The 57,671-nt window shown below is 70.4% G+C and carries 36 protein-coding genes (2 of these 36 running past the window's edge); 17 read left to right on the top strand and 19 right to left on the bottom strand.

Translation table 11 applies throughout. The annotated features are described in order from the left end of the window. The 3 genes from AB0O15_RS32970 to AB0O15_RS32960 all read left to right on the top strand — a co-directional run. Window positions 1-7,960: the 3' portion of an SDR family NAD(P)-dependent oxidoreductase gene (locus AB0O15_RS32970; RefSeq protein WP_364326684.1), read on the top strand. It extends 14,147 nt beyond the left edge of the window; the window shows 7,960 of its 22,107 coding nt (coding positions 14,148-22,107); the start codon falls outside the window, past its left edge; its stop codon occupies window positions 7,958-7,960. 23 nt (window positions 7,961-7,983) lie between these two features. Next, window positions 7,984-17,721 (top strand): SDR family NAD(P)-dependent oxidoreductase, encoded by a 9,738-nt coding sequence (locus AB0O15_RS32965; RefSeq protein WP_364326681.1) that lies wholly within the window; start codon window positions 7,984-7,986, stop codon window positions 17,719-17,721. A 148-nt stretch (window positions 17,722-17,869) separates the two neighbouring features. Continuing rightward, window positions 17,870-20,581 (top strand): AAA family ATPase, encoded by a 2,712-nt coding sequence (locus AB0O15_RS32960; protein WP_364326660.1) that lies wholly within the window; start codon window positions 17,870-17,872, stop codon window positions 20,579-20,581. 23 nt (window positions 20,582-20,604) lie between these two features. Here the strand turns inward: AB0O15_RS32960 and AB0O15_RS32955 are convergent, their stop codons facing one another. After that, window positions 20,605-21,771 (bottom strand): C9 hydroxylase cytochrome P450, encoded by a 1,167-nt coding sequence (locus AB0O15_RS32955; protein WP_364326658.1) that lies wholly within the window; start codon window positions 21,769-21,771, stop codon window positions 20,605-20,607. Then, complete coding sequence (locus AB0O15_RS32950; protein ID WP_364326655.1) at window positions 21,768-22,796, bottom strand: FkbO/Hyg5 family chorismatase; 1,029 nt, start codon at window positions 22,794-22,796, stop codon at window positions 21,768-21,770. Before AB0O15_RS32950 ends, AB0O15_RS32955 begins: the two co-directional genes overlap by 4 nt. Before the next feature lie 251 nt (window positions 22,797-23,047). Here AB0O15_RS32950 and AB0O15_RS32945 point away from each other — a divergent pair, with 251 nt between their 5' ends. Next, entirely contained in the window at window positions 23,048-24,085 is a 1,038-nt protein-coding gene (locus AB0O15_RS32945) for an ornithine cyclodeaminase family protein (RefSeq protein ID WP_364326653.1), read from the top strand. A gap of 25 nt (window positions 24,086-24,110) precedes the next feature. Here AB0O15_RS32945 and AB0O15_RS32940 read toward each other — a convergent pair whose 3' ends face one another. After that, the gene (locus AB0O15_RS32940; RefSeq protein WP_364326650.1) at window positions 24,111-25,007 is read right to left on the bottom strand and encodes a helix-turn-helix transcriptional regulator; all 897 of its coding nucleotides are present in this window, start codon (window positions 25,005-25,007) and stop codon (window positions 24,111-24,113) included. A 126-nt stretch (window positions 25,008-25,133) separates the two neighbouring features. Between AB0O15_RS32940 and AB0O15_RS32935 the strand changes: the two genes are divergently transcribed. Continuing rightward, window positions 25,134-25,976, top strand: coding sequence for an SDR family oxidoreductase (locus AB0O15_RS32935; protein WP_364326647.1), 843 nt, complete (start codon window positions 25,134-25,136; stop codon window positions 25,974-25,976). 136 nt (window positions 25,977-26,112) lie between these two features. Then, window positions 26,113-26,547, top strand: coding sequence for a hypothetical protein (locus tag AB0O15_RS32930; RefSeq protein ID WP_364326644.1), 435 nt, complete (start codon window positions 26,113-26,115; stop codon window positions 26,545-26,547). A gap of 39 nt (window positions 26,548-26,586) precedes the next feature. Here the strand turns inward: AB0O15_RS32930 and AB0O15_RS32925 are convergent, their stop codons facing one another. Genes AB0O15_RS32925 through AB0O15_RS32915 form a run of 3 tightly spaced genes read right to left on the bottom strand, consistent with a single transcriptional unit; the run spans window position 26,587 to window position 29,177 of the window. Further along, the gene (locus tag AB0O15_RS32925) at window positions 26,587-27,288 is read right to left on the bottom strand and encodes a hypothetical protein (RefSeq protein ID WP_364326641.1); all 702 of its coding nucleotides are present in this window, start codon (window positions 27,286-27,288) and stop codon (window positions 26,587-26,589) included. Between the two features lie 9 nt (window positions 27,289-27,297). Next, complete coding sequence (locus AB0O15_RS32920; protein WP_364326638.1) at window positions 27,298-27,948, bottom strand: response regulator transcription factor; 651 nt, start codon at window positions 27,946-27,948, stop codon at window positions 27,298-27,300. Then, entirely contained in the window at window positions 27,936-29,177 is a 1,242-nt protein-coding gene (locus AB0O15_RS32915; RefSeq protein ID WP_364326635.1) for a sensor domain-containing protein, read from the bottom strand. The genes AB0O15_RS32920 and AB0O15_RS32915 overlap by 13 nt, the downstream gene beginning before the upstream one ends. A gap of 564 nt (window positions 29,178-29,741) precedes the next feature. On the opposite strand from AB0O15_RS32915, the gene AB0O15_RS32910 reads away from it, so the two are divergent. The 4 genes from AB0O15_RS32910 (at window position 29,742) to AB0O15_RS32895 (ending at window position 32,746) form a co-directional block, all read left to right on the top strand. Continuing rightward, complete coding sequence (locus AB0O15_RS32910; RefSeq protein ID WP_364326632.1) at window positions 29,742-30,443, top strand: caspase family protein; 702 nt, start codon at window positions 29,742-29,744, stop codon at window positions 30,441-30,443. Next, entirely contained in the window at window positions 30,440-30,724 is a 285-nt protein-coding gene (locus tag AB0O15_RS32905) for a hypothetical protein (protein WP_364326630.1), read from the top strand. Before AB0O15_RS32910 ends, AB0O15_RS32905 begins: the two co-directional genes overlap by 4 nt. 207 nt (window positions 30,725-30,931) lie before the next feature. Continuing rightward, complete coding sequence (locus AB0O15_RS32900; RefSeq protein ID WP_364326627.1) at window positions 30,932-31,447, top strand: hypothetical protein; 516 nt, start codon at window positions 30,932-30,934, stop codon at window positions 31,445-31,447. Window positions 31,448-31,672: 225 nt separating this feature from the next. Beyond that, window positions 31,673-32,746 (top strand): phosphotransferase, encoded by a 1,074-nt coding sequence (locus AB0O15_RS32895; protein WP_364326624.1) that lies wholly within the window; start codon window positions 31,673-31,675, stop codon window positions 32,744-32,746. A 450-nt stretch (window positions 32,747-33,196) separates the two neighbouring features. Here the strand turns inward: AB0O15_RS32895 and AB0O15_RS32890 are convergent, their stop codons facing one another. Next, window positions 33,197-33,970 (bottom strand): hypothetical protein, encoded by a 774-nt coding sequence (locus AB0O15_RS32890; protein ID WP_364326621.1) that lies wholly within the window; start codon window positions 33,968-33,970, stop codon window positions 33,197-33,199. Window positions 33,971-34,177: 207 nt separating this feature from the next. On the opposite strand from AB0O15_RS32890, the gene AB0O15_RS32885 reads away from it, so the two are divergent. After that, the gene (locus AB0O15_RS32885) at window positions 34,178-34,324 is read left to right on the top strand and encodes a hypothetical protein (RefSeq protein WP_364326618.1); all 147 of its coding nucleotides are present in this window, start codon (window positions 34,178-34,180) and stop codon (window positions 34,322-34,324) included. Here the strand turns inward: AB0O15_RS32885 and AB0O15_RS32880 are convergent, their stop codons facing one another. Beyond that, a complete protein-coding gene (locus AB0O15_RS32880; RefSeq protein WP_364326616.1) occupies window positions 34,325-34,933 on the bottom strand; it encodes a TetR/AcrR family transcriptional regulator in 609 nt (202 codons plus the stop codon). Between the two features lie 68 nt (window positions 34,934-35,001). Here AB0O15_RS32880 and AB0O15_RS32875 point away from each other — a divergent pair, with 68 nt between their 5' ends. Continuing rightward, window positions 35,002-35,535, top strand: a complete 534-nt coding sequence (locus AB0O15_RS32875) for a GNAT family N-acetyltransferase (protein WP_364326614.1) — start codon at window positions 35,002-35,004, stop codon at window positions 35,533-35,535. Window positions 35,536-35,544: 9 nt separating this feature from the next. Here the strand turns inward: AB0O15_RS32875 and AB0O15_RS32870 are convergent, their stop codons facing one another. The 3 genes from AB0O15_RS32870 to AB0O15_RS32860 form a co-directional block, all read right to left on the bottom strand. Continuing rightward, window positions 35,545-37,839 (bottom strand): bifunctional polysaccharide deacetylase/glycosyltransferase family 2 protein, encoded by a 2,295-nt coding sequence (locus AB0O15_RS32870; protein ID WP_364326611.1) that lies wholly within the window; start codon window positions 37,837-37,839, stop codon window positions 35,545-35,547. Window positions 37,840-38,397: 558 nt separating this feature from the next. After that, window positions 38,398-39,246 carry a hypothetical protein gene (locus tag AB0O15_RS32865; protein ID WP_364326609.1) on the bottom strand — a complete coding sequence of 283 codons (849 nt, stop codon included), beginning with the start codon at window positions 39,244-39,246 and terminating at the stop codon, window positions 38,398-38,400. Window positions 39,247-39,280: 34 nt separating this feature from the next. Beyond that, entirely contained in the window at window positions 39,281-39,898 is a 618-nt protein-coding gene (locus AB0O15_RS32860; RefSeq protein WP_364326607.1) for a sigma-70 family RNA polymerase sigma factor, read from the bottom strand. Window positions 39,899-40,234: 336 nt separating this feature from the next. Between AB0O15_RS32860 and AB0O15_RS32855 the strand changes: the two genes are divergently transcribed. Continuing rightward, on the top strand, window positions 40,235-41,488 hold the full coding sequence (locus AB0O15_RS32855; RefSeq protein ID WP_364326604.1) for a cellulase family glycosylhydrolase: 1,254 nt from the start codon (window positions 40,235-40,237) through the stop codon (window positions 41,486-41,488). 16 nt (window positions 41,489-41,504) lie between these two features. On the opposite strand, the gene AB0O15_RS32850 is transcribed toward AB0O15_RS32855, so the two are convergent. Genes AB0O15_RS32850 through AB0O15_RS32820 form a run of 7 tightly spaced genes read right to left on the bottom strand, consistent with a single transcriptional unit; the run spans window position 41,505 to window position 51,021 of the window. Continuing rightward, complete coding sequence (locus tag AB0O15_RS32850) at window positions 41,505-43,073, bottom strand: polysaccharide biosynthesis tyrosine autokinase (RefSeq protein WP_364326601.1); 1,569 nt, start codon at window positions 43,071-43,073, stop codon at window positions 41,505-41,507. After that, entirely contained in the window at window positions 43,070-44,314 is a 1,245-nt protein-coding gene (locus AB0O15_RS32845) for a glycosyltransferase family 4 protein (RefSeq protein ID WP_364326598.1), read from the bottom strand. The genes AB0O15_RS32850 and AB0O15_RS32845 overlap by 4 nt, the downstream gene beginning before the upstream one ends. Next, a complete protein-coding gene (locus AB0O15_RS32840; RefSeq protein ID WP_364326595.1) occupies window positions 44,311-47,445 on the bottom strand; it encodes a lipid II flippase MurJ in 3,135 nt (1,044 codons plus the stop codon). Before AB0O15_RS32840 ends, AB0O15_RS32845 begins: the two co-directional genes overlap by 4 nt. 2 nt (window positions 47,446-47,447) lie before the next feature. After that, window positions 47,448-48,062: a sugar transferase gene (locus AB0O15_RS32835; RefSeq protein ID WP_364326592.1), complete on the bottom strand. Its 615-nt coding sequence runs from the start codon at window positions 48,060-48,062 to the stop codon at window positions 47,448-47,450. After that, window positions 48,059-48,688, bottom strand: coding sequence for a DapH/DapD/GlmU-related protein (locus AB0O15_RS32830; protein WP_364326589.1), 630 nt, complete (start codon window positions 48,686-48,688; stop codon window positions 48,059-48,061). Before AB0O15_RS32830 ends, AB0O15_RS32835 begins: the two co-directional genes overlap by 4 nt. Next, window positions 48,685-49,830, bottom strand: a complete 1,146-nt coding sequence (locus AB0O15_RS32825) for a DegT/DnrJ/EryC1/StrS family aminotransferase (protein WP_364326587.1) — start codon at window positions 49,828-49,830, stop codon at window positions 48,685-48,687. The genes AB0O15_RS32830 and AB0O15_RS32825 overlap by 4 nt, the downstream gene beginning before the upstream one ends. A gap of 45 nt (window positions 49,831-49,875) precedes the next feature. Further along, entirely contained in the window at window positions 49,876-51,021 is a 1,146-nt protein-coding gene (locus AB0O15_RS32820) for a Gfo/Idh/MocA family oxidoreductase (protein ID WP_364326585.1), read from the bottom strand. A gap of 349 nt (window positions 51,022-51,370) precedes the next feature. On the opposite strand from AB0O15_RS32820, the gene AB0O15_RS32815 reads away from it, so the two are divergent. The 4 genes from AB0O15_RS32815 (at window position 51,371) to AB0O15_RS32800 (ending at window position 56,475) form a co-directional block, all read left to right on the top strand. Next, window positions 51,371-53,230, top strand: a complete 1,860-nt coding sequence (locus AB0O15_RS32815; protein WP_364326582.1) for a polysaccharide deacetylase family protein — start codon at window positions 51,371-51,373, stop codon at window positions 53,228-53,230. Between the two features lie 421 nt (window positions 53,231-53,651). After that, window positions 53,652-54,410 carry a helix-turn-helix transcriptional regulator gene (locus AB0O15_RS32810; protein ID WP_364326579.1) on the top strand — a complete coding sequence of 253 codons (759 nt, stop codon included), beginning with the start codon at window positions 53,652-53,654 and terminating at the stop codon, window positions 54,408-54,410. A gap of 589 nt (window positions 54,411-54,999) precedes the next feature. Continuing rightward, complete coding sequence (locus AB0O15_RS32805; protein ID WP_364326576.1) at window positions 55,000-55,845, top strand: peptidoglycan-binding domain-containing protein; 846 nt, start codon at window positions 55,000-55,002, stop codon at window positions 55,843-55,845. A 192-nt stretch (window positions 55,846-56,037) separates the two neighbouring features. Continuing rightward, a complete protein-coding gene (locus AB0O15_RS32800; RefSeq protein WP_364326573.1) occupies window positions 56,038-56,475 on the top strand; it encodes a hypothetical protein in 438 nt (145 codons plus the stop codon). 66 nt (window positions 56,476-56,541) lie between these two features. Here the strand turns inward: AB0O15_RS32800 and AB0O15_RS32795 are convergent, their stop codons facing one another. Beyond that, window positions 56,542-57,671, bottom strand: the 3' portion of a protein-coding gene (locus tag AB0O15_RS32795; RefSeq protein WP_364326570.1) for an ATP-binding protein. 1,507 nt of this gene lie beyond the right edge of the window; the window shows 1,130 of its 2,637 coding nt (coding positions 1,508-2,637); the start codon falls outside the window, past its right edge; the stop codon is at window positions 56,542-56,544.

The raw sequence follows: 57,671 nt of genomic DNA, 5'->3' as shown, positions 1-57,671 counted from the left end.
GCATGCCTGGTTGGCAGATCACGCGGTGCGGGGCAGTGTCCTGCTCCCTGGCACCGGGTTTGTGGAACTGGTGCTCCGGGCCGCCGTCGAGGTCGGCTGCGATGTTGTCGACGAGTTGGTGATCGAAAGCCCGCTGGTGCTCCCGGAGGCCGGGAGTGTCCAGTTGTCGGTCTCCGTCGACGGCGCTGCGGTGACCGTGTTCTCTCGGACGGAAGGCGCTGACGCCTGGACCCGGCATGTCATGGCCACCATCAGCTCCTCCGAGCATTCCGTGACGCTGCCGGAGTTCGCGGTGTGGCCGCCGGCTGAGCGCGTCGACGTGTCCGATCTGTACGACCGGCTGGCCGCCGTCGGCTACGAGTACGGGCCCGCGTTCCAGGGTTTGCAGGCGGCCTGGCGGGACGGGGACACCATCTATGCCGAGGTGGCGCTTGCCGATGAGCAGGTGCAGGAAGCGATGCGGTTCGCGATTCATCCCGCCCTGCTGGACGCCGCCCTGCACGCCTGCCTGTTCGGCACCTCCGACACCGAGTCACCGGCCGTGCGGCTGCCGTTCTCCTGGAACGGTATCCAGGTCGCCGTCACCGGAGCGACCAGGTTGCGCGTGGCGGTGACCCCGGTGCAGGACGGGTGGAACGTTCGAGTCGCCGACGAGAACGGCCGGCCCGTGGCCACCATCGGCTCCCTGATCACCCGTCCGCTCGCCACCGACACCCCGGACCTGTTCACCCTTTCGTGGACCGAGGTCGCCGTCCCTGAAGACTCGCCGACGCCCGACGTGGTGGTGATCAGCGCACTCCCCGACGGCGCGGACCCGCTGGCTGAGGCTCGTGTTCTCACCGCCCAGGTCTTGTCGGCGATCCAAGCCGGGCAGGCCGGCGACGGAACCTTGGTCGTGCGCACCGGAACCGGGCTGGCCTCGGCCGCGGTGTCGGGACTGGTCCGCTCGGCGCAGTCGGAGCATCCGGGCCGGTTCGTCCTGGTGGAAAGCGACGAGCAGGTAGAGCCGGAGCAGCTGGCCTCGGCGGCCGGCCTGGATGAACCACGACTGCGGTACGTCAACGGCCGGTGGGAAGCGCCACGACTTCTCCGGGTCACCGCCGGACCTCAGGCCGCCTGGGATCCCGAGGGCACGGTGCTGATCACCGGCGCCTCCGGCGGACTCGCCGGCATCCTCGCCCGCCATCTGGTGGCCGAGCGTGGTGTGCGCCGGCTCCTGCTGCTGTCCCGCACCACCCCGGCCGGTATCGAGGAGCTGACCGCGCTGGGCGCCCACGTCGACGCCGTCTCGTGCGATGTCTCAGACCGGGACGCCCTGGCGCAGGCGCTCGGTCAGGTGTCACCGGAACACCCGCTGACCGCGGTGATCCACACCGCGGGCGTGGTGGACGACGGGGTCATCGAGTCGCAGACACCGCAACGGTTGGACGCAGTGCTGCGGCCCAAGGCTGATGGCGCCTGGCATCTGCACGAACTTACCCGCGACGCGGACCTCGCGGCATTCATCGTCTACTCGTCCGCCGCCGGTGTGCTCGGGGCTCCGGGGCAGGGCAACTACGCGGCGGCCAACGCCTTCGTGGATGCCCTGGCCGAGCAGCGCCGCGCCGACGGCCGGCCCGGACTGTCCCTGGCCTGGGGCATGTGGGAGGACAGCAGCGGTATGACCGCCCAGCTGACCGACGCGGCCCGGGATCGGATGCGCCGCAGCGGGTTGCGGGCCATCACCGCTGAGGAAGGCATGCGGCTGTTCGACATGGCTTCCAGTCGCCACGAGCCGCTCCTGCTGGCCGCGCCGAATGAGGTTCCCGCGTTGCTGCGCCCGCCCCGCCGCTCCGCCGCCCGGCGCGCACCGGCTGTCGACGCCGGGCTGACACCGGCCGAGCGGGAACAAGCCCTGCTCAAGTTGGTCCGTGACACTGCCGCCGTGGTGCTGGGCTACGGCGACGGCAACGCCGTACCCGTCACTGCCGCCTTCAAAGACCTCGGCGTCGACTCGCTGACCGCGGTGGAACTGCGCAATGGCCTGGCCGAGGCCGTCGGCCTGCGGCTGCCGGCCACGCTGGTGTTCGATTACCCGACCCCCGCCACGCTCGCCGTCCGGCTGGGTGAGCTGCTCACCGGCAGCGCACCCGCCCCGGCCCGCCGATCAACGGCGGCCGTGGCCCAGGACGAACCGCTGGCCATCGTGGGCATGGCCTGCCGGCTGCCCGGCGGTGTCGAATCCCCCGACGACCTGTGGCGGCTGGTCGAATCGGGCACCGACGCCATCGCACCCTTCCCCACCGACCGGGGCTGGCCGGACGTCACCGGCACCTCACACTCCCAGCACGGCGGCTTTCTGCACACCGCAGCCGACTTCGACGCCGCGTTCTTCGGCATCAGCCCCCGCGAAGCCCTCGCCATGGACCCGCAGCAACGGCTGATCCTCGAAGCATCATGGGAAGCCTTCGAACGAGCCGGCATCGACCCGGCCGACGCCCGCGGAACCGACACCGGCGTGTTCATGGGCGCCTTCTCCGCCGGCTACGACGCCGACCGCGACGATTCCCCGGCGACCGCCGGTGCGGTGAGCGTGCTCTCGGGCCGGATCTCCTACTTCTTCGGCCTCGAAGGCCCCGCGATGACGGTCGACACCGCATGCTCGTCGTCCCTGGTCGCGCTGCACCAGGCCGGCTACTCGCTGCGGCAGGGCGAATGCTCGATGGCCCTGGTCGGCGGCGTCACGGTGATGGCCACACCCCGGACGTTCGTGGAGTTCTCCCGCCAGGGCGGCCTGGCGTCCGACGGCCGGTGCAAGGCCTTCGGCGACACCGCGGACGGTACGGGCTGGTCCGAGGGCGTCGGCGTCCTGGTGGTCGAGCGACTCTCCGACGCCCGGGCCAAGGGCCACCGGGTGCTGGCGGTCGTACGCAGCTCGGCGGTCAACCAGGACGGAGCCTCCAACGGCCTGACCGCGCCCAACGGCCCCTCCCAGCAGCGGGTGATCCAAGCCGCGCTCAGTAACGCCGGCCTGGCGCCGCACGACGTCGATGTGGTCGAGGCCCACGGCACGGGCACGACTCTGGGCGACCCGATCGAGGCCCAGGCCGTGATCGCCGCCTACGGCCAGGATCGGGAGCAACCGCTGCTGCTGGGCTCGATCAAGTCGAACGTCGGCCACACCCAGGCCGCCGCCGGTGTCTCCGGTGTCATCAAGATGGTCATGGCCCTGCGGCACGGCGTGGTGCCGCGCACCCTGCACGCGGACCAGCCATCACGGCACGTCGACTGGACCGCGGGCGCCGTGCACCTGGTGACCGAGAACCAGTCATGGCCGGAGACCGGCCGTCCCCGCCGGGCCGCTGTCTCCTCGTTCGGGATCAGCGGCACCAACGCCCACGTCATCCTCGAAGGCGTACCCGAAGAGCCGGCGCACCCCGAGGATTCTTCACCGCTGGTGCCGCTGGTGATCTCGGCCAAGTCCCCATCCGCGCTGTCGCAGCTCGAGGACCGGCTGCGCGCCTATCTGGCGGCCAGGCCGGAGACGAGTCTCGGGGCGGTCGCATCAACCCTGACGACAAGGTCATTGTTCGAGCACCGCGCGGTTCTACTGGACGGCGACGTGGTCAGGGGTGTGGCCGAGCCGGACCCGCGGGTGGTGTTCGTGTTTTCCGGCCAGGGTTCGCAGCGTGCCGGTATGGGTGATGAGTTGGCGGCTGCGTTCCCGGTCTTCGCGAAGATCCGTCGGCAGGTGTGGGAGTTGCTCGACGTTCCTGATCTGGATGTGGATGAGACGGGTTTTGCGCAGCCGGCGTTGTTTGCGTTGCAGGTTGCGTTGTTCGGTCTTCTTGAGTCTTGGGGGGTACGGCCGGATGCGTTGATCGGGCACAGTATCGGTGAGCTGGCGGCTGGTTACGTCTCGGGTATCTGGTCGTTGGAGGATGCCTGCACGTTGGTGTCGGCCCGCGCCCGGTTGATGCAGGCTTTGCCGCCGGGTGGGGTGATGGTCGCTGTCCCGGTGTCCGCGCAGCAGGCCCGTGCGGTGCTGACCGATGGGGTGGAGATCGCTGCGGTCAACGGCCCGTCTTCGGTGGTGCTCTCCGGTGATGAAGAGGCGGTGTTGCGGGCGGCGGCCGCGTTGGGCGGCCGATCGAAGCGCCTGGCCACCAGTCACGCATTCCACTCGGCGCGGATGGAACCGATGCTCGACGAGTTCCAGGCGATCGCCGAACAGCTGACCTACCAGTCGCCCCGGATCCCGATGGCCGTCGGGGACGGGCCCGAGTATTGGGTGCGGCAGGTCCGCGAGACGGTGCGGTTCGGTGAGCAGGTGGCCGCTCATGACGGTGCGGTGTTTGTTGAGCTCGGGCCCGATCGCAGCCTTGCCCGGCTGATCGACGGCATCGCGATGCTGGACCGTGACGACGAGCCACGGGCCGCGTTGACCGCGTTGGCGGAGCTGCATGTGCGTGGGGTGGACGTCGATTGGCCCCACGACGGGCAGCTGGTACAGGACCTGCCGACGTATGCGTTCCAGCGGGAGCGGTACTGGGCGGCCGCCGCGGGCCGGCCGGGCGATGTGTCGGGGGTGGGTCTGACGGCGGTGCGGCATCCGTTGCTGGGGGCGGCGACCGCGTTGCCGGGCTCGGACGGTGACGGTGTGGTGCTGACGGGGCGGGTGTCACTGGCCACGCATGCGTGGCTGGCTGATCATGCGGTGCGAGGCAGTGTGTTGTTGCCTGGCACCGGATTTGTCGAACTGGTCCTCCGGGCCGCCGCCGAGGTCGGCTGTGATGTCGTGGATGAGCTGGTGATCGAAAGCCCGCTGGTGCTCCTGGAAGACGAGAGCGTTCAGTTGTCGGTATCGGTCAGCGGGGACACGGTCACCGTCTTCTCCCGGGCCTCCGACGCCTGGACCCGGCATCTGACGGCCACGATCAGTACCTCCGAGCGCACAGTCACCGCGCCGGACTTCACCGTGTGGCCACCGGCCGGAAGTGTGGACGTGGCGGGCCTCTACGACCGGCTCGCGGCCGCCGGCTACGAGTACGGGCCCGCGTTCCAGGGTTTGCAGGCGGCCTGGCGGGACGGGGACACCGTCTACGCCGAGGTGGGTCTCGCCGACGAGCAGGTGCGGGACGCGACACAGTTCGCGATTCATCCCGCCCTGCTCGACGCCGCCCTGCACGCCTGCCTGCTGCACACCGGCGACACCCCACCGGAGGTCCGGCTCCCGTTCTCCTGGAACGGGATCCACGTCTACCACGCGGGCTCGACCACACTGCGCGTCGCCGTGCAACCGGTGGAGGACGGCTGGCGCATTCAGGCCGCTGACGACACGGGACGGCTCGTCGCCACCGTCGACTCACTGATCACCCGACCGGTCACCACCGACACCGATGACCTGTATGTCGTCACGTGGACCGAAGTCCCCGTCCCGGACGACTCGCCCGCTGCCGACGTAGCGGTCCTCACGGCCCATCCCGACAACATCGACCCGCTGACCGAAACTCGCGCCCTGACCACCCGAACCCTGCAAGCCATCCAGGCCGAGCTCACCACCGCCAACACCCTGATCGTGCACACCGGGACCGGACCCGCCTCCGCCGCGGTGTCAGGCCTGGTCCGCTCCGCCCAATCAGAACACCCCGGCCGCTTCATCCTGGTGGAAAGCGACGACCCCCTGGACCCGGCGCAGCTGAACGTGGTCGCGGGCCTGGACGAGCCGCGACTGCGGGTCACCGACGGCCGGTGGGAGGCGCCGCGCCTCACCCGCGCGCAGCCCGGCCCACTGACCATCCCTGATGCCGAGACCTGGCAGCTGCGACCACCCCGAAGCGGCACGCTGCAAGACCTCACCGTCACCGAGGTCCCGCAGCGACCCCTCCGAACCGGCGAAGTCCGCATCGCCGTCCGCGCCGCCGGCCTCAACTTCCGCGACGTCCTCATCACCCTGGGCAAGTATCCGGGCGGGGGAGCGATCGGCAGCGAAGCCGCCGGTGTGGTCCTCGAGACCGGTGCCGGGGTGGACGATCTCGCCCCCGGCGACCGCGTCTTCGGCCTCGTCGAAGACGGTTTCGCCCCGACCGCCGTCACCCAGCGCCGCCTGCTGGGCGCGATGCCCGACCACTGGTCGTTCACCACGGCGGCGTCCGTACCCATCGTCTTCGCCACCGCCTATTACGGCCTGGTCGACCTCGCCGGCCTCAGCCAAGGTGAATCGGTGCTGATTCACGCCGCGGCGGGTGGCGTTGGTATGGCGGCTACGCAGATCGCCCGGCACCTCGGTGCCGACATCTACGCCACCGCCAGCACCGGCAAACACCACCTCCTGCGTACGGCAGGAATAAACGACAACCGCATCGCCGACTCACGCACCACCGCATTCCGCGACACATTCGGCGGCATTGACGTTGTCCTGAATTCGCTCAGCGGCGAGTTCGTCGACGCTTCCCTCGACGTGCTGGCACCAGGCGGCCGATTCATCGAGATGGGCAAGACCGACATCCGCAGCGACCTCGATGTCATCTACCGTGCGTTCGACCTGCTCGATGCCGGTCCCGACCGGCTGCAGCAGATCATCACCGAGTTGCTCGCCCTGTTCGATCAGGGCGTGTTGCAGCCGTTGCCGGTGAAGGCGTGGGACATCCGCCAAGCCCGGGAGGCGTTCAGCTGGATGAGCCGGGCTCGCCACACCGGCAAGAACGTTTTGACCATTCCGCAGCGGCTCGACCCGGACGGCACGGTATTGATCACCGGCGGCTCGGGGGTGCTGGCCGGTATTCTCGCCCGCCATCTGGTGGCTGAGCGGGGCGTGCGGCGTCTGCTGCTGTTGTCACGGCGTACCCCCGAAGAGGGTTTGATCGACGATCTTGTCGAGCTTGGCGCTCACGTCGACGCGGTCATGTGCGATGTGTCGGACCGTGAAGGGCTGGCCCTTGCGTTGGCAGGTGTGCCGGCCGAGCATCCGCTGACCGGTGTCGTCCATACCGCTGGGGTGCTCGACGACGGCGTCATCGAAGCGCAGACGTCCGAGCGGCTCGACACCGTCCTCAGACCCAAAGCCGATGCCGCCTGGCATCTCCACGAGCTCACCAAGCACAGTGATCTCGCCGCGTTCGTGGTGTATTCCTCCGCCGCCGGTGTCCTCGGCGCCGCCGGCCAGGGCAACTACGCCGCCGCCAACGCGTTCCTCGACGCTCTCGCCGAACAACGCCAAGCCGAAGGGCTGCCCGCCCTCTCCCTGGCCTGGGGCCTGTGGGAGGAGGCCAGCGGCCTGACCGCCAAGCTGACCGACGCCGACCACGACCGCATCCGCCGCAGCGGCCAGCAGATGATCACCGCCGAGCACGGGATGCGCCTCTACGACGACGCCTCCCGTCTCGGCGAAGCAGTGGTGGTCGCCGCCCCGATGAACCCGGCGCCGGCGGGCGAGGTTCCGGCGTTGATGCGCTCGCTGCATCGCCCGGTCGCGCGACGGACCGCCGCCGACCCGATGCGGGGCCTGGCCGCTCTGCCGCCCGCCGAGCGGGAACAGGCGCTGCTGGCGGTGGTGAGCGACAACGCCGCGGTGGTGCTGGGGTACGCCGAGGGCCGCGACGTGACGCTGACGGCCGCGTTCAAGGACCTGGGCGTGGACTCGCTGACCGCGGTGGAGCTGCGAAACACCCTCGCGAAGGCGACCGGGCTGAGACTGCCGGCCACGATTGTGTTCGACTATCCGACCCCGGGCACGCTCGCCGCCCGGCTGGGCGAGCTGCTCGCACCGGCGGAACCGGAACCCGTGCCCGAGGAACAGGAACTGCGGCGGGTGCTCGCGGGCGTGCCGATGGCCCGGTTCCGCGAGGCCGGCGTGCTGGACACGCTGCTGCGACTGGCCGGCGTGACCGACCCGGCCGGGCCAGGACCCGACGACGACGCCGCCGTCGATGCGATGGACACCGACGCTCTCATCAAGCACGTGCTGGAAGGGGAACGATGAGCGACGACCAGATCGTCGACGCGTTGCGGATGTCGATCAAGGAGAACACGCGACTCCGCAAGGCCAACGCCACCCTGCAGGCCGCCCTGGACGAGCCGCTGGCCATCGTCGGCATGGCGTGCCGGCTGCCCGGGGGTGTGTCTTCTCCGGAGGATCTGTGGCGGCTGGTCGAGTCGGGCACGGACGCGACCTCCGGCTTCCCGGCCGATCGTGGCTGGGCGGATTCTTCGACTTCTTCGATGCGGGGCGGTTTCCTCGATGCCGCCGCTGATTTTGATGCTGCGTTCTTCGGGATCAGTCCGCGTGAGGCCCTCGCGATGGATCCGCAGCAGCGGTTGGTGCTGGAGGCGTCCTGGGAAGCGTTCGAACGGGCCGGCATCGAGCCCGGATCGGTGCGTGGCAGCGACACCGGAGTGTTCATGGGCGCGTTCTCCGCAGGGTACGGCGTCGGCGCCGACCTGGGAGGTTTCGGTGTCACCGCGGGCGCGGTCAGCGTGCTCTCCGGCCGGGTCTCGTACCTCTTCGGCCTGGAGGGTCCCGCGGTCACGGTCGACACCGCGTGCTCGTCGTCCCTGGTCGCCCTGCACCAGGCCGGCCACGCGCTGCGGCAGGGGGAGTGCTCCCTGGCCCTGGTCGGCGGCGTCACCGTGATGGCCGCGCCGGACATCTTCGTCGAGTTCTCCCGCCAGGGCGGTCTGGCGTCCGACGGCCGGTGCAAGGCGTTCGCGGACACCGCCGACGGTACGAGCTGGTCCGAGGGCGTCGGCGTCCTGGTGGTCGAGCGCCTCTCCGACGCCCGCGCCAAAGGCCACCAGGTGCTCGCGGTGGTACGGGGGTCCGCGGTCAACCAGGACGGGGCCTCCAACGGCCTGACGGCCCCGAATGGTCCGTCGCAGCAGCGGGTGATTGAGGCCGCCCTGGCCCACGCCGGTCTGACCACCGCCGAGGTGGACGTCGTGGAGGCGCACGGCACCGGGACGGCTCTGGGCGACCCGATCGAGGCCCAGGCCGTGATCGCCACCTACGGCCGCGACCGTGAGCGGCCGGTGCTGCTGGGATCGTTGAAATCGAACGTGGGCCACACCCAGGCGGCCTCCGGTGTGTCGGGCGTGATCAAGATGGTGATGGCGCTGCGGCACGGCGTCGTGCCGCGCACGCTGCACGTGGACGAGCCGTCCCGGCATGTCGACTGGGCGGCGGGCGCGGTGCGGCTGGCCACGGAGAACCAGCCCTGGCCGGACACGGGACGGCCACGCCGCGCGGCTGTGTCGTCATTCGGGGTGAGCGGTACGAATGCCCACGTCATCGTGGAGGGCGTTCCTGAGGAGCCGGCGCACCCCGAGGATCCTTCGCCGCTGGTGCCGCTGATGATCTCGGCCAAGACGCCGGCCGCGCTGTCGCAGCTCGAGGAGCGGCTGCGCGCCTACCTGACCGCTGAAAGCAATCGTTCGGCGGTGGCGTCGACGCTGGCCGAGACGAGGTCGTTGTTCGATCACCGCGCGGTCCTGCTGGACGGCGACGTGGTCAGGGGTGTGGCCGAGCCGAACCCGCGGGTGGTGTTCGTGTTTTCCGGCCAGGGTTCGCAGCGTGCCGGTATGGGTGATGAGTTGGCGGCTGCGTTCCCGGTCTTCGCGAAGATCCGTCAGCAGGTGTGGGACCTGCTCGACGTTCCTGATCTGGATGTGAATGAGACGGGTTTTGCGCAGCCGGCGTTGTTCGCGTTGCAGGTCGCGTTGTTCGGCCTTCTCGAATCTTGGGGGGTACGACCGGACGCACTGATCGGGCACAGCATCGGTGAGCTCGCGGCCGGCTACGTCTCGGGCATCTGGTCGTTGGAGGACGCCTGCACGCTGGTGTCGGCCCGCGCGAGGTTGATGCAAGCGCTGCCGCAGGGTGGGGTGATGGTCGCTGTCCCGGTCTCCGAGCAGCAGGCCCGGGCGGTGCTGACCGATGGGGTGGAGATCGCCGCGGTCAACGGGCCGTCCTCGGTGGTGCTCTCCGGTGATGAAGAGGCGGTGTTGCGGGCGGCGGCCGCGCTGGGTGGCCGGTGGAAGCGCCTGGCCACCAGTCACGCGTTTCATTCGGCCCGGATGGAGCCGATGCTGGACGAGTTCCGGGCCGTCGCCGAGGAGCTCACCTACCGGGCGCCGCGGATTTCGATGGCGGTGGGGGAGGGTCCTGAGTATTGGGTGCGGCAGGTTCGTGAGACGGTGCGGTTCGGTGAGCAGGTGGCCGTCCATGACGGTGCGGTGTTTGTTGAGCTGGGCCCTGACGAGACTTTGGCGCGGCTGATCGACGGTGTTGCGGTGCTGGACCGTGAGGACGAGCCGCGGGCTGCCCTGACCGCGTTGGCGAAACTGCATGTGCGCGGGGTGAAGGTTGACTGGCCGCTGTCGTCCGGGCGGCGGGTGCTGGATCTGCCTACCTACGCGTTCCAGCGGGAGCGGTACTGGACGGAGACGGCTCGGCTGCCCGGGGATGTGTCCGGGTTGGGTCTGACGGCGGTGCGGCATCCGTTGCTGGGGGCGGCGACCGCGTTGCCGGGCTCGGACGGTGACGGTGTGGTGCTGACGGGGCGGGTGTCACTGGCCACGCATGCGTGGCTTGCTGATCATGCGGTGCGGGGCAGTGTGTTGTTGCCTGGTACCGGGTTTGTGGAGTTGGTGCTGCGGGCGGCCGCCGAGGTCGGCTGTGATGTCGTGGATGAGTTGGTGATCGAAAGCCCGCTGGTGCTCCCGGATTCCGGGAGTATTCAGTTGTCGGTCTCCGTTGACGGCGCCGCGGTGACGATCTTCTCCCGGGCCGCCGACGCCTGGACCCGGCATGCCACGGCGACGATCAGCACCTCCGAGCGCCCGGCCACGCCGTCCGAATTTCCTGCGTGGCCACCGGCTGAGCGCGTCGATGTGTCCGGCCTGTACGACCGTCTGGCCGCGATCGGCTACCAGTACGGGCCCGCGTTCCAGGGTTTGCAGGCGGCCTGGCGCGAGGGGGACACCGTCTACGCCGAGGTGGTCCTCGACGAGCGGCAGGAGCCGGACGCGGCACGGTTCGTGCTGCATCCTGCGCTGCTGGACGCTGCCCTGCACGCCTGCATGCTGCATGTTCCGGAGGCACGGCACGAGTTGCGGCTGCCGTTCTCGTGGAACGGCGTTCACGTCCACGCCGCCGGCCCGGCCATGCTGCGCGTCGCCGTGACACCGGTGCAGGACGGCTGGAACGTCCGGGTCGCCGACGAGAACGGTCGTCCCGTGGCGACCATCGACTCGCTGATCACCCGGCCCGTCAGCACCGAAGACCTCTTCGCCGTTACGTGGACCGAGATCGCTGTCCCTGAAGAGTCGCCGATCCCCGATGCGGTGGTCTTCACCGCCCGTCCGGACGGCGCCGATGACCCGTTGGCGCAGGCCCGCCGTCTGACCACCCAGACTCTGCAGGCCATCCACGACGCGCTGACCGCCGACCACACCCTGATCGTGCACACCGGAACCGGGCTGGCCGCGGCCACGGTATCCGGCCTGGTCCGCTCCGCCCAATCAGAACATCCCGGCCGATTCGTCCTGGTGGAAAGCGACGGCTCGCTCGACCCGCAGCAACTGGCCAAGACCGTCGGCCTGGACGAACCACGACTGCGATACCTCAACGGCCGGTGGGAAGCACCCCGATTGACCCGGGTCACCGCCGGGCCGTCCCAGACAGCCTGGGATCCCGACGGCACAGTGCTGATCACCGGCGCGTCCGGCGGACTCGCCGGCATCCTCGCCCACCACCTGGTGACCAAGCGTGGTGTGCGCCGTCTCCTGCTGCTGTCCCGCACCACACCAGCCGGCATCGAGGACCTGGACGCCCACGTCGACGCCGTCTCATGCGATGTCTCGGACCGGGCCGCCCTGGCCCACGCACTCGGGCAGGTGCCACCGCAACACCCGCTGACCGCGGTGATCCACACCGCCGGGGTGGTCGACGACGGCGTCATCGAATCACAAACCCCGCAACGCCTCGACACCGTCCTGCGACCCAAAGCTGATGGCGCCTGGCACCTGCACGAACTCACCCAAGACAGCAACCTCGCCGCGTTCATCATGTACTCCTCCGCCGCCGCAGTGCTCGGCTCCCCGGGCCAAAGCAACTACGCGGCCGCCAACGCCTTCGTGGATGCCCTGGCCGAACAACGCCGTGCACAGGACCTGCCCGGACTGTCGTTGGCCTGGGGCATGTGGGAAGACACCAGCGGCTTGACCGCCCAGCTCACCGACGCGTGGCGGGAGCGGCTCCGGCGCAGCGGGCTGAAGGCCATCACCGCCGAGCAGGGCATGCGCCTGTTCGACACCGCGTCCGGTCGTGACGAGCCGCTCCTGGTCGCCGCGCCGATGAGCCCGGTGGTCGACGCCGAGATTCCCGCACTGCTGCGCTCGATACACCGCCCCACCGCCCGCCGCGCACCAGCCGTCGACCCCGGCCTGACCCCCGCCGAGCGGGAACAAGTCCTGCTGAAGATGGTACGCGACAGCGCCGCCGTGGTACTGGGCTACACCGACGCCGTGCCCGTCACAGGCTCGTTCAAGGACCTGGGCATCGACTCACTGACCGCGGTGGAGTTGCGCAACAGCCTGGCCACAACCACCGGCCTGCGGCTGCCCGCCACCCTGGTGTTCGACTACCCCACCCCCGCCACCCTCGCCGCCCGCCTGGGCGAGCTACTCACCGGCACAGCGTCAACCCCCGCCCGCCGCCCCACAACCACCGCGGCCGCCAACGAGCCGCTCGCCATCGTGGGCATGGCCTGCCGACTCCCCGGCGGGGTCTCCTCACCGGAAGACCTGTGGCGGCTGGTCGAATCGGGCACCGACGCCATCGCACCCTTCCCCACCGACCGGGGCTGGGATGTCGAGGGTCTGTTCGATCCGGATCCGGACGCGGCCGGTAAGTCGTATTGCGTGCGGGGTGGCTTCCTCGACGGGGTAGCCGATTTCGACGCGTCGTTCTTCGGGATCAGCCCGCGTGAGGCCCTCGCCATGGATCCGCAGCAACGGCTGATCCTGGAAGCGTCGTGGGAAGCCTTCGAACGAGCCGGCATCGACCCGGCCGACGCCCGCGGGACCGACACCGGCGTGTTCATGGGCGCGTTCACCAGTGGCTACGGCACCGACCTCGAGGGCTTCGGCGGGACCGCGGGCGCGCTGAGTGTCCTGTCCGGCCGGGTGTCGTACTTCTTCGGCCTCGAAGGCCCCGCGGTGACGGTCGACACGGCGTGTTCGTCGTCGCTGTTCGCCTTGCACCAGGCGGGTTATGCCCTGCGCCAGGGCGAATGCTCGATGGCCCTGGTCGGCGGCGCGACCGTGATGGCCACGCCGCGGACCTTCGTGGAGTTCTCCCGCCAGCGCGGTCTGGCCGCTGACGGCCGGTGCAAGGCCTTCGGCGACACCGCGGACGGTACGGGCTGGTCCGAGGGCGTCGGCGTGCTCCTTGTGGAGCGCCTCAGCGATGCTGAGCGCAACGGTCACCGGGTCTTGGCGGTCGTGCGTAGCTCGGCGGTCAATCAGGACGGCGCGTCCAACGGCCTGACCGCGCCCAACGGGCCTTCCCAGCAGCGCGTCATCCAGGCCGCGCTGCACAACGCCCACCTGACCCCGGCCGACGTGGACGTGGTCGAGGCCCACGGCACCGGTACCACCCTGGGCGACCCCATCGAGGCCCAAGCAGTCATCGCCAGCTACGGCCAGGACCGTGAGCGGCCGCTGCTGCTCGGATCACTGAAGTCGAACGTCGGTCACACCCAGGCCGCCGCCGGTGTCTCCGGTGTCATCAAAATGGTCATGGCCCTACAGCACGGGGTAGTACCGCGAACCCTGCATGTCGATGAGCCCTCACGGCACGTCGACTGGACCGCCGGCGCCGTGCGGCTGGTGACCGAGAACCAGTCGTGGCCGGACACCGGCCGCCCGCGCCGGGCAGCAGTGTCCGCGTTCGGGGTCAGCGGCACCAACGCCCACGTCATCCTCGAAAGCCCACCCACTCAGCCCCCAGCCGCCGCCCCACCGGAGCCGGCGCCGCTGGTCATTTCCGCGAAGACGCCGGCGGCGTTGGCCGACTACGAGGGCCGCCTGCGTGCCTACCTGGCCGCCACACCGGGCACCGACGCGCGGGCGCTGGCGGTGACACGGTCGCTGTTCGAGCACCGCGCCGTACTGCTGGGCGACGACACCATCACCGGCACGGCGATAACCGATCCGCGGGTGGTGTTTGTGTTCCCGGGTCAGGGCTGGCAGTGGCTCGGTATGGGCCTGGCGTTGCGGGAGTCGTCGGTGGTGTTCGCCGAACGGATGACCGAGTGCGCGGCGGCGTTGAGCGAGTTCGTCGACTGGGACCTGTTCGCCGTGCTCGTTGATCCGGCCGTCGTCGACCGGGTCGATGTGGTGCAACCAGCCTGCTGGGCGGTCATGGTGTCACTGGCCGCGGTATGGCAGGCCGCCGGTGTCCACCCGAACGCGGTCGTCGGCCACTCACAAGGGGAGATCGCCGCGGCGTGTGTGGCTGGTGCGATCTCGCTGCGGGATGCGGCGCGGGTTGTGGCGTTGCGCAGTCGTGTGATTGGGGAGCGGCTGGCGGGTCAGGGGGCGATGGCTTCGGTGACGTTGTCCGCTGACGAGATCTCTCTTGTTGATGGGGTGTGGATTGCCGCGTACAACGGCCCTGCTTCGACGGTGATCGCCGGTAGTCCGGACGCGGTGGATCAGATGGTGGGGGAGCGGGTCCGGAAGATCGCGGTGGACTACGCCTCGCACAGCCCGCAGGTGGAGCAGATCGAGGCGGAACTGCTCGACATCACCGCTGATGTCGGCTCGCGGGCCCCGACTGTGCCGTGGTTCTCGACCGTCGACGGAGGGTGGGTCGACGGGCCGCTCGATCGGAACTATTGGTACCGCAATCTACGTCAGCCAGTCGGCTTCCACCGTGCGGTGGAAGCCTTGCAGGCGCTGGGTGAGACCGTGTTCGTCGAGGTCAGCGCCAGCCCGGTGCTGCTGCCGGCGATGGACGACGCGGTCACCGTCGCCACCCTGCGCCGTGATGACGGGACCATCACCCGGATGCACACCGCGCTGGCCGAGGCCCACGTCCACGGCGTGAACGTCGACTGGGCGGCGGTTCTGGGCGTTGCTGCACGGCACGTGGGTGATCTTCCGACGTACGCGTTCCAACGTCAGCGCTATTGGGCCGACGAGGCCCGCGCGGGCGAGCCCATGCTCGGCTCGATCGTCGAACTGCCCGGCACCGACGGTGTGCTGCTCACCGGCCGGGTATCACTGTCCGCCCACCCCTGGCTGGCCGACCACCAGGTCCGCGGCAACATCCTGCTGCCGGGCACCGCCTTCGTCGAGCTCGTGACTCGTGCCGCCGCCGAGGTCGGCTGCGACGTGATCGACGAACTGGTGACCGAGACACCACTCGTGCTGCCGCCCACCGGAAGCGTGCGGCTCTCCGTGTCGGTCAGCGGCGACACAGTCACCGTGTACTCGAAGGCGGACGGCAGCAGCGACTGGACCCGGCACGTCACCGCCACCATCAGCACCTCCCCGCCCACAGCCGTCCCGCCCGATGCCGTCGTCTGGCCGCCGGCCGAGGCCGAGCCGATCGACGTCACCGACTTCTACCCCCGGCTGACCGCCGACGGCTACCACTACGGACCCGCCTTCCAAGGCCTGCAAGCCGCATGGCGCCACCACAACACCATCTACGCCGACATCAGCCTCGCCGAAGCGCAGATCCCGCAGGCGTCCCGGTACGACGTACACCCCGCCCTGCTCGACGCCGCCCTGCACACCTGCATGCTCCACGCGACCGACACACCACAGGAAGTACGGCTGCCGTTCTCCTGGAACGGGATCCACGTCCACGCCACCGGCTCGACCAGCCTGCGCGTCGCCGTGACACCCGGGGAGGACGGCTGGAACGTGCGAGCCGCCGACCACACCGGCCGCCCGGTCGTCACCATCGACACGCTCGTCACCCGACCGGTCACCGCCGAGCCCGACGACCTGCTCGCCCTCACCTGGACCGAGATCGCCGGCCCCGGACGACCGAGCCTCGCCGCCGGCCGCTTCGAGGACGACCGCTCCCCGGCCGCTGAGGTGGTGGTCTTCTCGGCCCACCCCGACAGCGACGACCCGCTGGCCCAGGCCCGCGCCCTGACCGCACGGACCCTGGAGGCGATCCGGATGTGGCTGACCGCCGAGCGCTTCGCCGACAGCACCCTGGTCGTGCACACCGGAACCGGCCTCGCCGCCGCCGCGGTCTCCGGCCTGGTGCGATCCGCCCAATCGGAGCACCCGGGCCGCATCGTCCTGGTCGAAAGCGATGACCCCGTGGAGCTGGAACAGCTGGCCGGGACCGTCGGGCTGGACGAGCCACGGCTACGCGTCGCCGACGGCCGATGGGAGGTGCCACGGCTGGTCCGTGCGGCCACGTCCGAACCTGGAGCGGCCTGGGACCCGGACGGCACGGTGCTGATCACGGCCGACTCCGCGGGACTGGCCACCGTCCTCATCCGGCACCTGGTGGCCGAGGACCGGCTCCGCCACGTGTTGCTGATCTCGCCCGGCGCTCCGGACGAGACGTTCGGCGCCCACGTCGAGACGGTCGCCTGTGACCTCTCCGACCGCGCCGCGCTGGCGCGGGCACTCGAGAAGGTGTCCCCCGAGCATCCGCTCACCGCCGTGATCCATACCGCCGGCGTGCTGGACGACGGCGTTGTCGAGTCGCAGACCACGCAGCGGCTGGACGCCGTCCTGCGGCCCAAGGCCGACGCCGCCTGGCACCTGCACGAGCTCACCCGGGACAGCGCTCTCGCCGCGTTCGTCCTGTACTCCTCGGCCGCGGCCCTCCTGGGCGCTCCCGGACAGAGCACCTATGCGGCGGCCAACGCGTTCCTGGACGCCCTGGCAGAGCAGCGCCGCGCCGACGGCCTCCCCGGGCTGGCGCTGGCCTGGGGCATGTGGGAGGACACCGGCGGGCCGGTCGCCGAGCTCACCGGCGCCGATCGGGACCGGATCCGGCGCAGTGGTCTGCGGCCCATCACCGCCGAGCACGGGATGCGCCTGTTCGACCTCGCGTCCGGCCGGGGCGAGCCGGTTCTGGTGGCGGCGCCGATGGATCCCGCGCGCGACGCTGAGGTTCCGGCGTTGCTGCGCCTGATTCATCGCCCGGTCGCGCGGCGGGCCCCGTCCCGCGGCGACGCGCCGGTCCGGGGACTGGCATCGCTGGGGCCGGCCGAACGGGAACAGGCCTTGCGGAAGTTGGTGTCCGACACCGCGGCCGGGGTGCTCGGATATGCGGATCCCGGTGCTGTTCCGATGACTGCCGCGTTCCGCGAACTCGGTGTGGATTCGCTGACCGCGGTGGAATTGCGGAACGGTCTGGCGAAGGCCACCGGGATACGGTTGCCCGCCACCATGGTGTTCGATTATCCGACCCCGCACGCCTTGGCCGCCCGGCTCGGCGAAATGCTGACTCCGGAGGCTCAGCAAGCGACGACTCTGAGTGCCGAACTGAACCGGCTGGAGGGGTGGATCGCGGAGATGTTCTCGTCGGCCGGCCCCGACGAGCAGCAGGTTTCCCTGCTGGAGGATCGGCTCGCCGCGATCTTGAACGGAAGGCGTCGCCGGTCGCGGGCCGACGATGCCATGACCGGCTCGCTCGCCGGCGCGAGCGCCGGCGAGATCCTCGAATTCATCGACCGGGAATTCGGTGATCCGACAATGTGAATGCGTCCCGCCGAAGAATGCGGATTCATGACGGACACGTGCGGTAGCTGATCCGGCTATGTCGGACGTCATGAACTTTGCCGTACTTACGGCGTTGTTGTCAGCGATGGGAAGCGTTTGAGGTTCGACGCGAAGGTGGTGCCTGTCTGTGGAGTTCAACGACCTGGTCGCCCGCGATGACGAGCTCAGAAGGTTGGATCAGGCTCTCGGCCGCGCCGCCGGTGGACGGGGTGTCGTCGTCACCATCACCGGGCCGGTCGCCTGCGGCAAGACCGAACTGCTCGACGCGGCCGCGGCGAAGGAAGACGTCATCGTGCTGCGTGCGGTCTGTTCGGCCGAGGAACGGACCCTGCCGTACGCCGTGATCGGGCAGCTCCTCGACCACCCGGCGCTCTCCTCCCGGGCGCCGGGGCTGGCCTGCGTGACCGCGGCGGGCCGGACGCTGTCGGCCGACGTCGAGAACCGCCTGCGCAGCGACCTCACCCGCACCCTGCTGGCCCTCGCCGCCGAACGGCCGGTGCTGATCTGCATCGACGACGTGCACCAGGCCGACACCGCCTCGCTGAACTGCCTGCTGCACCTGGCCCGGCGGGTCGCCTCGGCCCGGATCGCCATGATCCTCACCGAGTTGCGCCGGCTCACCCCGGCCCACCCCCGGTTCGAGGCGGAACTGCTCAGCCTGCGGCACCACCGCGAGATCGCGCTGCGTCCGCTCGGCCCGGCGGACGCCGCCGATCTGGCCCGCGCCGGCCTCGGCCCCGGTGTCACGGCCGGCGAGCTGGCCGAGGTGTACGAGGCGACCAGCGGGAACCCCAACCTGGTCCGCGGCCTGGTCAACGACGTGCGGGAGGCCTGGGCGGCCGGCGGCACGGGCATCCAGGCGGGGCGCGCGTACCGGCTGGCGTACCTCAGCTCCCTGTATCGCTGCGGTCCTGCCGCGTTACAGATCGCGCAGGCGGCGGCGGTGCTGGGCACCAGTGCCACCGTCACGCTGGCGCGCCGGGTCAGCGGGCTCGACGCCGAGACGGTGGACGAGGCGACCGAGGTCCTCACCGAGGGAGGCCTGCTGCGCGACCACCGGTTCCCACACCCGGCGGCCCGCTCGGTCGTCCTGGACGACATGTCCGCACAGGAACGCCGCCGCCTGCACCGGTCCGCCCTGGACGTGCTGGACGGCGTACCCGTCGACGTGCTTGCCCACCACCAGGCCGGCGCCGGTCTGGTACGCGGTCCGAAGGCCGCCGAGATCTTCGCGCGGGCGAGCCAGGAGCTGCGGGTACGCGGCGAGGTGGACGCCGCGACCGAGTACCTGCAACTGGCGTACCGGGCCTCCGACGACGCCGGCGCCCGGGCCGCGCTGCGGGTGGAGACCGTGGCGAGCGAACGCCGCCGCAACCCGCTGGCCCCCAGCCGGCACCTGGACGAGTTGGCCGCCGCCGCCCGTGCCGGTCTGCTGTCGGCCGAGCACGGGGCACTGACCGCCCACTGGCTGGCCGACGCCGGGCGCTCCGCTGAGGCGGCCGAGGTGCTGGCGCTGCAACGTGCGCTCACGGTCACCGACCAGGACCGGGCTCACCTGCGGGCCGCCGAGGTGTCGCTCGCGCTGTTCCACCCCGGCGCCCCGGATCCGGACCGGAACCCGCACCCCCTCGCGCCGGAGGAGCTCGCGACCCTGTCCCGGGCCGCCCGGCACGGTGTGACCGCCGACAACGCGCTGCTGGCGGCGCTGCGTGGCCGTCCCGAATCCGCCGCCGCCGAGGCGGAGAACGTCCTGCGCAACGCCGACGCCGCGGCGGCCGGCCCGACCGCGCTGGCCGCGCTGACGGCCCTGCTCTACGCCGAGAACGCCGACGCCGCGCAGCTCTGGGCCGACAAGCTGGTGGCGGGGACCGGGGCGGCGGAGGGAGAGGCCGGCTACGCGGGGCCGCGCACCGAAGCCGCCCTGCGCCGCGGTGATCTGGCCGCCGCGGTGCAGGCGGCCGCCGCGGTCCTGGACCGCCGCCCGCTGCCGCCGCTCGGCCTTACCGCCGTGTTGCCGCTGAGTAGCGCGGTGGCCGCCGCTGTCCGGCTGGGCGAGATCGGGCGGGCCGAGAAGTGGCTCGCCGAGCCGCTGCCGGACGCCGTCCACGACAGCCTGTTCGGTCTGCACCTGCTGATCGCGCGCGGCCGGTACAACCTTGCCGTGGGCCGGCCCGAGGCGGCGTACACGGCGTTCCGGGACTGCGGGGAACGGATGCGCCGGTGGGACGTCGACGTGCCGGGGCTGGCCCTGTGGCGGGTGGAGGCCGCCGAGGCCATGCTGTCCGGCCGCGACCGGGAGGAGGGCCGGCGGCTGATCGACGAGCAGCTCACCCGGGCGATGGGGCCCCGATCCCGGGCCATCGCCCTGCGGGTACGAGCGGCCTACGAGCCGCCGGCGAGGCGGATCGGCCTGCTCGACGAGGCGGCCGACCTGTCGCTGTCCGGCAACGACCAGTACGAGCGGGCACGGGTGCTGGCCGACCTGAGCGAAGCGTTCAGCGCGGTGCGGCAGCACGGCCGGGCGCGGAGCGTCCTGCGGCAGGCCCGCGACCTGGCCGCCCAGTGCGGGGCGGTCCCGCTGCTGCGCAGGCTGGGCGTCAAGGCCGGCCGGCCCGGCCGCCTCGGCCGGCCGCCGCGGGGGATCAGGTCACTGACCGACGCCGAGCGCCGGGTGGCGACGCTGGCCGCCGCCGGACAGACCAACCGCGAGATCGCCGACCAGCTCTTCGTCACCGCCAGCACGGTCGAGCAGCACCTCACGAACGTCTTCCGCAAGCTGGGCGTGCGGGGCCGCCAGCAGCTGTCGGCCGAGCTGGCCGGCCCTGAGCGTCCGGGCTGACCTCCCATTCCGGGCCGCCACGCTCAGGCGGAACCCCAGGTGACCCGCAACTCGGCCGGGCTGAACAGGCCCAGGCCGTTGTTCATCGGCACCTCGCCGGCCGTCCGGACGTCCGGGAAGCGTTCGAACAGGCGGGTCGCGGCGACCTTGATCAGGACCCGGGAGAGGTGCTGGCCCGGGCACTTGTGAATGCCGTACCCGAAGGCGAAGTTGTGCTCCTGCACCCGGGTGACGTCGAAAGTGTCCGGGTCGGCGAAGACCCCCGGATCGCGGTTGGCCGTCGAGTAGAGGGGGATGACGTTGTCGCCGGCCGCGATCGTCTGGCCGTGCAGCTCGACGTCCTCGACGCAGACCCGGGGCACGCCGAACTGGTTGAGCGGCAGAAAGCGCAACATCTCCTCGACCGCGCCATCGATCAGCGCCGGGTCCGCCCGGAGGGCCGCTGCCTGCTCGGGGTGGGCCAGCAACGCGTACAGGCAGTAGCCGACCATCTGCTGCACCGAGTCATGCCCGGCGAACAGCAGCACGGCGAACACCCCGGTCGCCTCCTCGTCGCTGAGCAGGATCTCGTCCTCGCCGGCCTCGGCCAGCCGGTGCAGCAGGTTGTCGCCCGGCTGCGTCCGCTTGGCCCGGACCAGGGCGAGGGCGTACGCGAAGAACTCGTCGGTCAGGCCCTTGACGTCCCCCAGGTCGGTGGCCCCGGTGATGGCCCGGATGCGGGACTCCAACCCGGCGCCCTCGTCCTCGCTCAGGCCGTACAGGTCGTTGATGACCAGGGACGGCAGGCGTCGGGCGTACCCCGCGACGAGGTCGGCGCCGGGGCCGGAGGTCTCGATGTCGTCGAGGCAGGCGTCCGCCGCCCGGCGGACGAACTCCTCCTGCCTGCGCGCGGCCCGGAGGGTGAAGTCGCCGGCGATCTTCTGCCGGTACCGGTTGTGCTCCGGCGCGTCCATCCCGGAGAACCAGCCCGGTCGCCGCTCGGGCAGCATCCCGGACGGCGCGGCCGAGCTGAACCGCGGGTCGTTGGTGACCAGCTTGACGTCGTCGGCCGCGGCCACGAGCCAGTGCTTGACGCCGAACATGTCGAAGGAGCCGATCGTGCCGCTCTCCAGAACCGCGCGGTGCCCGTCCTGGATCGCGAACGGGCACCGCCCGGCCGCGGTGTTCTCCTGGTGAACCTCGGTGCTCATCGGCGGTCCTTTCCGGCCGGGACGGTGACGACACCCTCGATCTCGACCAGCAGGTCGGAGCGGGCGATGTCGGTGTTCAGGATGGCGACGGTGGCCGCGCGCGCCAGACGATCGGCGCAGATCCGGCGTACGGCCGGAATGTCCTCGCGGTGGCGGACGTAGACCTTCAGATGGTCGAGGTCGGCCAGGGTGTGGTGCCGGGACAGCCCGTGCCGCCCCAGGTTCCTGGCGCTGATCACCCGGCTGATGTTGGCCAGCGCCACCTCGCACTGGCCGGCGACGTCGCCGCGGTGGACGGTCTCGTGGCCGAGGATGCCGCCGGTCGCGGAGACGAAGAGCCGGCCGTCGCCCGGCCCCGGCGGCGTCAGCCAGGTGGCCCGCGCGAAGATCGGCGGGCGCGGGCCGTAGTGCGCCGGATAGCGGTGAGCCGTGAGTACGGCCGGGTTCTCCACGTTGATCCGGTCGCCCCCGCGGGCGGCGAGGAAATAGCAGGTGATGCCGCCACCGTGGGCTCCGACGCCGGTGGCGGCCGGCATGGTCGCCGGGTCGATCCCGCAGGCGTCCAACGCCTCCGCCCGGCCCACGCAGAAGTCCCGGTAGACCTCCAGGCCGTCGACGTTCGCCGTGTTGATGCCGCTGAGGTAGTTCCAAGTGCGGACCAGGAAGGGGTAGCCCAGGGTCGCGGTCAGATCAAAGATGTCGGTGTACGCGGCCGCGGTGCCGGCCGTGTACCGGTCGGCCTCGGGCACCCGGGCGACGCCGAAGAGATAGTCGGGCGTACGTGCCCACGCGACGCCCCCGTGGCGCCCGGACTCCTTCGGTCCCTCCGCGCGCCACGCCTCGGCGAAGGACTCGTCCTCACCGGTCGTGGTGTGCACGGCCGCCCGCGGGTGGCCGTCGGTCAAGGACACGTCGGTGTGCCCGGTGCCGTGTTCGATGACGCCGAGCAGCGTCTCATCGCCGTCGAGATCGGCCGATCCGAGCTTCTCGAAGCTGCAGTACGGTGCCGTGACTGGCGCGGACAATCGCCTCACCCTCCCTTGCCGCTCCCGGGCGCATGCCAGCTAGAAAATATGTGCGTGTCCATTACCGCAACCCCCTAGAGAGGGCCTATTCGGCGATCGCACATTCCCAGGGGGATGTTTAGGGGGTGACCGTCATCGACCGGCTGCTAACGTCGCCGTCATCCTCTCGCGAATTGATTTGGGGCCGTTCCTCGAGTCTTATGTCCGCCATCGATTCATCGTTTACTCGCCCGCGCCGAGAGAGAGGTGGCATGCAGACCAGAATTCTGTGCCAGCGCGACATCAAACGGATTCTCGCGGTGGTCGGCCGCGACGTGGTGATGGACCGGCTGATCAGCGAGCTGCAGCGGGAGTTCGCGCGGCTGGGACGAGGCGAGACGGACCCGCCGCCACCACGCACTGGTTTCGCCCGGCGCGGCGACGTGCCGGGCGTCATCGAGTTCATGCCGCACCGGGCGGCCGGCGTCGGCGTGACGATGAAGACGGTCAGCTACAGCCCGCAGAACCCGGAACGGTTCCACCTGCCGACCATCGTCGGCACCGTGGCGCGGCTGGACGACGACAGCGGCAGCCTGGTCGCGCTGGCCGACGCCGGCACCATCACCGCCATGCGCACCGGGGCGGTCGCCGGCATCGCCACCCGGCTGCTGGCCCAGCCCGGCAGCGCCACCCTCGCGCTGATCGGGGCCGGTGCCCAGGCCGTCACCCAGGCGCACGCGCTCAGCCGCGTCCTCCCGCTGGAGCGCATCCTGGTCAGCGACATCCGGCCGGCGCACGCGGAATCGTTCGGCTTCCGGGTGGCGTTCCTCGGGCTGGCGGTCGAGGTCACCGACGCGGCGACGGCCACGGCCACGGCGGACGTCCTCAGCACGGTCACCTCGGTGCCGGTCGGCGCGGGACCGGTCGTACCGGCCACCCCCCGGTCGGCCCACCTGCACGTCAACGCCATCGGGGCGGACGAGCCGGGCAAGACCGAGCTGCCCCGGGCACTGCTCGACGACGCCTTCATCTGCGTCGACCACCCGGAGCAGGCCCGTACCGAGGGCGAGTTCCAGCAGCTGCCCGACCGGGAGCTGGGCCCCTCCCTGGCCGACCTGTGCGCAGCGCCCGAGACGGCCGCCCCGCACCGCCGAGGCGTGAGCGTCTTCGACTCGACCGGCAGCGCGTTCGCCGACCACATCGCGCTCGACGTGCTGCTCGGCTTCGCCGACGAGCTGGGCCTCGGCCGCAAGATGACGATCGAGTCGACGCCCGAGGACGTCCTGGACCCGTACTCGCTGCAGTGGTGATCAGCGATCCCGCAGAGACGCACCATCACGGCGCCCCTCCGCCTTGATCATCGGTGAGGTGGTGTGCGGCGTCAGTCTGGCGGGTGGCCGCCCAGCTGGCCAGCAGACGCAGGGCGTCATCGCCGGCCGAGCCGGCCGGGGCGGTGAGCATTGCCATGTTCAGACCGGGGTCGGCGATCAGCTGCACCGTTTCGATGTGCAGGTCGAGGTCGCCTACCACGGGATGATGGAACTTCTTGACGCCGGTGCGGTGCAGCCGTACGTCGTGGGCGGCCCATAGCGTGCGGAAGTCCTCGCTGCGGGTGCTGAGCTCACCGACGAGATCCGTCAGGGTCCGGTCGAACGGATCACGACCGGCCTCCGCCCGCAGCATTGCCACCGCATCGCTGGCGACCACATCCCAGTCACGCCAGAAACCACGGGAGGAAGGGTTCAGGAACACGAACCGGGCGTGATTCACCGGCCGTACGGGATCGTCGAACATCGGCGCGTAGAGGGCCTCGGCAAGCGGATTGGCGGTGAGGAGGTCGCCGCGCCCGTTGCCGACGAACGCGGGCACGTCAGTCAGGAGCTCGAGTACCCGGGTAACGCTGGGCCGGACCTGCGCGGCGGGCGGCCTGCGCCGGGGGCGGGCAGCCCGCCCGACGGTGCGGGCCAGGTCGGTGAGGTGCTGGCGTTCGGCCTCGTCGAGACGCAGGGCCCGGGCGATCGCATCGAGCACGCTGTCGGAGACACCGGCGAGGTTGCCGCGTTCAAGCTGGGTGTAGTACTCGACACTGACACCGGCCAGATCGGCGACCTCACTGCGGCGCAGGCCCGGCACTCGCCGGTTGCGATGGAAAACGGTCAGACCAGCCTGTTCCGGGCTGATCTTGGCGCGCCGAGAGGTGAGGAAGGCTTTTGCCTCGTCACGGTTGTCCACCCTTTCCACGGTAGGCGCAAACCGCGAGGCGAAGGGTGGGCTGTCAGCACCCCCTTCACCAGCATCTTCTCCACCGATGGGCGCGGCGGTTGTCTGAACGCGGTTTTCCCCTCGAGAAGGAGCAACATGGCTCACAAGGACGTTCTCCTCGTCACCGGCGCCGGCCGGGGCATGGGTGTCGACATCGCGAAGGCGGCCCTGGCCGCCGGGTATGCGGTGGTCGCGACCGGTCGCGACCCGCGAAGGGTCGAGCAGGCCCTGGGGGCCACCGAGGACCTGCTGGTGGTCACGCTCGACGTGACCGACCCCGTCAGTGCCCGGTCCGCGGTTCAGGCGGCCGTCGATCGGTTCGGTCGCATCGACATTCTGGTCAACAACGCCGGCACGATGTACGCCGGATTCTTCGAGGAGACCACTGCCGACGACTTCCGCGCCCAGGTCGAAACGAACCTTTTCGGTCCACTCAACGTCACCCGGGCGGTCCTGCCCGTCATGCGCGCCCAGCGCTCCGGGCTGATCGTGACGAACTCCTCGAGCGTCGGCATCACCGGGATGGAGTTCTGCTCCGCCTATGCGACGACGAAGTTCGCCCTGGAAGGCTGGATGGAATCGCTGACTCCCGAGGTCACGCCGTACGGCATCCGCACGATGCTCGTCGAACCGGGCTTCTTCCGCACCGAGGCGCTTTCGCCGGAATCGGCCAGCTTCGCCGAGTCGAGCATCGATGACTACCGCGAACGTGCCCGGCAAATGGTTACCGCGTTCAGTGGCATGAATGGCCGGCAGGGAGGCGACCCGGCCAAACTCGCCGCCGCTTTGACTCAGCTGATGAGCGCCGCGCAGCCACCGCTGCGCTGGCCGGCCGGCGCCGACGCGGTGAGCGTCCTGGAGCAGAAGGCCAAGACCCTGCTCGAACAGGCTGAGGCCCACCGGGAACTGTCCTCGTCACTGGCGCACGACGACATCTGAGCAATCCGGCCTTCAAGGCCCGCGCCCCCCGACCACGGTCACGATCTAACGCCAAGACGTGGGACAGGTTGGGACCCCAACACCGCGAGCCCTACGGTCGAGCACATCGACAACAATTTCGGCGGGGGCACGGCACATGATCTTCAACCGGCCGCTGGTCAAGTGGGGGTTGCTTGGCGCAGTTGTCTTCGGGCTGCTGGCGGCCGGCGTCTTCCTCGTCGACGACAAGCTCCGCAAGGACGTCGTTGAGCACGGCACCCGTACGCGGGCGGTCATCATCAGCGACCACGACAACGAGTTCGACCACTGGTTCACGGTCAGCTACACCGTCCAGGGCGAGCAGCACAGCGCGAACCTCCGCCACCCCTGGGTCATGGACAAGGTCCGCGAGGGCCGGGAGTTGATCGTCTACGCCGACCGGACGAACCCCGAACTGATCGCCACCGAGGACGGCTATGCGACGCCGGTGTGGACCTCTGCTCCTGGCGCGCTCGCTGTCTTGGCGCTACTCGGCGTCTTTGTGGCCGTCGTCGAAGGCTGGCGGTCCCTCCGCCGCGGACGCCCGAGCTGATCCACGAGACACTCCTGATCGAGGAATCACTCGCGAACCTCACCAACTGCCCTGGAGGAGGAGCAGGAGCGGCGGGATGGGATTCATCACGGTGGTCACGTTGGCCGCGACGACCACCAGCGCAGCCATGGCCGGCACGGTCGTGAGCAGGCTCAGCCACCGATGCCGGCGGCGCCACGCCACCACCGACAGGCCGATGAGAACGGCGGCCAGCAGCCCGACCAGCACGCCCTTCACCACGTGCCACCGCACGTACTCGTCGAGGATCACGTCCAGGGCCGGCGACGCCGGGCCGTTGTGGAGCTGGTCGCGGACCTGGGCCAGGACGGCGACCAGCTCGGCGTCGGCGGGACCGGACGCCAGGGCCGGCAGCATCGTGCCGAAGGGCGACACGGCCCCCTGGACGTTGGCGATCAGCAGCACCGCCGCGACGAGCGCGAGCGCCCCGAGCGGCAGCCGGAACCGCCGGTGCCGGACGGCCAGCGTCACCAGTACCGCGAGCAGCGGCAGTGCGAACACCACCCGCGCCAGGTGATAGTGGAACTGGTGGTCGACGAGGCGCTGGAGGTCGGGCCGGAAGTCCGGACCGCCCGAGGACCAGTAGCCGACGAAGGCGCGCGGGAAGTCGCCGAGCCGGCCGGGGCCGAGCAGCAGCGGCGGGGCGAGGAAGAACGCCGCGGCCAGGAGAACGGCGATGGTGAGGAGCCCGGCGTCACGCCGCCGGGCGGTGGTGGTGATCACAAGGGACTCCTAGTCGGACCGGCTGCGCAGGTACGCGAGCACAGCGAGAACCCGCCGGTTCGTGTCGTCGCTGACCGGCAGGCCCAGCTTGGTGAAAAGGTTGCCGATGTGCTTGGCGACACCGGCCTCGGTCAGTGAGAGCAGCCGGGCGGCGGCCGCGTTCGAGTGGCCCTGAGCGACCACGCTGAGAACCTCGCGTTCGCGGGCGGAAAGCTGCTTGAGCGGGTCGCGGCGGTGTTGCATCAGCTGCCGCACCACCTCGGGGTCGACCACCGTGCCGCCCTCGGCCACCCGGCGAAGCTGCCCGGCGAACTCGGCCACATCGCCGATGCGGTCTTTGAGCAGGTAGCCGACGGACCGGCCGGAACCTGAGGCGAGCAGTTCTCCGGCGTAGCCGTGCTGCAAGGACTGGCTGAGGGCGACCACCGCGAGCCCGGGATCTTCGGTGCGGAGCGCGACGGCCGCCCGCAACCCCTCGTCGGTATAGCCGGGCGGCATCCGCACGTCGGTGACCACGAGCTGCGGGCGGTGCCGGCGGACAGCGGCCAGCAACGAGGGGGAATCCCCGACCGAGGCCACGACCTCGACCCCGAACCTGGGCAGCATCGCGCCCAGCCCCTCCCGGAGCAGCACCGAGTCCTCGGCGATCACGACGCGCACGGCAGCTCCACCCGCAGAATCGTCGGGCCGCCCGCCGGACTCGACAACAGCAGCCGGCCACCGGCCGCGGCGGCCCGGTCGGCGAGCCCGGTCAGCCCCGATCCGCGGGCCGGGTCGGCACCACCGCCGCCCTCGTCGCGGACCTCGACCAGCAGCCGGTCGGCCTTGCGCCGGACCGTGACGGTGACCTCAGCGGTGGCGGCATGCTTCGCAGCGTTGGCCAGGGCCTCGGAGATCGCCGCATACGCGACCGACTCCACCTCCGCCGGGAAACGCGACGAAGCAGCATCGACACATACATCGAGGGAACTCGCGGCGGCCAACTCCTCGACCGCGGACCGCAGGCCCAGTTCCCGCAGCGTACGGGGGCTGATACCGCGAATCAGATCGCGCAGCTCGACCATCAGCGTCTTGGCCTGCTCATGCGCGGAGGCCATCGCGGAAGCGGCCGGCGAGGACGGTGGCAGATCGAGCCGAGCCAACCCGATCTGCATGGTCAGCGCGACCAGGCGCTGCTGGGCGATGTCGTGCAGGTCGCGCTCGATGCGCAGCCGCTCGGCGTCGAACGCGTGCGCCAGCCGCGACCGGGACCGGGCCACCTCGACCAGTTCCTCGGACGGCTCCGGGTACAGCAACAGCCGGACCAGGGCGGCGTGCGCCCCACCGAACAGCGCGATCAGGTAGAACAGGACCGGGACCAGCAGCAGCCCGACAACAACCCGCCCGGCGACAGCGGCCAGGGAGTCCGTGACCGAGATCCGGTACTCCACCGCGATCGGCGTCGAAACGACGAGCAGCCCGATGACGCCCAGCACCCCGAGCCACATCGGGCCGACGATGCCCAGCAGTACCGCGTAGGCCACCGCCCGCCAGGTGGCCGGGTCGGTATAGAGGTCGCCACGGCGTCTCGGCGGCAGCGGGGCATCGCCGACCAGCCGCAGCCGCCATCGTTCGGCCCGCGCCACCGAGAGCGCCAACCTGGGGCCCAGAAGCGCGAGCAGGCCCACTCCGACCAGCCCAAGGCCGGCCGCCACGATCAGGTGGCCGCTCGTATGCCCGGAAAAGAGCACCACGACGGCCGAGAACACGGGCGTCAGCGGCACCGCCAGCAACAGCCACAGAATGCCGGAGGCCACCGCGGTCGTGACGCAATAGACCAACCCGCGCCACGGCCAGGCCGACACCAAGAACCGTCGCCCGGTCACCGCCCGGAGCAGCGTGTCTGTCACGCGTCCAAAGTTAGGCGGCTGCGCACAACCTCCGACAGCACGCTGGTTCGACTCTTGGGGTCGACCTAGCACTACCCTGTTCGTCGGCCGGGCGGCGGTCCAGGACCGGGAAAGCCGCTGAATACGCGGTTCTGGAAGATCGCTGCCATAACCGGCCTCTGCCCGCCGAGCCAGAGTCAGGCTGGCTGTCGGCATGCGCAGACCAGGATCTCGGCACCGCCGCATGATCCATGACGGGTGATTGCGCAGTCGGACTCGGCCGGCCCGGCACCTGCCATTACGTATGTGCCGCCGTGTGGATACGTAGGTCGACGGATGCCGGATGTCTTCCTGTTGTCTGGAGGATGGGACGCATGATTGCAATGTCGTCAAGGACCGGGAACGACGCATCGAACCGCAGCCAATCGGGCCGACATGCAATCGAGCCGTATGACATCGGACGCGGACTCGGAGCCGCCGGAATGACGATGTTGAGCGGTTCGTCACGCTGACCGGGGAGGGCGTGGATGTGGAGACGGTCCGGGAGATCTCCCGGGCGGTGTCCCAGCGGCGGGGAGGGCCGGAATGGCCGGCCGATACCGAGCCCTGCTGATCGGCAACTCGACCTACCCGTCCGACGAGCACAACCTCCAGACGCTCAGAGGGCCGGTCAAGGACATCGCCGCGCTCAACCGCGCGTTGGTGGACGAGCAGACCGGAATGTTCGCCGACGTTGAGGTGACACTGCTGCCGGAGGCGACGTCCGGCCGGGCGATCCGGGCGCTGGGCCGGTTCTTCGGCGCTGCGGAACGCGGCGACGTGCTGCTGTTGTTCTTCAGCGGGCACGGCAAGCTGGACCAGAACGGGCGGCTGCATCTGTGTATGCAGGACACCGACTCGGCCGACCTGCTGGCCACGGCGGTCAGCAGCGCCCGGATCAACGAGTTCGCCGACGCATCGCGGGCCCGCAACGTCGTGATCGTCCTGGACTGCTGCCACGCCGGCGCGTTCCGCGGCGGCGACGTGCCGGACACCGTCGCCGGGCCAGGGCGGTACGTCCTGACGAGACGGCGCCGGGGCGGGTGGACCATTCGGCCACCGCACCGTGGCGGTTGCGCATCGAGAACCACCAGGTCGGCTCGAATGTCCCGTGCAAGGTCACGCTTACCGATGTCCGGTCCGGCTCGGAGATTTCGTTGCCGGACGACATCTGGAGCCCGCGTACGTTCCAGATATCCCGCGCCGGATCGTTCCGGTGGGAGGCGAACATGCCGGCCTGCCGGATGATCCCGCTGGCCGGATCGGGTGCCGCGACCCTTCCATTCACGGTGAACTCGACCGGCGACAGCGACGTCTTCGCGGCGCCGGCGCGGGTGTCGGTAGAGGTGCGGGACTTCCATGGCAACCCGAAGTGTCTGATCACCCTCTATGACCCGGCCGACGGAACCGCGCTCGACTTCGCGACCGCCGAGCCCAGCGCCGATACCGTGGTGCTGGACGCCCGCGGTCGTACGAAGGCCTACGTGGGCGACACCGTGTGCGGTTTGCTGGTATCCCCGGCGCAATGACGCCGCCACCGAGGCCGACCCGCCGTTGCCGCCCCGCGCCATGCCGAGACGGGGATGAGGCGCAGTGTGGCCGAGCGCGAATCCCGCCGCCAAGCGCCACCGGGATCCAAACCGCAACGAGATAATCGCGGCAGATGAGGGCGGTCGATCAGTCGGTTTGCCGGCACTGGGCAGGTCGTCGACCCACCGATCGATAGCTTGACTGGCATGGACTTCTTCGCACGGTCGAAGGACCTCATCGCGATCGCCCTCGCGGTTATCGCCATTATCCTCTCCCTGGTCACGGTGATGGTCCAGCGGCGACAGCAGCGACAGCACGCCTTCCAGCAGATCCACGATGTCCTCATGACTCCGGAGCACCAGCGCGGCCGGTGGCTGATGTGGGACATCGCCGGCGCGGGCCGGCTTCCCGACCAAGGCTCAGCTGACTACTACCTCATCAACCGAACGCTGGGCATGCTCGACCTCTTGGCCCACTACGCACGCAAGGGCGTGGTTTCCCGGCGGTGGGTGCTGGAAAGGTGGCACCATCCGCTTCAGCAGATGGCGGCCGCTGTGACATTGCTGGTCGACGAACGCGTCGCGGTAGCGCATTGGCGGCCGTGGCCACAACTCGACTGGCTCATCCGCGCGGCAGCAACGTACCGCAGCTCGCAGGGCTGTTGCCTGCCGGTGTCACTGCCGCCTCAAAAGTCGGATGCATCGAACGCAGCTTCTGGTTGAAGCACGCAGGCTTACCGTAACGTTCGAACCAAGCGGGCCGTACGCGGCTGTCCAAGGTTGATAGACTGCTCCGGACGGCGTCGACCGGACGCCTAGCCATGGAACGTCCGCCCCAGCCGGGGTTCCAAGGGCGAAGGGGAAGTTGCCCTCACGGTCGTCGAACGTCACAGGCCATCTCTGCACACTGCGCCGCTGGGGGGCGAGGGTGTCAAGAGGAGGTTTGTCATGACGAAGGACGGCAGTTTCAAGAAGGTGGTTCGCCACCACGCGCAGGACACCGGTCAGCGCTACACCGAAGCGCTGACCGATCTGAAGGGTCTCGGCGCGCGGATGGATCACGAGCCCGCTGGAGAGCGGCTGCTCGCCCATCTACGGGCTCGCTACGACATCGACCCCATCGCGGCGACGAAGCTGAGTGTGCACAAGACCTACGTCTTTCGCATCGATCGCAGGGACGGCGAGCCGTGGGTCGCGCGAGCCTTTCCGCCGGCCCGCCCCAGGGCGGGTGTCGAAGGGGACGCGGCGATCCTGCGGTTTCTGGAGCGACAGGACTATCCCGCGGAGCGCCTTGCGGTCGACGCCGCCGTATCCGACTTCGACGGCAGCTCAGTGCTCGTGACCCGGTTCGTCCAAGGCGGCCAGCTTCCCGACAGCACGGAGAAGTTCGCGATGATGGGTGAGCTGCTCGGACGACTGCACGCCCTGCCGCAAGACGAGTCCGTTGAGCGATTGGGTGGAGCGAGCGGGGAGGACCCGAGCCGTGAGGGCGCACCGCGTCAGGACCTGCTCGCCGCGCTCGCGTTCCTCGACTCCGTGGATACCAAAGTGCCGGCCGCCGAACGCGAACGTTTCGAGCGGCTCAGGGACAAGGTGCGCTCGGCCGATGACGGCGACGGTCTTCCCGAGGGGCTGCTGCACGGGAACCTGCTCCACGCCCCCGATCACGTCATCCTGAGTGAGCGAGGGCCGGTCGCGATCAACTGGAAGGCATCGGGTCGTGGACCACGCCTCGCCGATTTCGCTTACCTGATCTGGGGCACCGGCTCATGGAACCCGAGGCGACCGGACCAGGAACGTATCGACGCTGCCGTGGGCGCCTACCGCCGGCACATCGAGCCGACCGACGACGAACTCGACCGTCTCGAAGCACTCATGTATATCCGCACGCTCTACCTGACCTGCTTCGGCTACCGACGCGCGATCCTCAACGGCTCCCCGTTCGACGAGTGGTGGTTCATCCAACCACCCGAATACTTCCGCTCCACCGCAGCCGCAACCCGAGCCGCGTTCCGCCGGTAGGCCATCGATGGCTCAACACCAGACCGTCACGGAGTCATATGGCTTTGTTGATCTTTCCTTGTGTTACTGACCTCGGGTTTATTACTGAGTTGAGCGGATGTCGGCGAGTTTTGGAGCCACCGGCGGCGGTGGGATCGTCGGCGGGTCGCGACGGAGGTCCGCCGATGCCGCGGATGTCGAGCGTCGAGCTGTTCGCGGCGACCCGCAGGGACTCGCGGGCGGGCATGCCTGGACGCGCCCCGCAAACAGCGGCAACCGCGAAGCGGATCTACGACCGGCTGATCGACGTACACGGCATGCACGCTTCGGTGCCGCCCGAAGCGAAGGTCGGTGCGCAGGCCCTTGTCCCACGGGAACGCACCTGCGACTGGGTGAAGAAGGGACTACCGCTCCGTCTGATACCCGGAGGCGGGTCAGGGTCTGGCTGGCCTCGCGCTGTTCGGACTCGTACTACCTCGTGGCGGTGAACAGTGCGCGGAGTTCGTCCATCGAGGTGGCGGTGTCGCCGCCGAGGGCTCTACCCAGCGCGGTCAGGCGGGGATCGACGACTGAGGGGTTGTCTACCAGGCAGTGGGTCACGAGGGCTGACCAGAGCCGGCGGGTGGTGCCGAGGCCGCCGGTGCGGCGGGTGAACAATGGCGACCCGGGACGCCGCCGCCACGGCAGTTCCGCGTCGGCCAGCACCTCGTCCAGTTCCTCGACCATGACGGCGGCCAACGCCGGCGCGACCGCCGTTTCCGCCGACAGCAGCAGCACCGCCAGGGTCAGGAACATCTGCGAGGGCAGATCGTCGCGCCAGTCACCCGGGAGGTTCAGCCGGCACCAGGCCAGAAAGCGCACTGCGACACCGTGGGCCGGCTCGCCGAGTTTCAGCGCCGAATCCACCAACGGGGCGAGGGAGTCCACCGGATCACCCCCGGCGTTCACCGCCCGGACCAGGAACATACAGGCGAACAACCGCTTCAGGTGGTCGCGCCGTCCGGCTGGCCTCGCCCACCGTGTCAAGGCCAGAACCTCGCCGGGATGCCATGCGAGTTGGTCGGGCAGCCAGGGACTGTGCACCAGCTCGGCCAGCTCCCGACGATGCTCCTGCACCCCGGCGCCATAGTCGGCCGCGGCGATCTCGTCGAGCGCAGCGGCGTCCAACTGCGGGGCCACCCAGCCCAGCAGCGCGCGTTCGTCCGGCGCAAGGGATGCGAACAGGTCACGCTCGGAGCCGGTCACCGAACGATGATGCGGCATCGAACCTGGCGCCGTCCATGAAATACGCGCGGGCACTGCCGCTGCCCCTCAGCGGCGGCACCAGGGCGCCACCGCACCCACTCGACGACCCAGCACCTCACCCTGCAAGAACTGACCTGGCCACCTCGAGCCGCTGGTCATCGAGGGCGTGCAGTTCGGTGGCGCGCTGATGACCACCACTGAGGTGGAATGCGGCGGCAGTACACGGGCACCGCCGGGCGGATCGAGAACAGCCAGGTCGAAGTGTTCCTGGGCTATGCCGCCTCGGGCGGGAACACGCTGATCGACCGGCGATGCCACTACAGAGGTCGCCTTAACCTCGGCCTTCAGCTTTGATCACGAACGGCCGCTACCGGAGCAGCCGAGGCCGTAGGCCACTAAGGCGGCGTCGAGCATGCGTTCCTGCTGATCCGCCGGGTAGGCAGCGGGATCCGCGGCGGCGAGAGCCGCGACACCCTCGGTCATGGCGATCAGCCCCAGGGCGACCGCGCCGACCTGATCGACCGGCCAGTCCGGGGCAGCCGCGGCGACCAGCCGCTCGACCCGTTGCCGCCACGCTCGGTTGTTGCGGCGGTGCATGCCGATCAGTTCGGCGTCCGCCACTGCCGCAGCCAGGAAGCCCAACCAGACGATGCTCCAGTTGGTCGTCTCCGGATCGATCGCCATGCCCTGGCGGAGGACCGCGCCCAGCGCTGCCCGCGGCGAGGTGGCCGCGGCCTCGAGTTCCTCGACCCGCTGCCGGGTGGTGTCGTGCAGCAGTTGCCGGGCGTGCAGCAGCAGCGCTCGGCGATTCGGGAAGCGGTGCATAACCAGGCCCGTCGTGCAGCCGGCCGCCGCGGCGACCGCGCGCACTGTCAGCTTTTCCAGGCCCTGGTGCGCGAGCACGGCCCAGACCGCGCGCGACAGCGCCTCGCCCTGGGCCGAGCGGTCCGCAGGCAGTGACACGACCCTCACCTCCATGCTCGTAACGAATGTTACCGTAACGTTTGTTACCGAGGCAGGTGAGGAGCGGCATGACCTGGATCATCGCGCAGCGGCCGTGGACCGACCCGGTGGGCGAGGCGTTACGCGTGGCGCAGAAAGCCGAACTCGACCTCCGCTACGGCACCGACGACCATGAGCCCGGCACGCCGCCGACGGCCGACAACATCGACCTGTTCCTGGTCGCGGTCGACGAAGCCACCGGCCAACCGCTCGGCTGCGCCGCGCTGCGCCGCCTCGGCCCGGTCACCGTCGAGGTGAAGCGGATGTACGTGGTACCGAAGAGCCGCGGCTCGGGGGTGGCGACCGACTTGCTCCGAGAGCTGGAGGAGGCCGCACGGGAGCGCGGTTGGACGACCATCCGGCTGGAGACCGGCCCGGGCCAGCCGGACGCGATGCGCTTCTACGAGCGCGAGGGCTACCGCGAGATCCCGCTGTTCGGCGCGTACGTGGGCTCCGACCACTCGGTCTGCTACGAACGCGTCCTGCCTGACGAATCACCCCGCCGCAGCCCACAGCGCGGCTCCGCTCACGCGGTGGCCGCCCCTGCATCCACCCGGCCCTGACCGACCCGGTCAGTTGTCCGGCCACCGCCGGTTGGGCCGGCGCCCCGCGGCCCGGATGTCGTCGAAGCGCCGGTCGGCCGCCGGCGAGTGCGGTGGCCGGCTGTGTGACGCCATCGAGTGCCGGAGGTTCGTTCTGCCGGGGACTCGGCCGTGCTGCGTGGCGCAGGCGTTCGCGGGCGCGTAGCGGATCGCGTTGTGCGCGTGGGCGGTGGCGGCGCCCGTGCGGACCATGGTGTGCCACCGCAAGCGGCTGCCCCCGAGCGCCATGACGGTGGCCTGGCACACGACGAGGTACATGAGTTGGCGGTAGACGATCTGCTGCAGGGGAAGGCTCCACAGCGGTCCGTACCGTTCGCCGTCGAGGCGTAACGCGTAGGCGGCCGTGGCGACCTGCAGCGCGGTGAAGCCGAGCCAGACGGCCGCGACCTTGGCCGGGGGGAGAAATATCAGGCCGTAGACGGCATAGATGTCGACGACGGGAGCGGTGAGCGGGAGAAGAACCTGGAACAACAGGAGGTAGACGAGCCCGCGGCGGCCGAGCCGACCGGCGGCGCCGCGCTGGGTCAGCGCGCGGCGGTGCTTCCACATCGCCTGCATCGTGCCGTAGCACCAGCGGTATCGCTGGCGCCACAGCTGCCGTAGCGAGGTGGGCGCCTCGGTCCAGGCGACGGCGCCCGGTTCGTGGACCACTCGCCAGTCGGCGCGGATGACGGCCATGGTGAAATCGGTGTCCTCGGCCAGCGTCTGCGCCGAGACTCCGTCGACGTCCTGGATCGCCGATCGCCGGAAGGCGCCGATGGCACCGGGCACGGTGGGCATGCAGCGGCCGAGGTCGAACATGCGGCGGTCCAGGTTGAACCCGATCACGTACTCCAGGTGCTGCCAGCGCCCCAGCAACCCGGTGCGGTTGGCGACCTTGGCGTTGCCGGAGACCGCGCCTACCGCCGGGTCCCGCATCTGCTGCAGCAGCCGGCCGACGGCATCGATCTCGAAGACGGTGTCGCCGTCGACCAGGACCAGGAGATCGTGCCGGGCATAGCGGATGCCGGCGTTGAGGGCGGCCGGCTTGCCGGCGTTGGCCTGGCGGAGGACGAAGACGCCGGGCAGGCCGAGAGCTTCGACGATGTCGGCCGTGCCGTCGGTGGACCCGTCGTCGACGACGATCACCTCCAGCCGCGGGTAGTCGTTCAGGGCGAGTGACCGGACCGTCGCGGCGATGTTGGCGGCCTCGTTGTAGGCGGGGACGATCACCGAGACCGGGCCGAGGTACGTCAGCGGCGCCGCGTGCAGACGCCGGATGCGACGCCGGTGGATCTCGGCGCAGACGACCTGGACCAGCAGCCGCAGCCCGGCCAGGACGACGGCGAGGATCATCAGGACGGTCATGATCCGGGCGAGCCCGGCGCCGCCGAGCTGGGCGATGCGCAGAGCCTGACCACGCCATCGCTGTTCCGGGGCGGCCCGGGGTGCGCCGGGCAGGCCGAGTGCCTCGGAGACGGTGACGAACCGGTACCCCTGGGCCTGCAGACGGGGCAGGAGGAGCGTCAGGGCGCGTACGGTCTGGGATCGGTCACCGCCGGAGTCGTGCATCATCACCACCCCGCCGGCGCGTGACGCGGGCCGGACGGCGGCCGCGACGGCTTCGGCGCCGGGGCTGCGCCAGTCCTGGGTGTCGAAGTCGGACAGCACGACGAGGTGCCCGGACTCGCCGACCTGGCGGAGAGAGGCGAAGTCCGCGCGGGTGATCGCGCTCGGTGTGGAGGAGTAGGGCGGTCGCATCAGCTGCGGCCGCCGGCCGGTCGCCGCGGCGACGGCGTTGTCCGTCAGGGTCAGTTCCGCCGCGAGCCGCCACGCCGGCGTGGCGGCGATGTCCACGTGGCTGAAGGTGTGCGAACCGATCTCGTGTCCCTCGGCGAGCACCCGGCGAGAGAGGCCGGGGTACTGATTCACCCGGGACCCGACCTGGAAGAACGTGGCGTGCGCCCGGTGCCGGGCCAGGACGTCGAGGATCCGCGGCGTCCAGACCGGGTCCGGGCCGTCGTCGAAGGTGAGCGCGATCGTTCTCGGCGGCATCCGGCGGCTGCTCACCGCCGCCTCGGGTCCGACGCGCAGGACCGCCGCGGCGCTGGTCACCGCGGCCGGAGCCGCCTCGGGGTTCGCCGGGCGCGGCGCGGCGCCCGAGTGTTCCGAGCCGGCGTGCGAGACGTACCCGTTGAAGCAGAGCTCGCCCAGCACGACGAGCAAGAAGGCCGCCATCAGCACCCAGTGCGCGCGTGGCTCGCGCCGGAGCACCCGCTTGCCCACGTTCAGCGCTTCTTCGACGAGTTCGGGTTCGGCGCGTGGCTGGGTCTGCGCCCGTTGTTCTTCGCCGTCGCCGAGGCGCCGACCGAGGGTGCCGGTGCGACCGCGGCGGGCGGCGATGGGGTCGGCGCCGCGCTGGTTGTCGCGCTGCCGGTCCCAGGACTCGAGGTGGCCGGCCTGAGTGGTTCGGTTCCGGTGTTCCGCGGTTGGGGCCGCGTGGGGGCGAGGGTACGCGACGGCGAGGGCTCTGGCCCTCGATCGCGCACCCTGCCCGCGGCGGCATCCGGCCATCCCGGCGCCGAAGCGGGCCCGGCGCCGGTGAACCCGGCGACGAACGCCAGGACGACGAAGGCGAGCACGAGTCCGCCCACGGAACCAGCGATCGTGATCAGCTGGCGGCGGCGTCCGGTGCGGTCCACGAAGACCGGGTCAACACCGCGTTTTCTCTCCACGTCAGTCCTTGCCTGTCTGTCGGAACTGGTCGGTGGCGCGCGCCATCGGATCCCGGCCCGGCGCGGCTGGACGCCGCACCGGACCGGAACCCACTCGGGGGAGGGGGAGTTACTTGGGCGGCCCGGCTCTGCCGTGGTTGCCCTTGTCTTTCGGGCCGCCGTTGCCGTTGCCGTTCTGGTTCCCGTTCCCGTTCCCGTTGCCGTTGCCGTTGCCGTTGCCGTTCTGGTTCCCGTTCCCATTGCCGTTCCCGTTGCCGGGGTGTGCCGGGCCGGCAGTGGCGCTCGGGGCCGGATCGGCCGAGGAGGCGGTGAGGTGCGGGGCGCAGAAGGCGGCGATGTTCGCCGCGCCGCCGGCCAGGGCGGCAAGCGTGCGGCGGGACTCGGCCGTCATCGGTTTGCCGTGCTTGGTGCCGCGGGTGGCCTGCCAGGCACGGCACAGCCCGCGTTCCTTCGGCGCGACCGGCTCGGAGCTGTTCTCCCCGCGCACGGGTGGGGTCGGGGCCGGGTCCGACGATCGGGTGGGTTCGGGGGTCGCGGAACTGCTGGGTGGCGCCTCGGCCAGCGAGGCACCCGGCGGCGGGACACCCAGCGCGGAGAACCACCCGTGCGCCTGTTGTTGGGCGGCACGCGGAAGAGCGCCCCTCTCGGCGGCAACCGCGGTGCCGCCGACCGCCAGGACGACCACGCCGGCCGCCACCTTCATCGTGGCCGCCCTGGCGAGCGACAGTATGCGTACACGGCTACTCCTCTTCAGCGTTGCGGTCGGCACGGCACCGCGTTGCGCCGCCACGAACGCCGCCACCGCCGCTCGTTCGCCCGCCAGCTCCCGCGACGAGGCAGGGGCCCGCATGGCGTCGAGCAGCGCGGCCAGCTCCTGCTGGCCGGGACCGGGAGAGCCACCGGCGAGTAACCGGTCGAGGTCCGCGGTGCTGATCCGAGGATTTCGTCGTCTGCGCATCGCACCATGAAGAGCGTCGAGGAGGTCCACAGCGTTACACCTCGCCCGGCCGGGCCTGGCCGGAAGCGGGGTCGATCGCTCCGCGCGACCGGTCCGGCTGCGGACTCCGTTCCTGAACCGCGGACATCGAGGCAAGTTTCCGCAGGCCACGCATCGTTGCCACGCGCACGGCGCCGGGACGTTTGCCCAGCACCCGCGCGGTGCTGGCGACGTCCAGTCCGGCCACGACCCGCAACATGACGGTCTCCGCCTGATCCCGCGGCAGGGTGGCGACCAGCCGCAGGGCCCATGCGGTGTCCGCCTGCTCGAGCGCGTCGGAGGCGGCGTCCCGGGCGGCGGGCATCTGGCCGGCGAAGGAGTCGGTGGGCTCCTCCGGCCGCCGGGCCGCCGAGCGCCGGTTGTCGATCGCGCGGTGACGGGCAATCCGGAACAGCCACGCCCGGAAGCCGGCCGGGTCACCGTCGAAGCGCTCCAGGTCGCGCGCGGCCTGCAACCACGTCTCGGAGGCGACATCCTCGGCCGCGTCGCCGACCGCGACGCGCAGGTACCGCAGCAGGGCGGGCTGCAGCGAGCGCCACAGGATGGCGAAGCCCGCCTCGTCCCCGCCGGCCGCGGCGATCAACGCCCGGGCGAGTTCGTCGTCACCTGACACGCTGAATCCTCGACCCCTTGAACACGCGGACCCTGTTGCGACCGGCAGGGCCAGGACGGTACACCTGCTTCCGGCCGCAGCCGAGGGGGCTAAGCCCGCAGGGCTGGTCAGACGACCATCGATCACCCGGTCGGGTCATCCGGGTCCGGTGAAGCGGACGTTCAGCGGCGGCCGCCGGCCGAGCGGGATCATCGCACCCGCACGCCGGCCCGGAAACGGCGTTCACCACGGTCAGCGCCCGCAGATCGGTCAGCGGATCGCCGGCCCGCCCTGTCCCGGCGAAACAGCCGAGCAACCGATACTCCTTGCCCCCCGCGGGGAGGCACAGTACGGGACGTGAACCGCCGGTCGCCGCGTCTTGCTCTGGCCGTCGCCGTGGTGGTGACGGCGGCGGCGTGCGGCCACGCGGCTCCCGACCCGGCGCCGTCACCGACCGCCGCCCCGCCGTCGCCGGCCGAAACTCTGCCATCGTCGAGCGCTGCGCCGTCACCGCTGGTCACCGCGATGCCATCGCGAGGCGGGGCTCCGGCCGGCGGTCCGGCGACCCGGATCGCGGTGGCCGGGAACCAGTTCGTCGACGGCCGTGGCCGGCCGGTGCGACTGCGCGGCTTCAACCATGCCGGGGCCGAGTACTCGTGCGTCGAGGGCACCGGCGTGTTCGACACCCCGGACGGGGCGGCCCCCTCGGTCGCGGTGGTCAAGGCGATGCGCGGCTGGCGCGGCGCGGGCGCGGTGCGCGTACCGCTCAACGAGCAGTGCTGGCTCGGTCTGCCCTCGGTGCCCGCGGAATACGCCGGGGAACCCTATCGTCGCGCGATTCGCACGTTCGTCACCAGGCTCAACGCGCAGGGCTTCACCGCCGTCCTCGACCTGCACCGCAGCGCTCCCGGCGACGCCGTGCCGCACGAGCAGGAGCAGATGCCCGACCGCGACCACAGCATCGACTTCTGGCGGTCGGTCGCTGCGACGTTCACCTCCGGCGCCGTCGTGTTCGACCTCTTCAACGAGCCTTTTCCGTACGCCGAGCCGGACACCGACCGGGCCTGGGCCTGCTGGCGGGCCGGCGGGTGCACGCTCACCTCCACCAATTCCGGCGAGCCGTACGTCGCCGCGGGCATGAGCGAGCTGGTCGCCGCGGTCCGGGGCACCGGCTCCCGGACCGTCGTCCTGGCCGGCGGGATCTACTGGGCCGAGGGCATGACCCGATGGCTGCGCTATCGCCCGGCCGATCCGCTGGGTCAGCTCGCCGCCTCGTTTCACGCGTACTCGTTCAACGAGTGCGCGGACGTCCGCTGCTATGACCGTGACCTGGCACCCATCGCCGCGGCGGTGCCGTTGTTCGTGAGCGAGATCGGCCCGCGGCTGGCGGTCGCGCCCGGCGCCGACGTCGACGAGTCGTGTCCCGCGTCGGTCATGCGCCCGGGCGGCTTCGCCACGGCCACGTTCGACTGGCTGGATCGGCACGGCGCCAGCTACACGCCGTGGAGCTGGAACCCGTGGGGCGATTGCTGGTCGCTGGTGCGAGGCTGGGACGGCGAGCCGACGGCGGTGTGGGGTGATCAGGTACGGCGCCGGCTCGCCGCGGGCTGAGGGAGGCGAGGGCCGGTCAGGTACGGCGTTCCATTTCGCCGCGCCGGCGCGGAAGGCGCGGTTCGTCCGGCGGCGTCAGTGGAGCGGCCGCCGCCGACGTGTAGAGCGTCGAGGCCGGGCCGGGGGATACCGGAACGGTTGTCGGCGCGGCCGCGCCGTTGCGGGCGGCGCCGCGTCCCGGCTCCGCGGCGACGGCCGGAAGCACGGCCGTGGCGTCGGTCTGCGCCCGCACGACGGGAGTGTGCTCGCGTCCGCGCGGGGTGAGGCCACCGGCACTCTTAGGCGCGTTCAGCAGTACGCCGCTGATGTTGCCGTCGACCACCTCGGCCAGCTCCGCGAGCGCACGGACGACGTGTCCCCGGGTGGTTCGCCGGTAGTCGCCGACCAGGAGGACGTGGTCGCTCACCGCGGCAAGCGCGATGCCGTCCGAGACGCTGAGCACCGGGCCGGAATCGAGCACGACGATGTCGCAGAGCTGGTGCAGGCCGCGCAGGGTCCGGTCCAGCCGTGAGCCCTCCAGCAGGTCCGCCGCGGCGCCGGCGGCGGGGCCGGCCGTGACCAGGCGCAGACGCGGCACCGGGCCGGCTTGCACCACGTCCGCCGGGGCCGCGTCGCCGGCCAGGATGGTGGTCAGCCCGGCGCCGTTGGCCATGTCGAACACCGTGTGCAGGCCCGGCCGGCGCAGATCGGCGTCGACGAGGATCACCGTACGACCGGCCATCGCCAGCGCCGCGGCCAGGTTCGCCGCGGTCGTGGTCCGGCCTTCCCCGTCGTCCGCGCTGGTCACCAGGATCGTTCTGTCCCGCTCGCTCAGCAGCGGCTGAAGCCGGGACCGCAGGTAACGGTAGGCCTCGGCGGCCGGTGACTCCGGCGCGCGCAACGTCACCGGCGACGGCGAACCGCCCCGGCGCCCGCGCACTCGCGGAACGGTCGCCAGCACGGTTGCCCGGGCGACTCGTTCGAAGTCGGCGCGGCCGCGGATCCGGTCGTCGAGCCGGTCGCGGATCAGTGCGCTGCCCACGCCGAGCACCAGCCCGGCGACCAGCCCGATGGCGAGGTCGATCCAGACCGGACGGGAGACCGGGCCGTCCGGGAGCCCGGCCGGCGTGACGAGCGTGGCATGCTGGGTCGACGTGGTCGCGACGGGGGTCTTCGCGGTGCCGGCCGGCTCTTTCGCCTCGCCCGCGTTGCGATAGGCGACGTACGCCTCGGCCAGCGCCCCGGCACGCTGCCGTGCGATCGCCGCTTCCGTGCTCGTGTACGCGAAGGTCAGCACGTTCGCGTCCGGCGCGACGCTGATCGTGAGTCCGGTCAGCAGCACGCCCGGGTCGACGCCCAGCGACCACGCGGCCGGGTCGACGACCACGCCGGAGCTGGCCAGCTCCTTCTCGGTGCCCATGTCCGGCGGCACCGGCGTGGTGTTGGACCGGACCCGTGCCTCGACGACGACGACGGCCGTGGACCGGTACTCCACCGGCGCGGTCCGGCTCGCGCCGAACGCGGCCGCCATCACCACCGCCGTCACCAGGACGATCCACGGGCCGTACACGCGCAACAGCCGCCCCGGACCTCCGTTGACACTCATTCTCGGATACCTCCCGCACCCATGTCGCTGCCGGCCTCCACCGACCGGTGTGCCGGCCGCCGCCCGGCGGCGAGTTCCGCGACCATCGCGACATACGGCACCTGCTGGTGGTCCCAGGCCAGCTCCCGCTCCACCGCACGGCGCCCGGCATCGCCCAGGTCGGCGCGCCGATCCGCGTCCAGCAGCAACTCCTCCATCCGCGCCGCGAACGCGACCACGTCGCCGACCGGCGCCAGCGCCGCGGCGTCCGCGCCGATGAGCCGCGTCTCCGCCACGTCGAACGCCACGAACGGCAGGCCGAAGGCCATGTACTCCATCGCCTTGACGGGAGTCACGAATCCCTCGATGTTGGGTTCGATGCCGATGTCCGCGGTGGACAGATATTCCGCGACCTGTTCCCGGGTGGCCCAGCCGGGGAACGTCACCCACGGCTCCAGCCCGCGCTCACGGACCAGGCGTTCGGCGTCCGGAATGGCGTCCCCCACGCCGACGAACGTGAACGCGCAGTCCGTCCGGCCCATCCCGTGCACCAGGTGGCCGATGGCCTCGACGGCGAGGTCGATGCTGTCCTGTGGACCCATCATCCCGATCAGGACGGCGAGATGGCGGCGCCCGCGGCGTAATGCCGGCCGGGGCTCGCCCCGCCGCATCTCGTGCAGCCACGGGCCGTTGCCGACCACGGTCACGCGCGCCGGGCCGATGCCGCCGCGCCGCACCGCGATGTCACGCACCGACGCGTTGACCGCGACGACCCGATCGACCGTCCGCAGACTGGCCCGTTCGAAGCGACCGAGCAGCCGGTACATCAGGCCCTCCCGGCTGCGGTATCGGGCCGCGTACATCTCGGGGGACAGGTCTTTGAAGTCGAAGACGGTCTTCCGGCCGAGCAGCCGCAGCGGCGCGGCGAGCAGGAAGTAGATGTCCGGTGTGCTGGACACCTGCACCACGTCGACGCCGGGGGACAGCAGTGCTCGTACGGTCAGCACCGCGGCCATGACCAGCGAGTAGGAGTACTCCCGCACGAAGCCCTGCTTGGTCGTGCCGTCCGTCGGCGGACGGTAGTCGAGCACACGGATGCCGGGCACGGCGCGGTTCTCCGGGTCCCGCCGGCAGATGACGGTCACCGTCATGCCGGCCCGGACCAGCGCCGCGGCGTGCTTGCGAAGCCTGTGGTCCCGGGCGATCGAGACGTTCTCCACCATCAGCAGGACGCGGATCGGTTTCCTGGTCGGCATGGTCATGTCGCTACCTGTTCTGTGGCGGGAGGGGCGGCTTCTGTGTCGCGCGGCTGGTGTCCGGCGCCGGGCGGCTTGTCGTCGGGTCCGGGCGGCTCGGTGAGCGACCGGAGGATGGCCAGCAGCCCGAACAGCGCGTCGGCGGCGCCGCGGTAGGTCAGGTGCGGGTCGAAGAGCATGAGGACGACGTCCGCCGCGACCGCGGCGCTGACCGCCAGGCCGATCGCGGCCACCGCGCCCGTCGCATGCCGGGCCGCCGCCGTCGCCCGGCGCAGGGACACCACGACCCAGCACAGGTAAGCGCCCAGCAGCGGAACACCGCCGCCCCAGAGCAGCCACGTGTAGCCGCTCTCGATCCAGACCCAGCCGAACTCCTCGTGTGCGGCCGGCACCCGCGCCGACGGCCGCACGCCCAGCAGCCAGTTGCCGTGCGAGCCGAGTTCGGGCCAGAAGTACGTGTTCAGGTTGCGCAACCGGACGATCCAGCTGTCCGGCAGCCCGGAGGCGCTCTGGAACCCGAGCAGTCGCGTCTGGATGACCGGCCACATCACCACCCCGCCGAGCAGCAGCAGCGGTACGGCGTACCCGATCAGCCGGGTGGCGCGGGAGACCACGACGATCATGGCCACCGCGACGAACAGGCCGAGCACGGTGGAGAACTCACCGGCGCCGAGCGTGCCGAACAGGCAGATCAAGATGACGCCGCCGAGCAGCACGCGATGCCGTGCGCCGCGCAGCAGCAGGCCGACCGCGAGCGCGAGGTTCAGCACGGCCAGGTCGGCGACCGCGGCCGCGAGGGCCAGCGTCGAACTGCCCCGGCCGATCGCCAGCGTCCGCTCGACCCCGAACGGCGCCCACAGCGTGCCCAGCAGCTTCGGCACCCCGAACAGGTCGAGCGACTGCAGCACGCCGAGGACGCTGACGATGCAGGCGGTGGCCATGGAGAGCGCGATGCACCGGTACGCCTGCTTCACGCTGCTGATGCTGAACCGGATGATGAAGTACACGGCAAGGTACTTCCACAGCACGATGGCGTGCTGCAGGTCGTCGGCGGTGATCTCCCGATGCCGGGCCAGCATCATCAGCAGCGGCACGATCGAGCTGAACACGGCAAGGCCGATGAAGGCTCCGTCGAGTGAGTTCATCCTTGGAATCCGGACGCCGCCGGTGCGCACCCGGACGACCCAGCGGACGACAAGGGCGGCGCCGACCAGAACGGCGAGCGCCTCGTTGGGCCGCAGCACCGGCAGCACCGTGCCACGGTCGATGCCGGCGGTCAGCGGCGTCAGGAAGATCAGCAGGTACGCCGCCACGGCCGGGCGGGCGAACACCCAGGCGCCGACGCCGATCGCCCCCAGCGCCATGACCGCCGCGAGCGGGTTGAGTCCGAGCAGCGCCCCGGCTCCCGCCGCGCCGGCCAGCAGGACGAGGTTCGCCGTTGCCCCCGGACCGCGGCCGAGCCGCCGGGCGCGGCGCCGGCGGGGCTTCCCGCCGCCGGCCGTCATCCCCACCTTGTTCCGGGCGGCATCGGTGACCCAGGCCATCTCCGGCGCCCGCAACGCTTTCTGCGCCCCGAAGTAGATCGCGACGCCGATCAGCGCGGCCGCGGCGACGCCGGCCACCGCGCCGGCCCGATCCGCGACGAATCCGGCCACCAGGTGCGCGGGCAATGCCATCAGGACCGCGACGCCGAGAATGCGCAGCACCGGCCGGCCCAGTGACTCGGTCCCGCCGCCGAGGCCGCGCAGGAGCGCCACGACGAGATATCCGGCGCTGATCAGCGCGCCGGCCGACATCGACAGGCCGAGCACGGCGAGTACGGCCGGCCCGTCCACGGCCGGCGCGAGGCTCGCTCCGGCCAGGCAGACGCCGAGCTGCAGCAGCATCGCGCGCATCGGCGTGCGGGTGTCCTCGCGGGCCAGGCAGGCGTAGGTCGCCACCAGGAACGCGGTTTCCCCGCCGATGCCGAGCGCCAGCGTGCCGAGCGCCGTGGTGATCAGCGTGGTGCCCGCGTCGGTGTCGAATCCACCGAAGGCGACGGCCTGAGCGATCGGGCCGGCGATGGCGAGGTATCCGGCGGCCGCCGGCACGGCGAGGAAGAGCGCGAAGACGAGCCCGCGGACGAACGTGTCGCGGAACGCCGGCGCATCCCTGGCCGCCCGCATCCGGGACAGCCGGGGAGCGAGCGCGAGCGCCACCGGCGTCGCGCCGAGCGCGATCGGCAGGAAATAGAAGTTGAGCGCCAGCTGGAAGGCGACAACGCCGCCGGCCACCCGGTTCGCGAGGATCAGCAGGATGAGCAGCTGCGCCGCGGCCAGGGCGGCCTGAGCCAGCGACGGGAGCGCCCGGCGGAGCACCCGGCGCACTTCGGCGTCCCGCCAGCCGGCCCGCGGCCGCAGCCGTACGCCGGCCCGGCGTGCGCCGTACCACTGCAGCGCGGCGTGTGCGCCGACCGCGCCGGTGGTACCCAGGCCGAGCAGGACCAGCGCGCTCACCGGTGCGTCCGGGCGGCCACCGAGGCCGGGATGGATCGCCGCCACCAACCCGAGCACCACGATCGTCCCGATGTTCTCCAGCGCGGGCGCGGCGGCGGCGAGCGCGAACCTGCCGTGCGCGTTCATGGCGGCGCCGGCGGTCGCCACCAGGCCGTACAGCGGGATCTGGGGGAGCAGCATGAGGACCAGCAGGATCCCGTCCCGGGCCGGTCCGCCCGCGCCCGGCGTGGCCGCCGCGAGGGCCAGCGGCGCGGCGAGAACCGCGAGCGGGGTGAGCACGGCGGAGCCCAGCGCGATGATGCCGAGATATCCGCCGGCGACCCGCTCCGCCGCGCGCCGGTCGCCGGTGTCCACGTGCCGGACCAGCGCCGGGATCACCAGGGACGACAGCATCGACCCGCCGAGCAGACCGTAGAAGACCAGGTTCGGCAGCGAGTTGGTGAACTGGTAGGTGTTCGCGAACAGCGTGGCGCCCAGGACGGCCGCGATGACGACGCCGCGGACCACGCCGGTGATCCGGCTGATCGCCGTCCACACCGCGACGGTCATCGAGTCGCCGACGGCGGCCGCCGGCGACTCGTGGGCCAGGGCCGGTTCCGCCGCCAGGATCGGCAGGTCGTCGTCGGGGCGGACCGGTGTCACGGTCACGCCGTACCGCGCCTGAGCTGGGCGGGGAGGGTACGGGCGAGGATGGTGAGGTCGAGCCACAAGCTTTGCCGGTGTACGTACTCGACGTCGAGGGCCAGCGCCTGGTTCATCGTGAGGGCATTACGCCCGCTCACCTGCCACAGCCCGGTCAGGCCGGGCCGGGTCCCGAAGCGGGCCCGCGCCTCGGGGGCGAACAGCTCTGCCTCCCAGGCCAGCACGGGGCGCGGCCCGACCAGCGACATCTCGCCGCGGACCACGTTCACAAGCTGGGGGAGCTCGTCCAGGCTGGTCCTGCGCAGCCACTTGCCCAGCGGCGTGACCCGGGGATCGCCGGCCAGCTTGTAGAGGCCGTTCGTGGCCACGGCCGGGCCGCCCTCGCCGGTGAGCATCCGCCGCACGTAGGCGCGATGGATGTCGTCCCCCGCTCCGGTCGACATCGAGCGGAACTTGTACATGACGAACGGCCGTTCGTCGCGGCCGAGCCGCTCCTGACAGAACACCGCCGGACCGGGCGACGACAGCCGGACCGCCAGCCAGATCACCGCCAGCAGGGGAGACAGCACGACGAGACCGCATACGGCCAGAAGCATGTCGAAAGCACGCTTGATCATGAGGAGGCCTCGGCGGTCATGGTCGCGACCCGGGCCTCGATGCCGGGCAGGTCCGCGACGCGGCGACGGGGCACCGCCGGGTTGCCGTACGCGACCATGCCGGGTGGAATGTTCCGGGTCACCACCGAGCCGGAGCCGATCATCGCGCCCGCCCCGATCCGGACGAACGGCAGGATCGTCACGTTGACGCCGATCTGGGCACCGGCCCCGATGTGCGGGCCGGTCATCAGCTTCGCGGACCGCTCGTCCCCGGGATACAGATCGTTGGCGATGGTCACGCCGGGCGCCAGGAACGCGTCGTCCTCGAGAAGGGTGAACTGCGCGATGTAGCAGTTCGCGTGGATCTTCACCCGGTCGCCGATCCGGCAGCCGTAGTCAACCACCGAGTTGCTCCAGATGTTCACCCGCGCACCGATCACACAGTCCTCGCGCACCACCACGCCGTGGCCGGTCTCGAAATCCGGGCCGATCCGGCTCGAGTCGTAGAGGACGGTGCCGCTGCGCAGCCGTGCCCCCGTTCCCAGCACGAGCGGGCGGTCGGGGCGACGGCTCACCGGATATCCGATGATCACACCCTCGTCGGCGGTCCAGCCCCGTGCCTCGGGGCGCTGCCGGGGGGAGGTCACGAGACCGGTCCGTCCGGAGCCGGGACCGCCGCGAGGGATTCCTCCAGCGCCTCGCAGACCCGATCGACCTGATTCCGGGTCAGATGCGGGAACAACGGCAGCGAGAGCAGCTCGCCGGCGGCCTGCTCGCAGACCGGCAGCGCTCCGGTCGCATAGCGGCGCAGCGGCGGCTGGACATGACAGGGCACCGGGTAGTGCACCCCCGTCTGCACGCCACGCTCCGCCATTGCGGTCCGGATCCGGTCCCGGTCCGGCACCCGGATCACCATGAGGTGATAGACGTGCCGCGCCTGCGGTGCCGACTCGACCAGCCGGACGCCGGAGCCGGCGAGCCGCTTGCGGTACCGGTGGGCGAGCGCGATACGCGCTTCGGTCCAGCGCTCGTTGCGGGCCAGCTTGGCCGTCAGGGCGATAGCCTGCAACGTGTCGAGCCGGCTGTTCGTGCCGACGTACCGGTGCTCGTAGTGCGCCGCCCCGCCGCTGCGCCCGTGGTTGGCCAGGCTTCGTATCCGGTCCGCGAGTTCGGGGTCGGAGGTGACCACCGCGCCGGCGTCGCCGAAGGCGCCCAGGTTCTTGCCGGGGTAGAAGCTGAAACACCCGGCGACGCCGAACGAGCCGGCCCGCCGGTCCGCCCATTCGCCGCCGTGCGCCTGGGCGGCGTCCTCGATCAGGTGAATCCCGGCCTGCCCGGCGACGGCCCGCAAGCCGTCCATGTCCGGCATGTTGCCGTACAGATGGACCACCATGACCGCGCGGGTGCGCGGCGTGATCGCGGCGGCCAGGATCTCCGGCGTGATCAGGAGGGTGTCGGCGCAGACGTCGACGAACACGGGGCTGGCGCCCGCCCGGACGACCGCCGCGGCGGTCGCGATGAACGTGTTCGACGGGATGACGACCTCGTCGCCCTCGCCGACACCGAGGGCCTGCAACGTGAGTTGAAGGGCGTCGGTGCCGTTGGCGACGCCCACGGCGTGGCTGGAGTCGCAGTAGCGGGCGAACTCCTCCTCGAACGCCGCGACCGCCGGGCCGCCGATATAGCGGCCCTGCAGAAGGGCCTCGGTGAACGCGGTTTCGACCTCGGGCCACACCTCGCGGGCCATCATGCTCAGGTCGGTGAACGGAACTTCGATGAAGGGTGGCATGGGTTCCTCGCTGGAGTCGAAGTCGACGTCAAGGAGTGGCGCGGATCAGACCGCGGTGGCGGTGGTAGCGCGCCGCGGAGCCGGGATGAGACCCGGACGCGGCCCCCGCGGCTCCTCGGCGATCTCCCTCAGCAGGACCTTGCGGTCCTCGGCCAGGGACAGCTGCGCCGCCTGGATGACCTCGACGACGGCCAGGCCGTTGGCGCCGTCGGTCCGTGGGCGGGCCCCGGTCGTCAAGCACTCGACGAAGTGTCTCGCCTGCACCGCGAGAGGTTCCTCGAACGCCACGACCGGAGACGTGACCGCGCCGTGGTGGTAGCTGATTCCTTCGGCGGACCCGTTGCCGGGCGCTCCGCGCAGCGCCGCCTTGTCGTGGATGCGGACCCGCTCCTCGACGTTCGTGTCGTCGTAGACCGCCATCTTCTTCGAGCCGACCGCGGTGATCAGGCGCACCTTGCGCGGATCGAGCCAGCTGAGATGGATGTGCGCCTGCACGCCGATGTCGTCGTACCCGAGCTTGAGGAAGGCGACGTCCTCGAAGATCGGGTCGACGTGGTGAGAACCCCAGGCCTGCACGGATGTCGGGGTGGAACCGAGCACGTGGTTGGTGATCGAGATGTCGTGCGGGGCAAGATCGAAGATCACGTTGACGTCGGTCTGGTACAGCCCGAGGTTGAGCCGTGAGCTGTCCATGTAGTACAGATCGCCGAGTTCCTGGGTCTGCACGAGCTCGCGCAGCATCCAGACCGCGCCGTTGTATTCGAACGTGTGGCCGACCATGAGCGTCACGCCCGCAATCTCGGCGGCGGCGATGAGCTCCCGGGCGCCGGCCGCGGTGGTGGCCAGCGGCTTCTCGATCAGCACGTGTTTGCCGGCCCGGATCGCCTCCAGCCCGAGCGGCACGTGGGTCGCCGGCGGTGTCGCGATGACCAGCGCGTCGATGTGCGGCAGCGCGGCCTGCAGCGAGGTGAAGCCGTCGCCGGTGGCCAGCAGATGGGCCATTCCCGACAGCAGAGGGAGTCGTGCGTCGATCGCCACCGCACGGGCGATGCCCGGCGTGGACCGCATCACGCGAAGTTGCTTGGAACCCCAGTAACCCACACCGAGCACGCCGACCCGTACACCAGCCGGCCGCGGCGGCCGGCTCCCGGTTCCGCCGTCCGGACCGGACAACTCCTGATCTGAACCCATCTTCCGCCGCCCTCACCCTATGGGAGCCGCCTCACCGAGGGCGCTCCGTACCGGAGTATTCGAGGCTTTCGTGCCCGGGGTGAAGAGACCTTCCGTTGGATGCAACGTGGGCCATTCGGTCAAACGAAAAGAGGCGACATTTTGGTTTGGGCGGTATAGGCACGCCGCGTACTTTTCATTCCCGGTCTATAAACACACTCGCCCGACCTGGTCATGAAATCTGCCCGTAACATGCGCCGCCGTGCCTGGTGTCCGCATTTCGAACGCCTCAGTAAATCAGCTAATCGTTCAGTGATGATCGGGCAGCCATCGTGGGATAGTCCGTTCAATGTCCACCCGAGGAGGTCACGTGACCGTCGAGCCGATGTCGCGCCAGGGCACAAAACCTGCCCTTGGCCTGCGGCTTCTCACCGTACTGGCGGCGCTGTCCACCGCCGCGCTGTTCATTATATCGATACCTGTTGCGGCTCATGCCTCTGCGTTGCGGCCATTGTCCGTGACGCTCACCTTCGACGACGGATTCGCGGATGAACTTGCCGCGCAGCAATTATTGCAGCAGTACGGCATGCGCGGAACCTTCTACATCAATTCCTCGTTCATCGGGCTCCCGGGTTACATGACTCGGGCGCAGTTGGCGGACGTCGCCGCACACGGGCACGAGATCGGCGGCCATACGGTCTCGCACCAGCCGCTCACCACGTTGTCCGCCGACGAGCAGGACCGGCAGATCTGTCAGGACCGCAATGTGCTGCTTTCCTGGGGATACGCCGTGACCTCGTTCGCCTACCCGTTCGCCGAGTTCAGCGCCACCACCAAAACGATCGCCCAGCACTGCGGCTACAACAGCGCCCGGGCGGTGGGCGACCTGCGCTCGCCGTACAGCTGCTCGGACTGCCCGGCCACCGAGACCATCCCGCCGGCCGACCGGTTCGAGATCCGCACCCCGGATGACGTCGAGTCCAACTGGACGCTGGCCAATCTGCAGAACCTCGTCACCCGGGCCGAGACCACCGGCGGCTGGCTGCCACTGAACCTGCACCACGTGTGCAGCACAGGATGTCCCGCCGAGTCCATCTCCCCGGCCGTCTTGGGCCAGTTCCTCAACTGGCTCCGGCCGCGCTCGTCGCCAACCATCCGGACCACCGTGAAGACGGTGCAACAGGCGCTCGGTGGGTCCGTCCAGCCGGCCGTCGCGGCGGTTCCGGCGCCCGCGCCCGGCGCGCCCGGCGTCAACACGGTGCGCAACGCGTCGCTCGAAACCGCCTATGCGCCCGACCCGAACCTGCCGGACTGCTTCAACTCCGCCGGCTACGGCGCCAACACGACCACCCAGACCCGGGTCACCGACGCGCACAGCGGCACCTACGCCTCGCGCATCACGGTGAGCAGCCGGACCGACGGGGATGCGAAACTGCTGCCCCGGTTCGATCTGGGCCAGTGCTCGTCGTCCGTGGCGCAGGGCCGCACGTACCAGGCCAGCGTCTGGTACAAATCCGACGTCCAGGTCTTTTTCACGATGTACAAGCGCAACGCGCTCGGACAGTGGAGTTACTGGACGCAGAGCCCGCGGATGGCGCCGGCCGGCACGTGGACCCAGGCCACCTGGATCACCCCGGCGCCGCCGGCCGACGCGCTGGCCGTGAGCTTCGGCCTCACCATCGACAGCGTCGGCACCCTGACCACCGATGACTACGGGTTCGCCGACACGGCGGTGGGTCCGGCGCCGCCGGGGGCCAACGCGCTGACGAACGCGTCGCTCGAGACCGACGGGGCCGACGGCTTCCCCCAATGCTGGACCGGTACGGGATTCGGGACGAACACGCCGGTCTGGTCGCGGGTCACCGACGCCGCCGACGGCACGTACGCCGAGAAGCTGGAACTCACGGCCTGGACCGACGGCGACGCCAAGCTGATCCCGTCGTGGGACAGCGCCAACTGCGCGCCGCTGGTGACCGTCGGCAGCACGTACACGCTGGCGCTGTCGTACAAGTCGACCGCGACCACGTTCCTGACCCTGTACCGGCAGGACGCCGCGGGCAACTGGGCCTACTGGACGCAGAGCCCGTACTTCCCGGTCTCGGCGGCATACACCACCGCGACCTGGACGACGCCCGCCGTGCCGGCCGGGACCAGAGCCGTGACGTTCGGCCTGACGCTGGACAAGGTCGGGGAGGTGACCACCGACAGATACAGCATGATCGCCAACTGACCCAACGCCGCAGCCCCTGGCTGATCCACGAGACATGGCCCAGTACGGCAGCCGTCGTTCGTGATCATGGCTTGAGTTCGAGGTTGAGACGGTGGGCGCCGGTGCTGCCCGCGGCCGCGGGCAGTCCGGTGCCTGCTCGCTGGTGAACGGCCCGATCGAGGCGCCGCGCGCAGCTCGACGACGATGAAGCCTGAAAGCTCTGACCTGGGCGCGGATCGCGGCACGAGATTGCCCGCTCGGGGGCCAGGACGGCCGTTACCGCCGCAGGCCGGCTCGGCATTCGGTCGCATCTGTGCCCACCGATAATGATCCACACAGCCCACCCGTCTTTATCGGCCGCTATGCCGGGCGTCGCTTCATCGACGCTCCTATGAGTCGTTGAGGGCCCATACTTTGTCGGTGGGCGGACTCGGAGGGCAGTGTGGACGACTCGAAACTACTGCAACTGGGATTGCGGGCGGCACGCTCGATCGTGGACGAGAAGCCGTTCGTTACCGACTTGGCTGAAGGCCTACGCGGCGTTGTGGGCGCCGACTGTGTTTGTATAGACGTTTGTCGCGGCTGGCCAGAGGAGACTCCGGTGGTAACTCTGGCGGGGGAGCCTGGTGATCTGACTGCGTCTGAGACCGATGATTGGATGCAGCTGTCGGCTGTCGATGATCCATACATAATGAACCTGGTGGCGACTCGTGATCCTCTTCCCTATCGCGTCAGCGACCTGACGACGCTCAGTCGCTTCCGCCGGACGTCGGTCTACCGTGAGATCTACGCCGGATTTGAGATGCGTTACTTGGTGGCGATGGCCCCGCGCATCACCGACCACGACATGGTGATTGTCGGTCTGACCCGCAGGCTGCACGACTTCTCGGATGTGGAAGCCCGGGCTTTGCACCCGCTACGCCACCTACTTTCCGCGGCGTTTGATTATCAGCAGTTGGTCAGCAAGATTCGGGCTGAACTCCGCACCGTACCGGTCGACGTTGATCCACGTCGGCTGACCCTGACCCAGCGGGAAGATCAAGTGCTCGCATTGGTGGCCGCCGGGCACACCAATGACCAGGTTGCCCGCCGGCTCGGCGTCAGTCCTCGGACCGTCCGTAAGCACCTGGAAGCGGTTTTCCCCAAGGTTGGCGTCTCCAACCGCGTCGCTGCGGTCGCGTGGTGGCTCCGTCAGAACTGACTCTGACGTCCCGCCAGCGGTTTGCACCTCTTCCGTGTGGATGGAAGCAGGCGACTTGTCAAGGTGGCTCTTCGGCCACCTGCCGGAATCGCCCTTGTCCGGCGATCCTGGGTCGGCAATGACGAATCGGTCCACACCTGGAACGCCAGGAGTCTCGCCATGACCACAGCGCTCGACAACTGACCAAGGGATCGTGTTGACCGTGCCCGAGTCATTGGCCCAGCCCGAGCCCACATTCCGCCGTTCAGCCGAAACGCGCCACGAGGCCGTCTCGTCTGCTGATCATCATTGCTCTTCCGCAGAACTCAGTGGCGGTCGCCGACTGGCCCCGACACGCGGCGTGGGTTCCGCGCGTCAGATGCTCGCGCTGCAAGCCGCCGCGGGAAACCGGGCGGTCGTATCCGCGCTTCTGGCCCCGGTTCAGCGTCAAAGACCGACGTCGTCAGCTCCTGCGGCGAGCCCTGCGGGCACAGCCGCACCCGGACCGGAGTCAGCCCCGCGCGAGGGACAGGCCCCGCTGCCGGTGCAGCGTTGCGGCGCCGAGCAGAACGCCGGCTGCCCATGCGCGGACGTTGTGCCTGAGGAGGACGTGCAGCGCACCTTGTCCGTTGCACGAGCCGACGGGTCACCGGGTCCGGGCCCGATCGGCGCAGGACCTGAGACCCATTTGTCCTCGCCGCGGTTCGCCGCCGACGATCTTCTCGAAGCCTGCTACCAGGACCGCGGACGGCTGGCGATCGGTATGACCAACGAGTCGGTCCGGAAAGTTCAGCAAGCACTGCTCGATCTGGCCTACGACCTTGGGCCGGCGGGCGCGGACGGCGTTCACGGTCCGATGACCGTCACCGCCGTGAAGAACTTCAAAAAGGATGAAAGCCTCGGCTTCGCCGAATACGGTGACGTCGGTCCCGGTACTATGCGCCGGCTCGATCAGCTGTTCTCGGGGCGACGGCAAAATCCGCCCGACCGGCGCAAGCGCGGCGGTGAGTTCCCGCGCAGCACCGCCAAGGTTGAGGTATTGGCCACGCACATCGGCGGCATTCCCGGCGGGGTCAAGCACCTCTTCATCGTCCACACCAGCGACGCAGACAACAAAACGGCCTACCGCGCCGGCCCAGGTGTCTGTCCCGACGGGCCCCGTCCCGACGGGGCGCCGTCGATCATGGAGGATCACGGCCCCTACAACGACCGCTTCATCGACTGGGACCCGAACGCTCCCTCCGTCACCGCGGTTCGAGGCCAAGCCGCGAATGACAAGGATGCCTGCCTGCTGGGTCATCTCCGTGACATCGACGCCGCGTGCATCGCCTACTCCCCGTTGGGGCCGAACAGCAACACGGTCGCCCGCACTCTTCTTGAACGTTGCGGCATTCCGCAAGCCAAACCGGATGTAGTCGCGCCGGGATGGGACGCGACGTTGCCGACGAAGAAATGACTACGACCAACGCTGCGAAGAGAGCAGCACCTCACTGTCATCGGCACGAGTCGTGCGTCGGGCCGGCTCCCGGCGTGCGTCACCCCGCGTGACGGCTCACCACCGACCGACGCGCGGTCCGCGGCAGAAGAGGATGCACTTCGACGGTGCGCCTGCCTGCGGAGCCAAAACGGCGCCAGTAGGCTCGGCCTCATGCCGGACATCAAGGACCTCGAGCCGCTGATCGGTCGCTGGAGCCAGCTCGTCGACGCGCCGCGGCACGTCGAGGAAAAGGTTGCGGGCGAGATGACGCTGGAGTGGCTCCGGGACGAGAAGGTGATTCTCCAGCGCTCGATCGCCGAGAACCCGATGTTTCCCGAGGGCGTGGTTCTGATCATGTCCGCCGATGACGACGCCGAGGGCGACTTCACCGCGCACTACTTCGACTCCCGTGCGGTCTCGCGCGTACTCCACATGAGCTTCCAGGCCGGTGTCTGGAAGTGGTGGCGCCACGCGAGCGGCCCTGACGATTTCGATCAGCGCTTCGAAGGCACGCTCTCGGCAGACGGCAAGACGATCGACAGCTCCTGTTACCTCGTCGAGGGCGGCGAGTGGATCCACGACTTCGACGTCACCTACACGCGGGCCTAGTCCCAAGGCGGTAAACGCGGCGTGAGTTGGCCAAGGGGACATGCGGTGGGTCGAATGGTGGCACGGTTATGGAGCCGCGATGCGGTCGCCCGCCTCGAGTACCCGCGAAATGGTGCTGAGCAACTGATAGGAGCTGACAGGTTTGTTCAGCAGCACCGCCCCGGGGGGAAGGGCGCTTCGCGCGGCGAGGACGGACTCGGCATAGCCGGACATGAAGACCACCGGTAGGGACGGCCGGTCGAGGCGCAGGTCCCGAGCAAGGTCCGGCCCGTGGGTGCCAGGCATCACCACGTCGCTCAGCAGCAGGTTGATACCGTCCCCCGCGTCGGCCAGTTCGCGGGCCTCAGCGGCTGTGGCCGCCGATCGGACGGTGTATCCGTTGCGGTGCAGGATTCGTTCGGTGAGTGCGCGCAGGCCTTCGTCGTCCTCGACGAGCAGGATCGTCTGCCCGGTGCCGGACACCGGTACGGGTTCCGTCTTCTCGGCTGTCTCGGCGTGGTCGGTGGTGATCGGCAGGAGGGTAGCGACGGTCGTGCCGTGGCCCAGCTCGGAGTAGATCTGGGCGTGGCCACCGGCCTGGGTGATGATGCCGTAGATGGTGGCCAAGCCGAGTCCGGTGCCCTGGCCGGTCGGCTTGGTGGTGAAGAACGGTTCGAAGGCGCGTTCCAGCGTGGCTTTGCTCATTCCGGTGCCCGTGTCGCTGACCTGCAGCCGCATGTAGCGGCCGGGACGCAGGCCGGGGTGCTGAGCCGTGTAGTGCTCATCCACCGTCACCGCGTCGGTGTCGATGGTCAGCGTGCCGCCGTCGGGCATGGCGTCGCGGGCGTTGACGGCCAGGTTTACCAGCACCTGCTCCAGCCGGCCGACGTCGGCTTTGACGGGGCGCGACTCGGGGGTCAGACGGGTGACCAGGATGATGTCCGCGCCGAGGGTGCGGCGCAGCAGTTTCTCCACGTCCACGACGACGCTGTTGAGGTCCAGCACCCGCATCTCGGTGACGGCGTCGGCGCGGGCGAATGCCAGCAGCTGCCGGGTCAGGCCGGCGGCCCGATCCCCGGCTGCGACGATCTCCAGAAGGTCCGCGTGCAGACGGCTCCAGGCTGGGTCACCGGCGGTCATCACCTCCACATCCGCGGCGGACATGCTGGCGTACCCGTTGATGATGCCGAGGAGGTTGTTGAAGTCATGAGCGATGC

The sequence above is a fragment of the Actinoplanes sp. NPDC089786 genome (assembly GCF_040684855.1).
Taxonomy (GTDB): Bacteria; Actinomycetota; Actinomycetes; order Mycobacteriales; family Micromonosporaceae; genus Actinoplanes.
This window is presented reverse-complemented; position numbering and strand designations above follow the sequence as displayed.

Excerpts from the sequence above, each read along its gene's own strand:
- AB0O15_RS32955 (WP_364326658.1), bottom strand. The coding sequence starts at position 21,771 with ATGAGCACCGAGGTTCACCAGGAGAACACCGCGGCCGGGCGGTGCCCG.
- AB0O15_RS32945 (WP_364326653.1), top strand. The coding sequence starts at position 23,048 with ATGCAGACCAGAATTCTGTGCCAGCGCGACATCAAACGGATTCTCGCG.
- AB0O15_RS32935 (WP_364326647.1), top strand. The coding sequence starts at position 25,134 with ATGGCTCACAAGGACGTTCTCCTCGTCACCGGCGCCGGCCGGGGCATG.
- AB0O15_RS32930 (WP_364326644.1), top strand. The coding sequence starts at position 26,113 with ATGATCTTCAACCGGCCGCTGGTCAAGTGGGGGTTGCTTGGCGCAGTT.
- AB0O15_RS32910 (WP_364326632.1), top strand. The coding sequence starts at position 29,742 with ATGGCCGGCCGATACCGAGCCCTGCTGATCGGCAACTCGACCTACCCG.
- AB0O15_RS32905 (WP_364326630.1), top strand. The coding sequence starts at position 30,440 with ATGATCCCGCTGGCCGGATCGGGTGCCGCGACCCTTCCATTCACGGTG.
- AB0O15_RS32900 (WP_364326627.1), top strand. The coding sequence starts at position 30,932 with ATGGACTTCTTCGCACGGTCGAAGGACCTCATCGCGATCGCCCTCGCG.
- AB0O15_RS32895 (WP_364326624.1), top strand. The coding sequence starts at position 31,673 with ATGACGAAGGACGGCAGTTTCAAGAAGGTGGTTCGCCACCACGCGCAG.
- AB0O15_RS32885 (WP_364326618.1), top strand. The coding sequence starts at position 34,178 with ATGCGGCGGCAGTACACGGGCACCGCCGGGCGGATCGAGAACAGCCAG.
- AB0O15_RS32875 (WP_364326614.1), top strand. The coding sequence starts at position 35,002 with ATGACCTGGATCATCGCGCAGCGGCCGTGGACCGACCCGGTGGGCGAG.
- AB0O15_RS32865 (WP_364326609.1), bottom strand. The coding sequence starts at position 39,246 with ATGCGCAGACGACGAAATCCTCGGATCAGCACCGCGGACCTCGACCGG.
- AB0O15_RS32850 (WP_364326601.1), bottom strand. The coding sequence starts at position 43,073 with ATGAGTGTCAACGGAGGTCCGGGGCGGCTGTTGCGCGTGTACGGCCCG.
- AB0O15_RS32845 (WP_364326598.1), bottom strand. The coding sequence starts at position 44,314 with ATGACCATGCCGACCAGGAAACCGATCCGCGTCCTGCTGATGGTGGAG.
- AB0O15_RS32835 (WP_364326592.1), bottom strand. The coding sequence starts at position 48,062 with ATGATCAAGCGTGCTTTCGACATGCTTCTGGCCGTATGCGGTCTCGTC.
- AB0O15_RS32825 (WP_364326587.1), bottom strand. The coding sequence starts at position 49,830 with ATGCCACCCTTCATCGAAGTTCCGTTCACCGACCTGAGCATGATGGCC.
- AB0O15_RS32820 (WP_364326585.1), bottom strand. The coding sequence starts at position 51,021 with ATGGGTTCAGATCAGGAGTTGTCCGGTCCGGACGGCGGAACCGGGAGC.
- AB0O15_RS32800 (WP_364326573.1), top strand. The coding sequence starts at position 56,038 with ATGCCGGACATCAAGGACCTCGAGCCGCTGATCGGTCGCTGGAGCCAG.